Origin of the sequence: Caenispirillum salinarum AK4, assembly GCF_000315795.1 — a bacterium.
Lineage (GTDB): Bacteria > Pseudomonadota > Alphaproteobacteria > Rhodospirillales > Rhodospirillaceae > Caenispirillum > Caenispirillum salinarum.
The window spans coordinates 112,125-168,203 of record NZ_ANHY01000017.1; the positions used below are offsets into that span (position 1 = coordinate 112,125).

Annotated in this window: 52 protein-coding genes (2 of these 52 running past the window's edge); 20 read left to right on the top strand and 32 right to left on the bottom strand. The window is 69.3% G+C overall.

Annotation, left to right across the window (positions count from 1 at the left end):
* From C882_RS16510 to C882_RS16520, 3 genes are all read left to right on the top strand, one after another.
* Positions 1 to 580, top strand: partial view of a DMT family transporter gene (locus C882_RS16510; protein WP_009541789.1) — the 3' portion only. The gene continues 323 nt to the left of window position 1, outside the view; the window shows 580 of its 903 coding nt (coding positions 324-903); the start codon falls outside the window, past its left edge; it ends in the stop codon at positions 578 to 580.
* Between the two features lie 103 nt (positions 581 to 683).
* Positions 684 to 1,436: a hypothetical protein gene (locus C882_RS16515; RefSeq protein WP_009541790.1), complete on the top strand. Its 753-nt coding sequence runs from the start codon at positions 684 to 686 to the stop codon at positions 1,434 to 1,436.
* A gap of 70 nt (positions 1,437 to 1,506) precedes the next feature.
* On the top strand, positions 1,507 to 1,911 hold the full coding sequence (locus tag C882_RS16520) for an ACT domain-containing protein (RefSeq protein ID WP_009541791.1): 405 nt from the start codon (positions 1,507 to 1,509) through the stop codon (positions 1,909 to 1,911).
* 45 nt (positions 1,912 to 1,956) lie between these two features.
* Here C882_RS16520 and C882_RS16525 read toward each other — a convergent pair whose 3' ends face one another.
* The 6 genes from C882_RS16525 to C882_RS16550 form a co-directional block, all read right to left on the bottom strand.
* Positions 1,957 to 2,637: an NnrU family protein gene (locus C882_RS16525; RefSeq protein WP_009541792.1), complete on the bottom strand. Its 681-nt coding sequence runs from the start codon at positions 2,635 to 2,637 to the stop codon at positions 1,957 to 1,959.
* A gap of 86 nt (positions 2,638 to 2,723) precedes the next feature.
* Positions 2,724 to 3,332 carry a GNAT family N-acetyltransferase gene (locus C882_RS16530; RefSeq protein ID WP_009541793.1) on the bottom strand — a complete coding sequence of 203 codons (609 nt, stop codon included), beginning with the start codon at positions 3,330 to 3,332 and terminating at the stop codon, positions 2,724 to 2,726.
* Positions 3,329 to 4,246, bottom strand: a complete 918-nt coding sequence (locus C882_RS16535; protein ID WP_009541794.1) for an NAD(P)-dependent oxidoreductase — start codon at positions 4,244 to 4,246, stop codon at positions 3,329 to 3,331. Before C882_RS16535 ends, C882_RS16530 begins: the two co-directional genes overlap by 4 nt.
* 7 nt (positions 4,247 to 4,253) lie before the next feature.
* Positions 4,254 to 4,676: a tellurite resistance TerB family protein gene (locus C882_RS16540; protein WP_009541795.1), complete on the bottom strand. Its 423-nt coding sequence runs from the start codon at positions 4,674 to 4,676 to the stop codon at positions 4,254 to 4,256.
* A 148-nt stretch (positions 4,677 to 4,824) separates the two neighbouring features.
* Positions 4,825 to 7,614: an ATP-dependent DNA helicase gene (locus C882_RS16545; protein WP_009541796.1), complete on the bottom strand. Its 2,790-nt coding sequence runs from the start codon at positions 7,612 to 7,614 to the stop codon at positions 4,825 to 4,827.
* Positions 7,615 to 7,736: 122 nt separating this feature from the next.
* Complete coding sequence (locus C882_RS16550) at positions 7,737 to 8,555, bottom strand: OmpA family protein (RefSeq protein WP_009541797.1); 819 nt, start codon at positions 8,553 to 8,555, stop codon at positions 7,737 to 7,739.
* Positions 8,556 to 8,847: 292 nt separating this feature from the next.
* Here C882_RS16550 and C882_RS16555 point away from each other — a divergent pair, with 292 nt between their 5' ends.
* On the top strand, positions 8,848 to 10,452 hold the full coding sequence (locus C882_RS16555; RefSeq protein WP_009541799.1) for a lysine--tRNA ligase: 1,605 nt from the start codon (positions 8,848 to 8,850) through the stop codon (positions 10,450 to 10,452).
* 366 nt (positions 10,453 to 10,818) lie between these two features.
* Here the strand turns inward: C882_RS16555 and C882_RS16560 are convergent, their stop codons facing one another.
* The 5 genes from C882_RS16560 to C882_RS16580 form a co-directional block, all read right to left on the bottom strand.
* Positions 10,819 to 12,114: a TRAP transporter large permease gene (locus C882_RS16560; RefSeq protein ID WP_009541800.1), complete on the bottom strand. Its 1,296-nt coding sequence runs from the start codon at positions 12,112 to 12,114 to the stop codon at positions 10,819 to 10,821.
* Complete coding sequence (locus C882_RS16565; protein WP_009541801.1) at positions 12,111 to 12,695, bottom strand: TRAP transporter small permease; 585 nt, start codon at positions 12,693 to 12,695, stop codon at positions 12,111 to 12,113. The genes C882_RS16560 and C882_RS16565 overlap by 4 nt, the downstream gene beginning before the upstream one ends.
* A complete protein-coding gene (locus C882_RS16570; RefSeq protein WP_009541802.1) occupies positions 12,692 to 13,048 on the bottom strand; it encodes a 5-carboxymethyl-2-hydroxymuconate Delta-isomerase in 357 nt (118 codons plus the stop codon). Before C882_RS16570 ends, C882_RS16565 begins: the two co-directional genes overlap by 4 nt.
* A gap of 239 nt (positions 13,049 to 13,287) precedes the next feature.
* Positions 13,288 to 14,319: a DctP family TRAP transporter solute-binding subunit gene (locus tag C882_RS16575; RefSeq protein ID WP_009541803.1), complete on the bottom strand. Its 1,032-nt coding sequence runs from the start codon at positions 14,317 to 14,319 to the stop codon at positions 13,288 to 13,290.
* Positions 14,320 to 14,428: 109 nt separating this feature from the next.
* Positions 14,429 to 15,367: a LysR family transcriptional regulator gene (locus tag C882_RS16580; RefSeq protein WP_043646055.1), complete on the bottom strand. Its 939-nt coding sequence runs from the start codon at positions 15,365 to 15,367 to the stop codon at positions 14,429 to 14,431.
* A gap of 148 nt (positions 15,368 to 15,515) precedes the next feature.
* Between C882_RS16580 and C882_RS16585 the strand changes: the two genes are divergently transcribed.
* From C882_RS16585 to C882_RS16595, 3 genes are read left to right on the top strand one after another with little or no spacing between them, the layout of a single operon-like run.
* Complete coding sequence (locus C882_RS16585; RefSeq protein ID WP_009541805.1) at positions 15,516 to 16,193, top strand: glutathione S-transferase family protein; 678 nt, start codon at positions 15,516 to 15,518, stop codon at positions 16,191 to 16,193.
* Between the two features lie 21 nt (positions 16,194 to 16,214).
* The gene (locus C882_RS16590; protein ID WP_009541806.1) at positions 16,215 to 17,360 is read left to right on the top strand and encodes an MFS transporter; all 1,146 of its coding nucleotides are present in this window, start codon (positions 16,215 to 16,217) and stop codon (positions 17,358 to 17,360) included.
* A gap of 40 nt (positions 17,361 to 17,400) precedes the next feature.
* Positions 17,401 to 17,949 carry a hypothetical protein gene (locus tag C882_RS16595; protein ID WP_009541807.1) on the top strand — a complete coding sequence of 183 codons (549 nt, stop codon included), beginning with the start codon at positions 17,401 to 17,403 and terminating at the stop codon, positions 17,947 to 17,949.
* A 7-nt stretch (positions 17,950 to 17,956) separates the two neighbouring features.
* On the opposite strand, the gene C882_RS16600 is transcribed toward C882_RS16595, so the two are convergent.
* From C882_RS16600 to crtI, 18 genes are all read right to left on the bottom strand, one after another.
* Positions 17,957 to 19,330 (bottom strand): sensor histidine kinase, encoded by a 1,374-nt coding sequence (locus C882_RS16600; RefSeq protein ID WP_009541808.1) that lies wholly within the window; start codon positions 19,328 to 19,330, stop codon positions 17,957 to 17,959.
* Entirely contained in the window at positions 19,323 to 20,000 is a 678-nt protein-coding gene (locus C882_RS16605) for a response regulator transcription factor (RefSeq protein WP_009541809.1), read from the bottom strand. Before C882_RS16605 ends, C882_RS16600 begins: the two co-directional genes overlap by 8 nt.
* A gap of 225 nt (positions 20,001 to 20,225) precedes the next feature.
* A complete protein-coding gene (locus tag C882_RS16610) occupies positions 20,226 to 21,707 on the bottom strand; it encodes a DegQ family serine endoprotease (protein ID WP_009541810.1) in 1,482 nt (493 codons plus the stop codon).
* A 331-nt stretch (positions 21,708 to 22,038) separates the two neighbouring features.
* Positions 22,039 to 22,959 (bottom strand): ribokinase, encoded by a 921-nt coding sequence (rbsK, locus tag C882_RS16615; protein ID WP_009541811.1) that lies wholly within the window; start codon positions 22,957 to 22,959, stop codon positions 22,039 to 22,041.
* 27 nt (positions 22,960 to 22,986) lie between these two features.
* Entirely contained in the window at positions 22,987 to 23,994 is a 1,008-nt protein-coding gene (locus tag C882_RS16620; protein WP_009541812.1) for a LacI family DNA-binding transcriptional regulator, read from the bottom strand.
* 86 nt (positions 23,995 to 24,080) lie between these two features.
* Positions 24,081 to 24,962 (bottom strand): ribose ABC transporter substrate-binding protein RbsB, encoded by an 882-nt coding sequence (gene rbsB, locus C882_RS16625; protein ID WP_009541813.1) that lies wholly within the window; start codon positions 24,960 to 24,962, stop codon positions 24,081 to 24,083.
* Between the two features lie 86 nt (positions 24,963 to 25,048).
* Positions 25,049 to 26,038, bottom strand: coding sequence for a ribose ABC transporter permease (gene rbsC, locus C882_RS24420; RefSeq protein WP_009541814.1), 990 nt, complete (start codon positions 26,036 to 26,038; stop codon positions 25,049 to 25,051).
* A gap of 12 nt (positions 26,039 to 26,050) precedes the next feature.
* Positions 26,051 to 27,538 (bottom strand): sugar ABC transporter ATP-binding protein, encoded by a 1,488-nt coding sequence (locus C882_RS24425; RefSeq protein WP_009541815.1) that lies wholly within the window; start codon positions 27,536 to 27,538, stop codon positions 26,051 to 26,053.
* 34 nt (positions 27,539 to 27,572) lie between these two features.
* On the bottom strand, positions 27,573 to 27,992 hold the full coding sequence (gene rbsD / locus C882_RS16640) for a D-ribose pyranase (RefSeq protein WP_009541816.1): 420 nt from the start codon (positions 27,990 to 27,992) through the stop codon (positions 27,573 to 27,575).
* Positions 27,993 to 28,202: 210 nt separating this feature from the next.
* Complete coding sequence (locus C882_RS16645) at positions 28,203 to 31,358, bottom strand: efflux RND transporter permease subunit (RefSeq protein WP_009541817.1); 3,156 nt, start codon at positions 31,356 to 31,358, stop codon at positions 28,203 to 28,205.
* Positions 31,355 to 32,692, bottom strand: a complete 1,338-nt coding sequence (locus C882_RS16650; RefSeq protein WP_009541818.1) for an efflux RND transporter periplasmic adaptor subunit — start codon at positions 32,690 to 32,692, stop codon at positions 31,355 to 31,357. Before C882_RS16650 ends, C882_RS16645 begins: the two co-directional genes overlap by 4 nt.
* A gap of 3 nt (positions 32,693 to 32,695) precedes the next feature.
* Positions 32,696 to 33,427, bottom strand: coding sequence for a CerR family C-terminal domain-containing protein (locus tag C882_RS23460; protein ID WP_083875973.1), 732 nt, complete (start codon positions 33,425 to 33,427; stop codon positions 32,696 to 32,698).
* Between the two features lie 71 nt (positions 33,428 to 33,498).
* Complete coding sequence (locus tag C882_RS16660; RefSeq protein WP_009541820.1) at positions 33,499 to 35,361, bottom strand: cation:proton antiporter; 1,863 nt, start codon at positions 35,359 to 35,361, stop codon at positions 33,499 to 33,501.
* 141 nt (positions 35,362 to 35,502) lie between these two features.
* Positions 35,503 to 35,958, bottom strand: coding sequence for a hemerythrin domain-containing protein (locus C882_RS16665; protein WP_009541821.1), 456 nt, complete (start codon positions 35,956 to 35,958; stop codon positions 35,503 to 35,505).
* An 81-nt stretch (positions 35,959 to 36,039) separates the two neighbouring features.
* The gene (locus C882_RS16670; protein ID WP_009541822.1) at positions 36,040 to 37,188 is read right to left on the bottom strand and encodes a glycosyltransferase; all 1,149 of its coding nucleotides are present in this window, start codon (positions 37,186 to 37,188) and stop codon (positions 36,040 to 36,042) included.
* A complete protein-coding gene (locus C882_RS16675) occupies positions 37,185 to 38,003 on the bottom strand; it encodes a lysophospholipid acyltransferase family protein (protein ID WP_009541823.1) in 819 nt (272 codons plus the stop codon). Before C882_RS16675 ends, C882_RS16670 begins: the two co-directional genes overlap by 4 nt.
* A gap of 2 nt (positions 38,004 to 38,005) precedes the next feature.
* Positions 38,006 to 39,565 carry a phytoene desaturase family protein gene (locus tag C882_RS16680; RefSeq protein ID WP_009541824.1) on the bottom strand — a complete coding sequence of 520 codons (1,560 nt, stop codon included), beginning with the start codon at positions 39,563 to 39,565 and terminating at the stop codon, positions 38,006 to 38,008.
* A gap of 16 nt (positions 39,566 to 39,581) precedes the next feature.
* The gene (gene crtI / locus C882_RS16685) at positions 39,582 to 41,126 is read right to left on the bottom strand and encodes a phytoene desaturase family protein (protein ID WP_009541825.1); all 1,545 of its coding nucleotides are present in this window, start codon (positions 41,124 to 41,126) and stop codon (positions 39,582 to 39,584) included.
* Positions 41,127 to 41,271: 145 nt separating this feature from the next.
* On the opposite strand from crtI, the gene C882_RS16690 reads away from it, so the two are divergent.
* The 3 genes from C882_RS16690 to C882_RS16700 are packed head-to-tail and all read left to right on the top strand — an operon-like array spanning position 41,272 to position 43,766.
* Positions 41,272 to 42,729: an aldehyde dehydrogenase family protein gene (locus C882_RS16690; RefSeq protein ID WP_009541826.1), complete on the top strand. Its 1,458-nt coding sequence runs from the start codon at positions 41,272 to 41,274 to the stop codon at positions 42,727 to 42,729.
* A 54-nt stretch (positions 42,730 to 42,783) separates the two neighbouring features.
* Positions 42,784 to 43,299 (top strand): DUF1499 domain-containing protein, encoded by a 516-nt coding sequence (locus C882_RS16695; RefSeq protein WP_152415376.1) that lies wholly within the window; start codon positions 42,784 to 42,786, stop codon positions 43,297 to 43,299.
* A complete protein-coding gene (locus tag C882_RS16700; RefSeq protein WP_009541828.1) occupies positions 43,296 to 43,766 on the top strand; it encodes a DUF2141 domain-containing protein in 471 nt (156 codons plus the stop codon). Before C882_RS16695 ends, C882_RS16700 begins: the two co-directional genes overlap by 4 nt.
* A gap of 3 nt (positions 43,767 to 43,769) precedes the next feature.
* On the opposite strand, the gene C882_RS16705 is transcribed toward C882_RS16700, so the two are convergent.
* A complete protein-coding gene (locus tag C882_RS16705; protein ID WP_009541829.1) occupies positions 43,770 to 44,267 on the bottom strand; it encodes a CreA family protein in 498 nt (165 codons plus the stop codon).
* A 435-nt stretch (positions 44,268 to 44,702) separates the two neighbouring features.
* Between C882_RS16705 and C882_RS16710 the strand changes: the two genes are divergently transcribed.
* The 5 genes from C882_RS16710 (at position 44,703) to C882_RS16730 (ending at position 47,834) form a co-directional block, all read left to right on the top strand.
* Positions 44,703 to 45,341, top strand: a complete 639-nt coding sequence (locus C882_RS16710; protein ID WP_009541830.1) for an acyl-homoserine-lactone synthase — start codon at positions 44,703 to 44,705, stop codon at positions 45,339 to 45,341.
* Complete coding sequence (locus C882_RS16715; RefSeq protein ID WP_009541831.1) at positions 45,338 to 45,532, top strand: hypothetical protein; 195 nt, start codon at positions 45,338 to 45,340, stop codon at positions 45,530 to 45,532. The genes C882_RS16710 and C882_RS16715 overlap by 4 nt, the downstream gene beginning before the upstream one ends.
* Positions 45,529 to 45,714 (top strand): hypothetical protein, encoded by a 186-nt coding sequence (locus C882_RS16720; protein ID WP_009541832.1) that lies wholly within the window; start codon positions 45,529 to 45,531, stop codon positions 45,712 to 45,714. Before C882_RS16715 ends, C882_RS16720 begins: the two co-directional genes overlap by 4 nt.
* 57 nt (positions 45,715 to 45,771) lie before the next feature.
* Positions 45,772 to 46,722 (top strand): phytanoyl-CoA dioxygenase family protein, encoded by a 951-nt coding sequence (locus C882_RS16725; RefSeq protein WP_009541833.1) that lies wholly within the window; start codon positions 45,772 to 45,774, stop codon positions 46,720 to 46,722.
* Positions 46,723 to 46,892: 170 nt separating this feature from the next.
* Complete coding sequence (locus C882_RS16730) at positions 46,893 to 47,834, top strand: DMT family transporter (protein WP_009541834.1); 942 nt, start codon at positions 46,893 to 46,895, stop codon at positions 47,832 to 47,834.
* A gap of 286 nt (positions 47,835 to 48,120) precedes the next feature.
* Here the strand turns inward: C882_RS16730 and C882_RS16735 are convergent, their stop codons facing one another.
* Positions 48,121 to 48,552 carry a DUF2267 domain-containing protein gene (locus C882_RS16735; RefSeq protein WP_009541835.1) on the bottom strand — a complete coding sequence of 144 codons (432 nt, stop codon included), beginning with the start codon at positions 48,550 to 48,552 and terminating at the stop codon, positions 48,121 to 48,123.
* Between the two features lie 87 nt (positions 48,553 to 48,639).
* On the bottom strand, positions 48,640 to 49,710 hold the full coding sequence (locus tag C882_RS16740) for a DNA topoisomerase IB (protein WP_009541836.1): 1,071 nt from the start codon (positions 49,708 to 49,710) through the stop codon (positions 48,640 to 48,642).
* Between the two features lie 271 nt (positions 49,711 to 49,981).
* Here C882_RS16740 and C882_RS16745 point away from each other — a divergent pair, with 271 nt between their 5' ends.
* The 5 genes in view from C882_RS16745 to C882_RS16765 are tightly spaced (at most 19 nt apart) and all read left to right on the top strand, a layout consistent with a single transcriptional unit that may run on beyond the window.
* Positions 49,982 to 51,100, top strand: coding sequence for an NAD-dependent epimerase/dehydratase family protein (locus C882_RS16745; protein WP_009541837.1), 1,119 nt, complete (start codon positions 49,982 to 49,984; stop codon positions 51,098 to 51,100).
* Positions 51,097 to 53,160 carry an NAD-dependent epimerase/dehydratase family protein gene (locus C882_RS16750; protein WP_009541838.1) on the top strand — a complete coding sequence of 688 codons (2,064 nt, stop codon included), beginning with the start codon at positions 51,097 to 51,099 and terminating at the stop codon, positions 53,158 to 53,160. The genes C882_RS16745 and C882_RS16750 overlap by 4 nt, the downstream gene beginning before the upstream one ends.
* Entirely contained in the window at positions 53,157 to 54,455 is a 1,299-nt protein-coding gene (locus C882_RS16755; RefSeq protein ID WP_009541839.1) for a TIGR04295 family B12-binding domain-containing radical SAM protein, read from the top strand. Before C882_RS16750 ends, C882_RS16755 begins: the two co-directional genes overlap by 4 nt.
* Positions 54,452 to 55,588 carry a glycosyltransferase family 4 protein gene (locus C882_RS16760; protein WP_009541840.1) on the top strand — a complete coding sequence of 379 codons (1,137 nt, stop codon included), beginning with the start codon at positions 54,452 to 54,454 and terminating at the stop codon, positions 55,586 to 55,588. Before C882_RS16755 ends, C882_RS16760 begins: the two co-directional genes overlap by 4 nt.
* 19 nt (positions 55,589 to 55,607) lie before the next feature.
* Positions 55,608 to 56,079 carry the start of a CgeB family protein gene (locus C882_RS16765; RefSeq protein WP_009541841.1) on the top strand. The gene runs 665 nt beyond the window's last position, so the window shows 472 of its 1,137 coding nt (coding positions 1-472); the start codon lies at positions 55,608 to 55,610; the stop codon falls past the right edge of the window.

The following is a 56,079-nucleotide window of genomic DNA, read 5'->3' on the forward strand; positions in this document are numbered from 1 at the left end:
CTTCCAGGGGGTACGGCCGGACGGGCTCGCCTGGGCGGCCATGGCGCTGACGCTGTTCGGCGTCTGGGTCGTCTCCGCCGTCGATCCGCACGGCAACGCCGACGAAGGGCCGGAGGAGGTGCAGGACGATGCCGAGCCCGCCGCGCCCCGGCGGGGCTCGCTCATCCTCATCGGCCTGGCGAGCGGCCTGTGCTTCGCGCTCGCGCTCAAGTTCGCCCAGCCGGCGGTGGACGGCCTGGGGCAGATCACGGCGCTGTGGGTGGCGCGCATCGCGTCCACCGTCGTGCTGTTGGCGCTGCTGGTTCTCAGCGGCCGGGGCATCGCCAATCCGGGCCGCTGGACGCCGGTGCTGATCCTCCAGGGCGCGCTGGACGCGGCGGGCTACCTGGCGCTGCTGTCGGTGACCAGCGGCGTGGCGGCGGAGGTGGCGACGGTGGTCAGTTCGGCCGTCGGCGTGGTGACCATCCTGCTCGCCCACGTCATCCTGCGCGAGCCCATCGGCCGCACCCAGTGGGGCGGCATCGCGCTGACCTTCATCGGCGTCGCGGCCTTGAGCGCGCTGGGTGGTGCGTCCCACTGAACTTCCTCCAATAGGTGACGCAGATGGGGTGCGGTGCGCTTGTTGAGGGTGCTCCCGTGAGGTAGTCTCCGCATGTCCGCAAATAAAGTGGGGGAATTTACTCGTGCGTAGGATTTGGATTGTACTTGCGGCCGCTGCGACGGCACTCGGCCTGTCGGCCTGCCAGACGACGTCTGAAAAGCAGACCTTCCCGGTCGCCATGGTGGAGCGGGAAGGGGGACGCCTGCTCTCGGCCCAGGACCTTGAGGCGGCGTTCTCGCCCGGCAGCCGTTACTTGTTCGCGCCGCAGTTCGGCAGCGGTCACTTCGCCGAGCTTCGGAACGACGGGACGGCGACGGTGACGTACCGCACTGGCGGCAGCACGAAAGGCGAAACGCACGTCGGGACCGGCCGGGTCGAGATCGAGGGCAACCAGCTCTGCTACCATTTCGCCGACCTGGCCCGGACGTGCGGCGAGGTCTACGCCTACCAGCGGCCGGAGATTCCCGACTTCACGCACTACATGCTCGTAACGGGCGGTGCGGTGGACAAGAATATCTATCCCGTGGATGCTGAACCGCTGAACGTGGCGGCATTTGTCGGCGAGAAGTGGATGGGCGATTACATTTCGCCGGCCTATGGGCATACGGGCGTCCGGTTTGACGCAGTGGACGAGACATCGGCGGATGTTGCCCAGCATTACCGGAAACGGTGGTTCCGGGAGTTCGCGTCGATTCGCATGAACAATGTCATCCATAGCCGCTACGGCAACGATACGACGCACACGTATATCATCAAGCCGGATCACGCCTACTTCGTCCGGCGTTCCAAGCGGTCTGGCCCGCACGGGGCCTGGGCTGTCCTCGAACGACCGTGATTGGACGGACGATCCCGACGCAAGGGCATCGGGCAGGCGTGGACACCACTTGGCAAGAGGACCTTGACCCGTGGACACCTTCACCCTGACCCTGATGCCCGAGGCGCTGGCCGTCTGCCGCCTGCCGGCGAACGCGGCGGTGCCCGACTGGGCGTGGCGCGGGCCGTTCCAGAGCGTCACCCGCACGGGCGACGAACTGTCCATCGTCTGCGGCCATGACGCCGCGCCGGCCAACGGCTCGCGGCCGGGCCTGCGGGTGGACGGTCCGTGGCGGGTATTCAAGCTGCACGGGCCGTTCGCCTTCGACGTGACCGGCGTCGTCTCCACCCTGACCGCACCGCTGGCGGAGGCGGGGGTGGGCGTGTTCGTGCTGTCCACCTACGACACCGACTGGATCCTCGTGAAGGAGGAACAGGCCCCCAAGGCCGCCGGGGTGCTGCGGGAGGCGGGGCACGACGTGCGCGCCGGCGCCTGACGGCGCCCGCCGGCGCCTGGGCGCCGCCCGAACCCGCCCGGTCGGTCACATGGGCAGCGGCGAGACGCCGAACAGCCACCGGTGGCTCATCAGCAGCACGGCGAACAGCACCAGCCCGGCGGCGGCCTTGGCCGCGTCGGCCCAGCCCAGCGCCGGTTTCGCGCGGCCGCTCACCAGGGCGGCGAAGGGGATGATGGAGCTGTGCGCCTTCAGCCGGCCGAAGCCTTCCGGCGCCTCGCGGGACTTGCGCTTGTCCTGCAGCACCATGCCGACGGCGGCGGTGATGAAGATGGTGCCGAACAGCAGGATGGACGCCAGGTCCCCGTTGGCCAGCAGGTGCGCGACGGCCCAAAGGATGAAGGCCCACATCAGCGGATGGCGGGTGATGCCGAAGATGCCGCGCGCCTCGCCCTTTTCCAGGACCTTCCGGGCGCCGACCGATGTCGGGTTCGGCGTGGCGACGGCCAGCACCATCAGCACGAAGGCGATGGGCACCAGGATCAGGCTCAGGTGCGGCAGGCCCGGCGGCGGTGTCCATACGTGGACGTAGGGGGCATCGCCGTAGGCTATGCTCATCCAAACCAGCGCGCCCAGCGACAGCGCGGAATAGAGGACCAGGTAGATCCGCTCCCCCATCGCGTTCATGAGGGCGGGGCGGGCGGCGGTGGGCGTGATGACAAGGTGCGGCAGCAGGAACAGCAGGCAGGCGAGCACCAGCGACGTCATGCGAAAGGTCCCCCGTGTGTCGGTTGTATGTGTTGGTTGTTTCCAATCACGTGGGGGCTGAACCGCTGCGGGAAAACCCCCGCCCCTCAAACCGTCATCGGCACATGCGGTGCGGCATCCTTCGGAATCAGGCCGTCGGCACGCGGATCGGGCACGATGTTGACCTCCTCGTCGAAGGGCACGAAGCCGGCGGCCTTGTACATCTTCAGCGCCGAGGGATGATCGAAGCTGCAGGTGTGCACCCAGAACCGGCGCGTTCCGGGGGCGTCCCAGGCCAGCGCCGTGGCGCGGCGGAGCATCCAAGGCCCCAGCCCGCGCCCGATGGCCCAGGGCATGAGGCCGCAGAACACCAGTTCCACATCGCCCGGCTCGCGCATGTCCAGTTCCACGTAGCCGGCCGGCTGGCCGTCGGCGTAGAGGACATGGACCTGCACGCCCTCCGCCTGGATTTTCGCGGCCAGCGCGTCGTCCGACAGGCGCCGGCGGTCCTGCCACAGCCAGGGCTCGCCGATGGTGTTGTAGAGGAAGCGGTAGAAGGCCACCGCCGGCCGCGTCACGCGCTCCAGCCGGACGCCCGGCTCGGGCGGCGGCTCGGCGGCGTCCAGTCCGGTGGGGCGGGCGAGCATCTCAAGGTGCGTCACCACTTCGCGCAGCCTGCCGGGCGGGACGGGGGTGTCGGTGGCTGTGTCGGTCATGCGGTCTTGTCAGGGTTGGGGGCGGTGTCGGGGTCTAAGACGCGGATCAGCGCCGCGTGGTCCAGGTCGCCCTCGCCGCGGTCGTCGCAGAGGACGTCGTAGAGGGACTTGTTGAGTGCCGTCGCCGGCATCTCGACGCCCAGGCTGTCCGCCAGATCCAGCGCCTGGGCCATGTCCTTGCGCTGGGTCGCGGCCTTGCCGCCGGGCGTAAAGGCGTTCTCCACCATGCGCCGGCCGTGCAGGTCCAGAACGCGCGAGGCGGCGAACCCGCCCAGCAGGGCTTCCCGCAGCGTCGCCGGATCGACGCCGGCGTGCTTTGCCAGGGTGAAGGCTTCGGCCACGGCACCGATGGTCAGGCCGACGATCACCTGATTGGCGGCCTTGGTGACCTGGCCCGCGCCGGGGCCGCCCATGTGGGTGACATTGCGGCCGAGCGCCCGCAGGATCGGCTCGGCACGCGCGAAGGCGGCGTCGGAGCCGCCGGCCATGATGGTGAGGCTGGCCTCGCGCGCCCCCACTTCGCCGCCGGACACGGGCGCGTCGAGCCACAGGGCGCCAGCCGCGTCCACACGGGCGGCGAACTCCTTGGTGGCGGTCGGCGCGGTGGTGCCCATGTCGATGACGAGCACGCCGTCGGACAGTCCGGCCACCACGCCGTCGGGCCCGTCCAGAACGGCGGCGACGGCGGGGGTGTCGGCAACCATGATGATGACGGTGTCCACCGCCCGCACCAGGTCGCGCGGCGTCCCGGCAGCCGTGAACCCCTTTGCCGCGGCCGTCGCGCGCTTGGCGGCATCGCGGGTCCAGACGTGCATGTCCGCGCCGGCGGCCTTCAGGTTGTCGGTCATGGGACGCCCCATGAGGCCGAGCCCGATCAGGCCGACCCGGCGACCTTGCAGGCTGCCCTCGGCCATGGCGGCGTCAGAGCTTGCGGTGGCGGACGACCGATCCGCGCTCGATGGCGGCGGCGACCAGCCGGTCGACGTTCAGCTTGTGGCGGATCAGCTCAAGGATCCGCAGTTCCTCCTGCGCCAACTGCCCGTCGGAGATGGCGACGTCGACGGCCAGCGCATAGGCGGTGTCGTGCAGCTTGTCGGGCAGCACGTCGTCCACCAGCGAGATGGCCTCTTCCAGCCCGTTGGCCTTGGACAGCAGGCGCCCGGCGTCTTCGGCGACGGCGGTGATGTGCTGCGGGTCGAAGTCCTGGAAGATGGGCAGGGACTGGACGATGTTGCCCATGGTGCGCAGCTCGTCGTCGTTGAGGTCACCGTCGGCGGCGGCCGTCATCACCATGGTGTAGACGAGGGCGTCGTGGTGGCTGAGCATGCTGGTGTCGGGCGTCATTCTGAAAGAGTCTCCTGTGATCGTCCCGGTGTCGTCCCCGGATCATGCCCGAGTGTACGCGGCGGATCGGGGATACCGTCAAGCAAAGTCGGCGTGATGCTCAACAAGGCTCGGGCAGGAAGATGGGCTTTTTTGGGCAGGCAGGCCCTCACCGCAAAAAGCCGCGCACCTCCTTCACCGCCTCGGCCAGCCCGACGCGGCGGACCTCCACGCCGTCGGGGAAGGCGCCGAGCAGCCGGGACGGCATCATGGGGTCCAGCAGGACGAACACGCCCGCATCGTCGCCCCGCCGCACCAGGCGTCCAAAGGCCTGTTTCAGGCGCAGGCGGGCGATCATGTCGTCGTAGGACCGGCCGCCGAAGTGGGCCTTGCGGGCGCGGTGGAGGATGTCCGGCCGTGGCCAGGGGACGCGGTCGAACACCAGCAGCCGCAAAGATCGGCCCGGTACGTCCACGCCGTCGCGCATGGCGTCGGTGCCCAGAAGGCAGGCGTTTTCCTCGCCCCGGAAAATCTCCACCAGCGTTGCCGGGTCCATACCGTCGACGTGCTGGGCGTGCAGCGGGATGCTCGCCTCGTCCATGGCCTGGGCGATGCGCTCGTGAACCGCACGCAGGCGGGAAATGGCGGTGAACAGGCCCAGCGCGCCGCCGTTGGCCGCCAGAAACAGTTCCCGGTACGCGCTGGCGACGCGCATCATGTCGTCCTTGCGCACGTCCGTCACCACCAGCACCCGCGTCCGCGCCGCGTAGTCGAAGGGCGACGGCACCGCCGCCCGCGCCGCCGGCACCGCCAGGTGCGCCGCCCCGGTGCGCCGCTCCGCCGCCGCCCAGTCGGCCTCGGCGTCGCCCGATCCGTCGCGCAGGGTGGCCGAGGTGATGAGGGCGCCGTGGGCGGGCTCGATGACGGCCTTGGCGAAGGGCACCGTCGGGTCGATCCAGTGGCGGTGCATCCCGACATCGACGTCGCGGCCGTCGATGCGTTCCACCGCGAACCAGTCCACGAACTGCTCGGGCGTGTCCTCCGTCAACGACCCGAGCATGTTGCGCCAGGCCGTCAGCGGCATGATGGCGCGGCGCTCCAGGCTCTTGATAAGGCTTTCCATGCGCAGGCGCTGGGCGGCGTCCAGGTCCGCCGCCTCGTCATCCAGGCGGTTTTCCAGGGCCTTGGCGAGCGCCTTGAGCGGCTTCTCCACCCGCTCCAGCCGTTCGGCCAGCGCCACCGCCGCCTCCAGCAGGCCGGGAATGGGCGCGGTGGCCTCGGTCTCCAGGCTGTAGGGGGTGCGCGAGTCGGGCACGCGGGCGTAAACCTGGTCGCGCACCAGCGCCAGGAACTTTTCCGCCTGGCCGTGGGGCGAGCCTTCCGCGATCCGCATCCCCCACGACGGGCCCGGCAGAACGCGGGCGGCGTGCAGGGCTTCCGTCAGCGCCTCCGCCGCCTCCTCCACGTCGGCCACCAGATCCTCCGCCCGGCGCTTCAGGCCACGCGCGCGGGACCGGGTGGTGTCGCCCTCCGCCCCCAGCAGCCAGCGGCGCAGTTCGGCGGTTTCCATGCCCGTCAGGTGGGCGGAAAACGCGCTGTCGGCGGCGTCGAAGACGTGGTGGCCCTCGTCGAACACATAGCGGGTGGGCATCAGGCGCTCGTCCAGCCCACCGAGCGCCGCCTGCACCATGACCAGCGCGTGGTTGGCGACGACGATCCGCGCCCGCCGCGCCCGCCGCACCGCGCGCTCGATGAAGCACTTGTCGTAGTGGGCGCAGGCGGAGAACACGCACTCCCCGCGCCGGTCGGCCAGCCCGAGGGTCTGGTTGCGGCCCAGGATGTCCACCAGCCAGCCGGGGAAATCGCCGCCCACCATGTCGCCGTCGCGCGTCGCCAGCGCCCAGCGCGCCATGAGTCCCAGCGCAACGGCCCCGCGAGGGTTGCGCTGCATGGTGGCGCCGGTGATGGATTCCTCAAGGTTCAGGAGGCACAGGTAATTCTCCCGCCCCTTGCGCACGACGACCTTGACGGACTTCTCCGCCCGGTCGGGGTGCAGACGGTCCAGCTCGGCGTCCAGCTGGCGTTGCAGGTTGCGGGTGTAGGTGGCGATCCACACTGCCCCCTCGTTCTCCTCCGCCCAGACGCTGGCCGGGGCGATGTAGCCGAGCGTCTTGCCCACGCCCGTGCCGGCCTCGGCCAGCACCACGCGGGGAGCATTTTCGGCGTCGCGGGGCTGGAAGGCGTCGGTCGCGGCCTCGGTGTAATCGGCCTGCTGCGGGCGGTCCTCGGCGGCCGAACCCTTCAGCGCGGCCAGGCGGGCGCGGGCCTGTTCGGGCGTGATGGGCTTGTTGCCAGACGGTGGTTCCGGCGCGTGTTCGGAGGTTTCGGGCAGGCGCTCCCACACCCGCAGGCCGGCGGCGACGTTGGCGCGGTGAGGGGCATCGCCGTGGACGCCTAGGGCCGCCAGGACGCTCGCCGACCAGCCCCAACTTCCCGACTGCCCCATGCCCCACGACAGGTCGCGCAGCGCCCCCTGCTCGCGCGGGTGGGCGGTGGCGACCTCGCGCAGCAGCCGGCGGATGACCTCGATCAGCGCTGCGGCCTCGGCCTCCAGGCTTTCGGGCCGCTCCAGCCCGACCGCCTCGGCCAGTCCGCGCACGGTGGGCAGGCAGAAGGTGGCCGGGCGGATGAAGGCGAACAGCTCCAGCACGTCGAAGCAGGGGAACAGGTCGGTCTTCAGCCGCGTCGCGACCGCCGGCCCGTGCGCCAGGATCGGCCGCTCCCGCTTGGCCCGCTGGGCGGCCTGGGCAAGCGTCAGGTCCGCGATCTCGCCATCGGGGGTGAGCATCACGGCACGCCGCAGTCCCGCCACGAGCACCGGGCTCGGCGGGATATGCAGGCGCGGCTGGCCCTGGCCGGCGGGCGGCGGCGCGTCGGTGGCGGCGGGATCGGGCGTCATGGCCGGCGGAGTATAGGAGGACCGGAAGGGGAACGCCAGAGGGGCGGCCTCGCACAGAAAAACCCCGCCGCCGGAGGAGCATCCGGCGGCGGGGCTTGGTCGTCAACGCAGTGCGCAGGCGATCAGGTGCCGGGGGCGGGGCTGACCGTGATGGTCACGCGGCGGTTCTCCACTTCCTCCACGCCGTCGCCGGTTTCGACGGCCGGCTGGCGCTCGCCCATGGCGTCGCGGTTGATGGCGTCCGACGGCACGCCCATGGCGGTCAGCGCGCTGGTCACCATCGCGGCGCGGCGCTGGGCCAGGTCTTCGTTGTAGGCGGCGGAGCCGCTGGTGTCGGTGTGGCCGATGATGGTCACCACGGCCTGGTCCATGCGCTCGTAGGTGGCGGCGGCGCGCGCGACCTCGCCGCGAGCTGCGGTGGTCAGGCGGGCGCTGTCCAGAGGGAAGTAGATGGCGAAGTCCTCGGCTTCACGCACCACCGGCTCGCACTGTTCCAGCCACTCGGCAAAGGAACCCTTGGCCGTCTCGATGTGGTCGGGCTGGTGGCCTTCCTCTTCCTGCTCCATCCAGTGCTCGAACCATGCCTGGGATTCGGCGCAGGCCTTGGGCGTGTTGCCGGGGGCGTTGCTTGCCAGGCGCTCCATCAGCGCGGCACGGCCGGCGACCAGGTCGGCGCCCGAGACGCCGCGGGCCGAAAGCTCGGGCACGGCCGGCGCGGTACCCTGGGCGGCGGACTTGGCGCGCATGTTGAAGTAGGTCACGTCGTCCCAGTCGCCCTCGTTGCGCTCGAACTCGGCGCGGGCCAGATACGCATCCTTCAGCGCATCGGTGAAGGCGTCACCCTGGGCGGGCATGGCGCGAGTGGCTTCCAGGTCCCAGGTATCGGCACAGCCGGCCAGCAGGACGACCGTGGCGGCGGCGGTGAGGATAGGCTTGAGCATGTCCTGTATCTCCCCCTCTGTGGATGTGCCGCCCTCCGGACCGGAGGAGCAGCCTGTGGGTGTGATGCGATGGATTCATACAACCCGACAACGCTCGAATGGTGTATCAGCTGCGCCTTTCGTGCAATAAAGTTCCCGCCGTCAGCGCGGACAGGGCGCGGCGGCCCGCGCGGACCTGTTCGGCGTTGACGCGCCCCCGCGTGCGCCATAGCTTGCATCGGCGCGCCGTCTCTTTCGTGGGGCCGGCGCCCTTTGCCGTGAACTTTCCGAACTCCAACTGGATCAACACACGATGTCCGATCTTCGCGACCTTGCCCTCAGCTCGAATGCCTGGCCCTTTCAGGAGGCCCGCGCCCTGCTGGAAAAGCGGCTGAAGGGGAAGAAACCGGAGAAGGGCCACGTGCTGTTCGAGACCGGTTACGGCCCGTCGGGCCTGCCGCACATCGGCACCTTCGGCGAGGTGATGCGCACCACCATGGTTCGCCGCGCCTTCGAGGTGCTGGCGCCCGAGATCCCGACGCGCCTGTTCGCCTTTTCCGACGACATGGACGGCCTGCGCAAGGTGCCCGACAACATCCCCAACAAGGAGGTTGTCGCCGCGCACCTGGGCAAGCCGCTGACGCGCATTCCCGACCCGTTCGGCACGCACGACAGCTTCGGCGGCCACAACAACGCCCGCCTGCGCGGCTTCCTCGACAGCTTCGGCTTCGAGTACGAGTTCCAGTCGGCCACCGACTTCTACACCTCGGGCCGTTTCGACCAGGCGCTCAAGCGCGTGAACGAGTGCTACGACGCCATCATGGACGTGGTGCTGCCGACCCTGGGGGAGGAGCGCCGCCAGACCTATTCGCCCTTCCTGCCCGTCAGCCCCAAGAGCGGCAAGGTGCTGCAGGTCGCCATCCTGGACCGCGACGTGGACGAGGGCCTCATCACCTTCGAGGACGAGGACGGCGAGCGCGTCACCCAGTCCATCTACAAGGGCGGCTGCAAGCTGCAATGGAAGTGCGACTGGGGCATGCGCTGGTATGCGCTGGGGGTCGACTACGAGATGTCGGGCAAGGACCTGATCCCCTCGGTCGAGCTGTCGTCCAAGATCTGCCGCATCCTGGGCGGCACGCCGCCGCAGAACCTGACCTACGAACTGTTCCTGGACGATCGCGGCCAGAAGATCAGCAAGTCCAAGGGCAACGGCCTGTCCATGGAGGAATGGCTGCGCTACGCGCCCGAGGAATCGCTGGCGCTGTACATGTACCAGAAGCCCAAGACGGCCAAGCGCCTGTACTTCGATGTCATCCCCAAGGCGGTGGACGAGTACCTGACCCACTGCGAGAAGTACCCCGAGCAGGAGCTGAAGACCCAGCTGACCAACCCGGCGTACCACATTCACGGGGGGAAGCCGCCGGAACTGAAGGCGCACCTGTCCTACGGCATCCTGCTGAACCTGGCGGGTGTCGCGCACTCCGACGATCCGGCGGTGCTGTGGCACTACATCACCCGCTACGCGCCGGACGCCAGCCCCGAAACGGCGCCCATGCTGGACCGGCTGGTGACCTATGCCATCCGCTACTACACCGACTTCGTCCTGCCCCATAAGGTCTACCGCAAGGCGACCCCGGACGAGGTGACGGCGCTGACCGAGCTGCGCGACAAGCTGGCGGCCGTGCCGGCGGAGGCGCGCACCGACGCCCAGGCGCTGCAGAACGTGGTGTACGAGGTCGGCAAGGCCCACGCCGAGACCTTCCCCGAGCTGCGGGCGTGGTTCCAGTGCCTCTATCAGGTGCTGCTGGGCCAGGACCAGGGGCCGCGCATGGGCTCGTTCTTCGCGCTGTACGGCGTGGACGAATCCGTGGCGCTGCTCGACCGCGCCGTGAAGGGCGAGGATCTGGCGGCGGCGTGATGCCGGCTTGAACAAGGGAAAGGGCGCGAAGGCTTTTGTCTCCGCGCCCTTCCTTTTGAGCGCTTCGCGCTTGGGCTGCCGCCCAAACCCGCTCGGCGGCGGAAGCCCCCGAATCCCCCAATTTTCCTGAAACTTGGCCGCAGCCAAACGAAGCGGGAGCGCGAGGCGCCGCGCGCCTCGCATAACCCCAACCGCGCACTGCGCGGTACTTATTTGCGCCCTGACGCTGTCGCGCCAGAGCTGCGGTGTTTGCTACGCAAACGCCTTCGGCTCCAAGCGCCACGCAGGCTCACGCGCCTGACCGGCGCGGGATCGCAGTCGCGACCCTATTCGCACGTTACGACCAGGTCTTGATCGTAACGTGCTCTACACTCGGTACCCCAACGCCCGAGGAATGGCGAGCACCAGCTCCGGCCACACCAGCACGGCGATCAGCGCCAGCCCCATGCTGAACACCAGCCAGAGAATCCAGCGGAAGGTGCTTTCCATGGGCACGCCCGCGACCGTCGTCGTCACCATCAGGTTGACGGCGACCGGCGGAGTGAACTGGCCGATGGCGATGTTCATGGCCATGACGACGCCGAACCACGTCACGTTCCACTGGAACGCCGTCACGATGGGCATGAGCAGCGGCAGCATGATGAGATAGATGGAAATGCCGTCCAGCACCATGCCGGCGATCAGCAGGAACACCATGATCATCGCCAGGATGACCCACTGGTTGTCCGACACCGACAGCAGGGCCTCGGCGGCGGCGTCGAAGGTGCCCAGCGTCGCCCCGGCCCACGCGAAGATGCCCGCCAGGGAGATGATGAGCATGATGATGCCCGACGTCACCGCGCTGTCGACGAACACCTGATACAGGTCCCGCAGCCCGATGGAGCGGTAGATGACCATGCCGACGATGATCCCGTAGGCGACGGCCACCACGGCGGCCTCCGTCGGGGTGAACAGGCCCGACCGCAGGCCGCCCAGGATGATGACCGGCGCCATCAACCCCGGAATGGCGCCCAGGAACGCCTTCCAGATGTTGGGCCGGGTCGGGTCTTCCTGCGCGCCGAAATCGTGGCGGCGCGACAGCCACAGCACGGGCAGGATGATCGCGAGCCCCGCCAGCAGGCCCGGCACGATGCCGCCGGCGAACAGGGCGCGCAGGTCCGCGCCGGGCACCAGGATGGAATAGACGATCAGCGCCACCGACGGCGGGATCAGGATGGCCGTGGAAGCGCCGGCAGCGATGACGGAGGCGGCGAAGGGCTTGGGGTAGCCCGCCTTCATCATGCTGGGGATCATCACCATGGCGACGGCGGCGGCATCGGCGGGGCCGGAGCCCGACATGCCGCCCATCATCAGGCACACCAGCACGGCCACCGTCGCCAGCCCGCCGCGGCGCGGGCCCACGATGGCGCTGGCAAAGGTGACAAGCGCCTTGGCGACGCCCGATCGCTCGAAGATCATGCCCGTCAGGATGAACAGCGGGATGGCGATCAGCGGATACTTGGCGATGCCGTTGTACGTGTTCGTACCGACGGTTGCCAGGGCGTAGACGTCCAGGCCCAGGTAGATGCCGACGATGCCGGCGAACCCCAATGCCACGGCGATAGGCGTGCCGATGAACAGCAGGGCCGCGAAGCTGAGGAGAAGGGCCGCGCCGGCGGTCATGCCCCGCGTCCTCCATCACGGTTCCGGCGGGGGCGCAGGGCGAGCCAGGCGCGCTCCAGCACGCGGAACAGGATGACCGCCGACAGGATCGGCAGCCACATGGTGTAGAGCCAGTTGGGATAGCCAAGCCCCGCCGAGACGGTCTCGTAGGTGAACTCGTCCCAGGCGAACAGCGCGCCATAGTACAGCACCATGGAAAAGACCAGCGTGGTGATGGCCAGCGTCAACAGCTCGGCCGCCAGCCGCAGGGGCTTGGGCATGCGCTCCAGGAAGAAGGTGATCTTGATATGGTCGTGGCGGGCAAAGGCGACCGCCGCCCCCAGCAGCGTCATCACCACCAGCAGGAAGACGGAGAACTCTTCCGTGAAGGCGAAGGAGGCGTTGGTGGCGTAGCGCACCACCACGTTCGCCAGGCTGATGACGCAGATCAGCGCCATCGCCAGGGCGGCCAGCGCTTCCTCCACCTTCAGCGGCACCTTGGGCGGCGGCGGGGGATCGGCATCGGCGGGGCCCTGCGGGCCGTACAGCGCCTTGTCGTCGACGCCGCCGCCACCGGAAGACGAAGGGGGCGTGTCGCTCACGAGGAAACCTGTTTGCGGTAGGTGTCGGTGTCCATGTCGCGCACCTCCACCGACAGGTTCACGCCCGGCTTGCCCTCCACGGCGCCGGCGAGGCGGGCGAGGACGGCTTCGGCGAGCGCGCCCTTGGCCTCGGCCGTGCGGCCCTTCAGCAGGCCGATCTCGGCGTGCATCGTGAAGCCTTCAGCCGCGCCGTCCGCGACGATCACGTCGCCGACGTTGATGACGCGGCTCTTGCAGGCGTCCATGGTGGCCTTGGCGTGCTCCACGCACAGGCGGTGGATGGACAGCGCCAATTGCCCCGGCTCGAAGGCGCCGGCCAGGTTGGCGGAATGCTCGATGCGGATTTGCGGCATGGTGGATGGTTCCTTGGGGAGAGGGGCGGGGCGGCTGACGGAGCGTGCGGGCTGCTGCCTCAGCCGGTGTTCGCCGGAGGTGCTGCAAGAGCGGCCGACTGCGTGCGTGGGTCCCTGCTTTCGCAGGGACGACGGAGATTTTTTGCCATAGTTGAATGACCGTCATTCCTGCGAAAGCAGGAATCCACATCCGCTGCCGGACAACTTCCGGCACGCTGCCGGCCGCCCTGGACCGTCCCTTACCGGTTGGCGATGCTCTCTTCGGCCTTCTTGACCAGTTCCGGCCCGATCTTCTGGGCCCAGTCGTCATAGACGCCGCGGGTGGCATCCACGAAAGCCTGGCGCTGTTCCGGCGTCAGCTCGGTGACTTCAGTGCCCAGGCTGCGGATTTCCTCGATCAGCGACTGGTCGTCCTCGGTCAGGCCGGCGCGCGCGGCCTTGATGCCGATCTTGCCGGCGTCGACAGCGGCCTGGCGGACGATCTCCTGGTCTTCCGGCGAGAAGCTTTCCCACACGCGCTTGTTGATGGCGAAGATCAGGGGGTCGGCCATGTAGTGCCACAGCGTGATGTGGTCCTGCCCGATGGTGTCCATCTTGGCCAGCTTGTAGATGATGAGCGGGTTTTCCTGGCCGTCGACGGCGCCGGTGGTCAGCGCCGGCTTGGCGTCGGCCCAGCTCATCTGCGTCGGGTTGGCGCCCAGTGCGGTGAAGGTGTCGTTGAACAGCGGCGAGCCGACCACGCGCATCTTCAGGCCCGCCATGTCGTCCGGCGAGGTGATGGGCTTCTGGCTGTTGGTGACCTCGCGGAAGCCGTTCTCGGCCCAGGCGAGCGGCACCACGCCCTGCTTCTCGATGGCGGCGAAGATGTCCTCGCCCACCGGCCCCTGGGTCAGGGCGTCCAGCGCGGCGTAGTCGGGCATGAGGAAGGGCAGGGAGAACAGGTTCAGTTCCTTCACCTGCGGCGACCAGTTGATGGTCGAGCCCACCGCCATGTCGATGATGCCCTGGCGCATGGCGGTGAATTCCTTGGTCTGGTCGCCCTGCACCAGCTGCGTGCCGGGGTAGACCTTCATGGAGATGCGCCCGTCGGTGCGCTCGTCCACCAGCTTCACCCACTCCTCGGCGGCGATGCCCCAGGGGAAGGGACTGCCGAGCACGGTCGAGACCTTGTACTCGTCCTTGTAATCGGCGGCGGTGGCGGCGGTGGTCAGGCCCGGCAGGGCCACGGCGGCGGCGACCAGCGCCCCCAGAACTCCCTTGAACATGCTCATATGGCGTTTCCTCATTGCGCGACAGTAACCGATTCGGCTGCACGGAGATTAGCCGTTCGCACCGTTCAAGCGCAATGAAAGGAATGGCTGCCCGATCCGGTACGCAAGATCAGGAGGCGATGGCATCCGCCCGCGCGTCCCGCAGCTGATCGCGCAGGGTCCTTACCGCGTGCAGCACGTGCGGGCGGGCTTCGTCGCTCCGATGGGCCAGATGCACTGACAGGCGGAAACGTGCCTCCACCTCCGGCGGCAGCCGGCGGTATGCGACGCCCCGCCGACGCACGGCCTCCAGCGACAGCGGCACGAAGGCCACCCCCTCACCCGCGGCGACCTTGTTCAGCAGGGCGGCGCGGTGCGGTGGCTTGGGGCGCCGCGAGGGGGCGTAGCCGGCGGCGGCGAAGACGGCCTCCGCTGTATCATAAAGCACCGGATTGTCCATGCGCCGGAACCAGAACAGCGGCAGGTCCCCCAGGTCCGCGAACGTCAGCCGCCCGGCGGCGCTGGGCGGCAGGCGCGTTTCCGCGATGGCGACCATCATGGGTTCGTCGAACAGGGGTGCCATGACCAGGTCCGGCGGACACTCCGGCGGCTCGGCGACCAGGGCCAGGTCAAGGCGGCGGTCCTGAAGCTGCTCGATCAGCGCGCGGGAGGGGCCGTAGGTTTCGCAGACGGTTCCTGCGCCGTCCTCCGTTCCGGTCAGCAGGGTTTCCAGGTCGGGAAAGACGCTGGGGTCGACCACCCGCGTCAGCCCCACCACCAGCCGTCGCACCGCCGGTCCGCCGGCCGCTCTCGCCAAGTCCACCGCGTCTTCGAGCATCGCGAGTGCGGCGCGGGCCGGTGCCACCATGGCCGCGCCGGCCGGCGTCAGCGCGACAGAGCGGGGTGAGCGGTCGAACAGGCGCGCGCCCACCAGGTTTTCCAGGGCCTGGATCTGCCGCGACAGGGGCGGTTGCGACAGGTTCAGCCGCTCTGCAGCCCTCCGGAAGTTTAACTCTTCCGCCACGGTGAGAAAACATTCGAGCTGCCGGGGAGACGGGTGGCCGGGCATGGGAAGACCTCGCGGGTGCGGGGAATGAGCCGGCAACGATACCAGGGCGAAGCACCTCCGGCGATACCGTTTCGGTATTGCTCAAGCGGTCATTCCCCGGCTCTTGGCACTGTCGCAGCATGGCCGCCCATGCGAACAGGAGGATGCCGTGACGACTGACCCGCGCTACACCCTGATCTCGTTTTCCGTGTGCCCGTTCGTCATGCGGGCGCGACTGGTGCTGACGCTGAAGGGCGTGCCCCACACCACCACCATGATCGATGTGGCCGACAAGCCGGACTGGTTTCTGGCGCTGTCGCCGCTCGGCAAGGTTCCGGTTCTGCGTGTCGACGGCGCGCAGGTGCTGTTCGAAAGCCAGGTCATCTGCGAGTACCTGGACGAAACCACGCCCGGCAGCCTGCACTCCGACGACCCGCTGGAGCGCGCCCGCGATCGCGCGTGGATCGAATTCGCGACATCGCTGATCCTGACGGGGTTCGGCCACCTGACCGCGCAGGACGATCGTGCCCAGGCGCAAACCCGCCCCGCCTTCGACCGCATGCTGGCGAACCTGGAAGGCCGCCTGGGGAACGGACCGTTCTTCAACGGCGAACGGTTCATGATGATCGACGCCGCCTATGCGCCCTTCTTCGTGCAGATGGACGCCGTGAAGCGGATCGCCGACGTGGACCTGCTGGCTTCGGCGCCGGGGCTGAGGCACTGGTCGGATGCGCTGCTGGCCCACGACGCCGTGCAAGCGGTGGTGCCCGCGTCGTTCGCCGAAGCGTTGGCCGACGTGCTGCGGAGCAAGGGCTCGGCCTATGTCGCGCCGGCACCGGCGGCCTGACGACGGGAGGACGCCCCGGCCATGTCCCTTTTCATCCGAAGCCTTCTGACGCTGGTGCCCTTCGGCGTGCTGGTGCTGTCGAACATCTACATCGTCATGCCCAACTCGGTGGCGCTGGGCGCGCTCTATGGCCGCCCGCCCGCCGACGTGCAGGTGATGAACACGGCCTTTTCCTTCGCCTATGCCATCGGCTTCCTGTTCTGGGGGCCGCTGTCGGACGGACTGGGGAAGATCCGCACGATCGTCATCGGCGCAGGGCTGACGGCCGCGGTGACGCTTGCCATGCCGCTGGTGCTGGACAGCTTCACGGGGTTCGCCGCCGCGCGCGTGGCGCAAGGGTTCGCCGCCGCCAGCTTCGCGCCGGCCGCCCTTTCGTGGGTGGGGGCGATGATCCCGGCCGAGCGCCGCTTCGTCGCCACGGCGGCCGTCACCACGTCGTTCCTGCTGTCCGGCGTCATCGGCCAGTGGATCGGCGCCGCGCTGGGCATGGAGGGTGCGCTTTGGGCATTGGGTGCGGCCTATGTCGTCCTGGCCGGTATCGTATCCACCTTCCCCGAGGGCGATGGCGGCGGTGTTCGGACGCTGGCGGCCCTCGCCGGGAATCTGAGGCGGATGCCGAGGCTGATCCTGGCGGGCCGCGCCCTGCCGTACTTCCTGGCGACCTTCGCGGCGCTGGGCGTTTTCGTGGCCCTGTACACAAGCCTGAACATTCGCGCGGTCGTCGGCGGCGCGGCCATGGAGACCCTGCGCGCGGTGGCGATCATCGCCATGCTGTTCTCGGTGGTGGTCGGCGCGCGGCTTCGCCTGCCTCCCATGACGAGCCTGGGACCGGTGCTGCTGATCGAGGCGGCCCTTCTCGCGGCTCACCTGGCGCTTCCGGTCCTGCCGTCCTGGGCCGCCGCCGCGCTGCACTTCGGCTTCGTTCTCATGCTGGCGCTGTCCTTCCCGCTGATCGTCTCCTGCATCATGCAGGCGACCGAGCCGGCACTGCGGGGCACCGCCATGGCCGCCTACACCTTCGTGCTGTTCCTGGGCGTCAGTCTGGGCGCCTGGGCGGCGTCAACCTTGCAGTTCCAGGAGGTCACCCTTGCGTATGCCTGCACGCTTGCTGTTTGCGCCGGTCTTGGCGGTCTTGTGGTTGTCCGCCGCCAGCCCAGCGCCCGCTGAGACCCTATCCGCTTCCCGTCACGACGAAGGAGGACCCGACATGACCGTCGCGACCCAGCATCCCATCGAACGGGACCTGGACGCCCTGAAGGACTTCAAGGTAGTTGAAACCCGGTCCGTCACCCACGACGGCACGCCGGCCATCCTGGTCCGCCGTGAGCGCGCCGATGGCGTCAGCGCCGGATTGGGCGGCGAGCACGTTTCGACGCTCGTCGCCGACGACGGCCGCCTGCTCGGCGTCACCCACATGCGCGCCGACCTGGCCGGACTGCCGACCGTCAGCCGCGAGCGTGCGGCCGAGGTGGCGGAAGAATTCCTCCTCCGCCACGCGCCCGACCTGATGGACGCGCGCGAGGTCCTGTGGATCGACGCACACCCGGAGACTGTCCGCGTCGAGGGAGGCGAGACCCAGGTTACGGGAATGAAGGTCAAGCAGCGCGACACGCGCACCGGCCTGTACTTCTGGGTGATCGTCGGCGGCGATGGGAGTGTCGTCACCTTCGAGCGCGACATCTACTGGATCACCTTTCCGGGCAAGCGCCGGACCGAAAAGTGGCTGCACGATTCCTGGCGCGTGGCCGGCGGCTGATCGGGGGTCAGGCTTTTTCCGTCGCCGGGAATACCAGCCGTGCCGCCAGGCCCGGCGCCGCGTCGTCCAGTTCCAGCGCCGCGCCGTGGCTGCGGGCGATCGCCGAGACCAGTGCCAGGCCAAGCCCGTTTCCGGGGGTGGAGCGGCTGGCGTCCAGGCGGACGAAGCGGTCCGTCACGCGCTCCCGGTCCTCCGGCGCGATGCCGGGGCCGGTGTCGCGGACCTCCAGCACCGGGCCGTGATCCTCCGACGGCGGCAGGACGGAAACACGCACCGCACCGCCCGCCGGCGTGTACTTCACGGCGTTGTCCAGCAGGTTGGAGAGCGCCTGGAACAGAAGTTCGCGGCTGCCGTGGACACTCACGCCCGCCATGGGTCCGGCGGTGAGCGACAGGCCCTCCTCTTCCGCCAGGGGCTCGTAGAGGTCGGCGGCGTCCTCCACCAGGGCGCCCAGGTCGACCTCCACCGCGTCCTTCAGCCGCACGCCGGACTCGGCCTCGGCGATGGACAGAAGGGCGTTGAAGGTCGCCAGCAGGCCGTCGGCCTCGGCCAGAACGGCGGCGCAGGTGTCGCGCAGGTCGTCCTCGCTGCCGCCTTGGGTCACGGCCGTTTCAAGCTGCGCGCGCATGCGTGTCAGCGGACTGCGCAGGTCGTGGGCGACGTTGTTGGAGACCGTGCGGATGCCGGTCATCAGCCGCTCGATCTGGTCGAGCATGGCGTTGAGCGTCGCCGCCAGGCGGTCGAACTCGTCGCCCGAGCCGGTGGTGCTCATGCGGTGGGAGACATCGCCGCGCATGATGGTCTCGGCGCCGCGCGAAATGCCGTCGATGCGCGCCAGCACCCGCCGGCTGACCAGCGCCCCGCCGCCCAGGCCCAGGATCAGCGTCCCCGCCAGCGCCCAGCCCATGGCTTCCGCCATCAGGTCCTGGAAGCGGTCCAGCGCGCGGGTGTCGCGGCCGACCAGCAGGTGGAAGCCCGCCGGCAGGCGAAAGGCCTTCGCGCGGCCGTAGGCGGCCTCCGTCCCGTCGCCGGCCAGCGGGAACATGACCCAGCTGCCCTGTTCGGTCGCGTTGGCCGGCCAGGCGGACACGTTGCCGGAAATCGGCCGGAACTTTGGGTCGGTCAGCAGGTAGAGCGACCCCGAGACGTTTGCCGGCCCGGTACGCCGCTCGATGGCTTCCACCAGGCCCCCCAGGCCGCGGGTGTTGTAGTGCTGGGCCAGGGCGTCGATGTCGGACGTAATGGCTTCGTCGATGGTGCGGCTGATGTTCTGCGCCGTCGTCCAGTAGATGGCCGTCAGCAGCAGCAGCACGCTCAGGCCGAACACCGCGGTGTAGGCCAGCGTCAGACGGAAGGCCGACGTCTTCAGGAACCTAGGCATCGGCACGGATCACGTACCCCGCGCCCCGGATGGTGTGCAGAAGGGGCTTGTCGAAGCCCTTGTCGATTTTTTGCCGCAGGCGGCTGATGTGGACGTCGATGACGTTGGTCTGGGGGTCGAAGTGGTAGTCCCACACGCCTTCCAGCAGCATGGTCCGGGTGACCACCTTGCCGGCATGGCGCATAAGGTATTCCAGCAGCTTGAACTCGCGGGGCTGGAGGTCGATGGGCTTGCCGGCGCGGGTGACGCGGCGCTCGATCAGGTCCATTTCCAGGTCGCCCACCGTCAGCTTCGTCTCGACCGACGGTGCGGCACGGCGGCGGGCCAGGACCTCGACGCGGGCTTGCAGTTCCGAGAATGCGAAGGGCTTGGTCAGGTAATCGTCGGCGCCGGCCTTCAGGCCCTTCACCCGGTCATCCACCTGCGCCATGGCCGAGAGGAACAGGATGGGCGTGCCCACGTTGGCCGCCCGCAGCGCCTGGACCAGCGCGATGCCGTCCAGCCCCGGCAGCATGCGGTCCACCACCAGCACGTCGTACGATCCGTCGGTGGCGCGGAACAGGCCGTCGCGGCCGTCGGTCACATGGTCGACCACATGGCCGGCCTCCGTCAGGCCCTTCTCGATGTATCCGCCGGTCTTCTCGTCGTCCTCGACCACCAGGACGCGCATGGTGTGATGTCCCCCGTTTCATGCGCCCTGGCGCGTTGCGCCAGGGCTGCGTTCAGGCGCCACGCAGGCTTACGCGCCTGACCGGCGCGGGGACGCGGTCGCGACCCTATTCGCCTTTTCCGGTCGAACATGCCCGGCAAAGGCTCTGCCCCCTCAACGCGCGAACACCCGCGCCCGGTTGGAAGCCGGGCGCGGGGTCCGCGATGGACTGTATATGGAGAGACCTTAGGCGCTGCGCAGGGCCACCGGCACGAAGATCTCGCCACCGTCGCGGCGCACCAGCAGCAGCACGCTGTCCTTCTCGGCCTTCTTGGCGGCGGAGACGGCGTCGATCACGTCCTGCGGCTTGGCGACCGTCGAGCCGTTGGCCTTGACGATCACGTCGCCCTGGCGCAGGCCGCGCTCGGCGGCGGGGCCGGTGGGGTCCACCTGGGCGATGACGGCGCCCTCGGCGTCGGCATCCAGGCCCAGCTGCTCGGCCAGCTCCGGCGTCACCGGAGCCAGCGCGAGGCCCAACTCGCCCTTGCCCTCGATGGAGCCCTGGCCGTCACCCTCGGCGGAGGCCACCTGCTGGGTCGGCAGCTTGCCCAGTTCCACGGACAGGCTCTTTTCCTCGCCGTCGCGCAGGACCGTCAGGTCCACCGTCTCGCCGGGCTTGTAGGCGGCGATCATGCGCGGCAGGTCGCGCATTTCCTCGACCGGCTCGCCGTCGACGGCGGTGATGACGTCACCGGCCTCGACACCCGCGCCCATGGCCGGCGTGTCGGCGCTGACCTGGGAGACGAGCGCGCCTTCCGTGGTGCCCTCGGCCAGGTTCATCGCTTCGGCGATCTCCGGCGTCACCGGCTGAATGGAGACGCCCAGCCAGCCGCGGCGGACCTCGCCGTTCTCCTTGAGCTGCGCGATCACCGGCTTGGCGACGTTGGCCGGCACGGCAAAGCCGATGCCGACGCTGCCGCCGTTGGGGGAGTAGATGGCGGTATTGACGCCCATCACCGCACCGTCGGTGCTGAACATCGGGCCGCCCGAGTTGCCCTTGTTGATGGCGGCGTCGGTCTGGATGAAGTCGTCCAGCGGGTCGTTGCCGATGGCCCGGCCGCGGGCCGAGACGATGCCGGCGGTGACCGTGCCGCCCAGGCCGAAGGGATTGCCCACGGCCATGACCCAGTCGCCGACCTTCAGGCCGTCGCTGTCGCCGAAGGAGACGAAGGGCAGGTCCTCCTCGCTTTCCACCTTCAGCAGGGCGATGTCGGTCTTGGGGTCGGTGCCGATGATCTCGGCGTCCAGGCTGGTGCCGTCGGTCAGCTTGATGCTGACGCTGTCGGCGCCGTCGATGACGTGGTTGTTGGTCACCACGTAGCCGTCATCGCCGTCGATGATGAAGCCCGAGCCCAGGCCCACGGCCTTGCCGCCGGGCCCGCGCGGACCCTGGGGGGCTTCCGGGTGACCGAAGCGGCGGAAGAATTCCTCGAACGGCGAACCCTGGCCGAAGCGCTCCGACAGGTCGTCGGTGGCCTGGCGGACGGCCTTCTCGGCGGTGATGGTGACCACGGCCGGCGAAACCTTTTCCACCAGCGGCGAGAAGGTTTCCGGCATGGGCGCCGCGGCGGCGGTCTGCCCGACGGCGACCAGCGACGCACCGGCGGCAGCCAGCAGCAGGGCGGCGCGGCGGGTGCCGGCGCGGCGGAAGGTTAGGGGCGCTGTCATTCGGTTCACTCTCCTGCGGACCATCGAAATGCGGTGTCATGGCCGGAGGGCCCGCCGATCGACCGCGCCGGCGGTGCGGACCTTGCGAGGGGCTCCGTCCGCCGGTGGGGATCACGTCCGCCCCACTCGAGGGGAGGGAGGGTTAGGCGGACAAGGCGGGGCGGCAAAGCCCTCGCGGCCATGACTTGATGCAATATGGTCCGACGCCCCTGACAGGCGCCTTGCGGCACGATGAACATTTCGTAAGGTTGGAGAGGACCTGAATGCCGACGTATCGCGGATGATGTGTCGGCAAAATGTCGAGGTTTTCTTGACGAAACGACGCGGCCTGTCAGCCGCGCGCCACCAGTGCCTGAATCTCATCGGCCGTCGGTGCGGCGTCGGAGGCTCCGCGGCGGGTGGTCGCCAAAGCTCCGCAGGCGGCGGCGACGCGCACCGCTTCCTCCAGCGATGCCCCGGCGGCCAAGGCATGGCCGAGCCCGCCGTTGAAGCAGTCGCCGGCCGCCACGGTGTCGATGGCCTCCACGGCGAAGGCGGGCATGAAGCCCTCGGCCTCGTCCTCGCGCCAGACGACGCCGGCGGCCCCCATCTTGACCACGGCCCGCGACAGGCCGCGCTCCACCATGGCGCGGGCGGCGGCGAGCGCGCTGTCGCGGTCGGCGGGGCGGATGCCGACCAGCGCCTCGGTCTCCGTCTCGTTGGGGGTCATCAGGTCGACGCTCCGCCATACGGTCTCGGGCAGGCCGCGACGCGGCGCGGGGGCCGGGTCCAGGATCACCAGCCCGCCGGCCTGGCGCACCATGGCGGCGGCCTCCATGGCCGGAGCCAGCGGAGTTTCCAGTTGCAGCAGCAGGACGCGCGTCTTGCGCAGCAGCGGCGCGATGCGCTCGACGTCCGTGTGGTCGAGTGCCATGTTGGCGCCGCCGATGACGGTAATGCTGTTCTCCGCCCTGGCATCGACCCCGATCACCGCGATGCCCGTGGGGCTGTCGGGTGAGGCCTGAAGATGCGTGGTGGCGACGCCGAAGTGGGCGAGGCGCTCTCGCGCAAGCGTGCCGAAGGTGTCGACGCCCGTGCGCCCGGCCAGTTCCACCGCGCCGCCCAGCCGCGCGACGGCGACGGCCTGGTTGGCGCCCTTGCCGCCCAGCCCGATCGCATAGCCGGAGCCGTGGACAGTCTCGCCGGGGCGGGGCAGGCGGTCGGCGTAGGCGACCACATCGACGTTGACGGAGCCGAAAACGGTGATGGTCATGGCAAAACCTGTCGCGAAAGGGAAGGCTCAGCCTGCGCGGCGGACGGAGGCGCGCTCCACCAGCCGGGGCATGAGTTTGAGCACGCGGGGCAGCGCCGCCGCGCTTTCCAGATGGTTGATGATGGCGTCGGCGGCGCGGGTGCCCAGGTCGCGCGTGCCCTGGCGGATCGTGGTCAGCGGCGGGCTCATGTAGGCGGCCAGTTCGATGTCGTCATAGCCCATCACCGACACCTCGCCCGGCACGGAAAGCCCGGCCTCGCCGGCGGCGCACAACGCGCCCATGGCCGACATGTCGTTGAAGCAGAACACCGCCTGTGGGCGCCGCGCCGCCGGCCGGTCTAGCAGCGCCGTCATGGCCGCCTGGCCGCTGGCGACGGTCAGGTCGCCGGGGATGATCAGATCCGGGTCCAGGTCCAGGCCGGCGGTGTCCAGGGCGGCGCGGACCCCGGCCAGGCGCTCGGCCGAGCGGGGGTGGCGCTCCGGCCCCGTGATGCAGGCGATGCGGGAAAAACCATGGCCCGCCAGGTACTTGCCCGCCAGCACGCCGCCGGCATAGCTGTCGTCGGCGACCACCGAGACCCCGGGCGTTTCCTCGGCGTCCAGCGCCAGGGTCGGCACGTCGGCGGCCTCGGCGAACTCGGCCGGGGCGGCGGGATCCATGTTCCCGGTCATGACCACCAGCGCGTCGATGCGCTTCATGCGGAGTGCCGCCAGATAGGCGTGCTGCTTGTCGGGATCATCCTCGGAGTTGCACAGCATCAGGCTGTAGCCGCGCGCGAAACAGGCCGACTCCACGCCCTGGATCACTTCGGCGAAAAAGGGGTTGGTGGAATTGGTGACCATCATGCCGATGGTGTGCGTGCGGTTGGCCTTCAGCGCCCGGGCGACGCCGCTGGGGGCATAGCCGAGCCGGTCCACCGCCCCGCGCACGCGCTCCGCCGTTTCGGGCGCCACGAAGCGGGTGCCGTTGATGACGTGGCTGACCGTGGTGACGGACACCTCGGCGGCGCGGGCGACGTCCTTGATGGTGGCCATGGGCGGCAGTCCTCAGGCGGGCGGCGAAGGGACGGGTGGAGAACGCCTTTGCGTCCTCCACCCATACGCAGGCGTAGGAAACGCTTTTACTTCGTCACGGCCTGCAGGGGAACCGGCGTGTACTCCGGCACCTCTTCGCCCTGGGCGACCTTGGCGGCGGTTTCCACGCCCATCTCGCCGATCTTGCCGGCCTGCTGGGCGATGGTCGCCAGCATGGAGCCGTCCTCGACCGCCGCCACGCCGTCGGCGGTGCCGTCGAAGCCGACCACGATGATGTCCCGGCCCGACGCCTGGACGGCCTTGATGGCGCCCAGGGCCATTTCGTCGTTGTGGGCGAACACGGCGTCGATCTCGGGCTGGGCCTGGAGGATGTTCTCCATGACGTTCAGGCCCTTGGTGCGGTCGAAGTTGGCCGGCTGGCTGGCGACCACCTCGATGCCCTCCACCGGCTCCACGGCCTCGTGGAAGCCCTGGCCGCGGTCGCGCGCGGCCGAGGTGCCGGGCACGCCCTGCAGTTCCACCACCTTGCCCTGGCCGTCCAGCGCCTCGACGATCAGTTCGCCGGCCATCTTGCCGCCGGCCACGTTGTCGGAGGCGATGTGGCTGACGACATCCCCGCCATTGGCGGCGCGGTCCAGCGTCACCACCGGCACGTCCTTGCGGTTGGCGGCGCGCACCGACGAGCGCACGGCGTCGCTGTCCGTCGGGTTGATGAGCAGGACCTCGATGTCCTGGTTCAGCACGTCCTCGACGTTGGCCAGTTCCTTGGCCGGGTCGTTCTGGCTGTCGAGCACCAGCAGGTCGTATCCCAGTTCCTTGGCCTTGCTTTCGGCCCCTTCCTTCAGGGTGACGAAGAACGGGTTGTTCAGGGTGGAGACCACCAGCGCCATGGTGTCGGCCGCCTGGGCCGCGACGGAGGAGCCGAGAAGCGCCGCCGAAGCCGCGGCCGCCATAAGTACCTTGCGCATGATGTACCTGCCTTTCTGGGTTTCTTGGACTGGTTGGGGGAAGAACAGGGTTTCCGTTACGGCCCCTTCGTGTCGTTTTCGGGGCGCTATCGGTTGGTTTTGCCGCGACTGTCCACCAGCACGGCAAGCAGGATCACGGCGCCCTTGGCGATCATCTGGTAATAGGACGACACATCCATCAGGTTCAGCGCGTTGTTGAGCACGCCGATGATGAGCGCCCCGATCAGGGTGCCGAAAATGTACCCGCGCCCGCCCATGAGGCTGGTGCCGCCCAGCACGACGGCGGCGATGGCGTCCAGCTCATAGGCCGTGCCGGCGGTGGGCTGGGCGCTTTCCAGCCGGGCGGTCAGGATGATGCCCGCCAGCGCCGCCATCAGGCCCGAGACGGCGTAGACGGCGATCTTGACCCGCGTCACCGAGATGCCGGCCAGGCGGGTCACCTGCTCGTTGCCGCCGACGGCGTAGACGTAGCGGCCAAAGCGCATCTGGCTCAGCACGAACCAGCAGACGATGAAGGCGAACGCCGCGATCAGCACCGGGACGGGAATGCCGAAGACGTACTCGCCGCCAATCGCCCAGAACGGGTCGGACATGGTGGTGATGGGGCGGCCGTCGGTATAGACCAGCGTCGCCCCGCGCAGCACCGTCATGCCCACCAGCGTCGCGATGAAGGGCTGCACGCCGCCGATGGCGATCACCACGCCGTTGGCCGCGCCCAGGGCCGCGCCCAGCGCCAGCGTCGCGGGCAGGGCGACCCACAGGCTTGCGTCCGCCGCCACCAGCGAGGCGCAGACCGCGCCCGTGAAGGCCAGCACCGAGCCGACCGAAAGGTCGATGCCGGCTGTCAGGATGACGAAGGTCATCCCCATGGCGATGATGGCGTTGATGGACGTCTGCCGCAGGATGTTCAGCAGGTTGTCCACGGTCAGGAAGTTGGGGCTGAACAGCGACACCACGGCCATCAGCAGGATCAGGCCCACCAGAGACTTGTTGGCGGCCAGGAACCGCAGGACGGCCTTGCCGGCGCCCCCGTTGGCGGCGGTTTCGGCGGTGCGGGAGGTGGCGTTGCTGGGCATGATGTTCGTCCTTCAGGCCACGGCGCGTTCCATGATGCCCTCCTGCGTCGCCTGCCCGCGGTCGAACGACCCGGTCAGGCGGCCGTGGGACAGCACCAGGATGCGGTCCGACAGGCCCAGCAGCTCCGGCATGTCCGACGACATGAGAAGCACGCACAGGCCCTGTTCCTTCAACTTGTTGATGAGCACATAGATTTCCCGCCGCGCCCCGACGTCCACGCCGCGCGTCGGTTCGTCCAGGATCACGATCTTGGGCTGGGTCAGCAGCGATTTTGCCAGCGACACCTTCTGCTGGTTGCCGCCCGACAGCGTGTTGACGGGGCAGTCCATGTCCGGCGCCTTGACGGCGAAGGCCTTCATGTATTCGGCGACGGCGGAGGTTTCGCGTCGACGGTCCACCACCGGCCCGCGCGACAGCCGCCCCAGCGCGCCGAGCGCCATGTTGAAGCGGATGGAATGGGGCTGGATCAGGCCGTCGGCCTTGCGGTCCTCGGTCACATAGGCGATGCCGGCGCGTACGCCGTCGCGCGGGCTTTTCAGCGGCACCGGAACACCGTCCACCTCAACCGTCCCGGTTTGCAGCCGGTTGGCACCGTAGATGGCGCGGGCAAGCTCGGTGCGTCCGGCGCCCATGAGGCCGGCGAAGCCGACCACCTCGCCGGCGCGGGCGGTGAAGGAGACGTCCTCCACGCCGTCGGCGACGGCGTTCTTCACCTCCAGCCGCACCTTGCCCGGCGGGCACTTGGCGTGGGGATACTGGTCGGTGATCTCGCGCCCGACCATGTGGCGGATCAGGTCCGCCTCCGTCAGGTCGGCGACGGTGCCGGTGTGGACCATCTGGCCGTCGCGCAGCACGGTCACGTCGTCGCACAGCGCAAAGATTTCAGAAAGCCGGTGGCTGATGTAGACGATGGCCTTGCCCTCGGCCTTCAGGGACCGGATGACCTCGAACAGGATGCGCGTCTCGACGTCGGTCAGGGCGTCGGTGGGCTCGTCCATGATGATGACTTCGGCGTCCAGCGACAGGGCGCGGGCGATCTCCACCATCTGCTGGGTTCCGACGCCCATGCGCCCCAGCGGCGCGCCCGGCGACACATGGTCCTGCTTCAATCGCGCCAGAAGCCCGGCCGCGCGGGCCTTCATGGTGGACCAGTCGATGCTCCCGAAGCGCGTGCGCGGCTCGCGGCCCAGGAAGATGTTTTCGGCCACCGACAGACCGGGCAGAAGGTTCAGTTCCTGGTGGATGATGGCGATGCCGGCATCCATGGCCTGGCGCGGCGTATGGAATCGCACCGGCTGGCCCTTGAAGCGGATTTCGCCGCCTTTGTCGGGATCGTGGATGCCGGTGACGATCTTCATCAGCGTGGACTTGCCGGCGCCGTTCTCGCCTACCAGCGCCATGACGCGCCCGGCTTGAACGGCGAAGTCGACGTCGCGCAGCACGGTGACCGACCCGAAGGTCTTGCCGATGCCGTGAAGGGAAAGGAGCGGCGCCGTCATCGCATCGCCTCCATGCCGGAAAACCGTCGCGACCTTAAAAGATCACGCCGGAGTAGAGGATCACATTGGCGAACGGAGTGCACTCGCCGGTGCGCACGATGGCCTTGGTCGACGCGGTCAAGCGCTTGAACTCTTCATGGGGAACGCGCTCCACGGCGATGGCGGCGCCCTGCGCCCGGCCGATCTTTTCCAGAAGGGTCGTCAGGCCGTCGAAAACGGCGGGATTGCGCTCGGGCAGTTCGGCGGCGATGACCGCGCGCTCCACCTGAAGCTCGCGGCCCACGGCGTCGACCACCTGCAGAAAGGAAGGAACGCCGGGGACCACCGCCACATCGATGCGGGCAGGGTCGGGAGGGAAGGGGAGACCCGAATCGCAGACGACCAGCCCGTCGGTATGGCCCATGCGGGAGACGGCATGGGACAACGGGGCGTTGAGAAGGCCGGTCTTCTTCATGGCGGTGGTCCTCCGGCGGTAGGAGCCGACGGTGCGGGGGGAGAACCGTCGGGTGGTGCATGAGAACTGTAGCGCTATCGTCACGGCGACGCAAACGTTTGCGCAAACGTTTGCGCAGGAATTGGCAGCGTGGCCCACCCGCTCATCCCAAGGGATGAAGCGGCCTGCCACTTCGTCCTTCTTTAGGATAGGCGTGCGGGCGGTGGCGGTCTATTCCGCCGCCCGCGCAGGCTGCCCGGCCGGTGGCGACTCGGCGCCTTCCTCCGGCGGCGCCTCCACGGCATCGGGGTCCAGGCGGAAGTCGTCCAGGATGGTGTAGAAGGCCGGCACCAGGAACAGCGCCAGGATGGTCGCCGTCGCAAGCCCGAAGGCGAGCGAGGTCGCCAGCGGGATCAGCACCTGGGCCTGCAGGCTCTTTTCCAGAAGCAGCGGCGTCAGTCCGGCCACCGTGGTCAGCGACGTCAGGACGATGGCGCGGAAGCGGGCGCGGGCGGCGGCCTTGGCGGCCTCGGCGGTGGGCATGCCGCGCGCCCGGCCCTCCTTGATGAACATCACCAGCAGGATGGTGTCGTTGACCACCACGCCCGCCAGCGCCGCCAGCCCGACCATGGAGGGCATGGACATCTCCAGCCCTTGCGCGATGTGCCCCGCCACCGCGCCCACCAGCGCCATGGGAATGGCCGAGATCACCACGACCGGCTCCAGATAGCTGCGGAACTGGAGCGCCAGCAGCATGTAGATGCCGATCAGCCCGATGATGAAGTTGCGCTGAACGCTCGCGCCCGTCTTCGCGCCCTCCTTGGCCTGCCCCTCCAACTGGACCGATACGCCGGGGTGGGCGGCCAGAAGCTCCGGCAGGAAGGTGTCGCTGGTGTGGGTGATGATCTCGTTGGCGTTGGCGACCGTGCTGTCGATGTCGCCCTGGAGGGTGACGGCGCGCTGGCCGTTGATGCGGTGGATACGCGAATAGCCCCGCTCCATGGCAATGTCCGCCACCGCCGTCAGCGGCACCTGCGATCCGTCGGGCAGGGCGACGGCGAAATAATCCAGGTCGGCCAGGCTGTCGCGGTCCTCGGGCGCCAGGCGCACGCGCACTTCCCACGTCTCGCCGGCGTCCTGCACCTCGGCCACTTCGGTCCCCTGGAACGCCCCGCGGAGCTGGGCGGCGATGGCCTGCCCGGTGAGGCCGAGCGCGGTGGCGCCGTCCTTGAGCGTCATGCGCATTTCCGGCTTGCCGGGGCGCAGGTCGTCGGACAGGTCGACGACGCCCCGGTAGCCGTACAGCCAGTCCTGCAAGTCCAGGCTGGCGGATTTCAGGGTGTCCAGGTCGTCACCCAGCAGGCGGATGTCCAGTGCCCGCCCGGCTGGGCCGATCTGGCGCTCGGCGAACTTCAGCGAGATCACGTCCGGCACCTGGCCGACGCGGTTGCGCCACTGGTCGATGACGTCGTCCATTGGGGCGTCGCGCACCTGGCTCGACAGCATGTCCAGCGTGACGGTGGCGACGTGGGGGCCGGTCTCGAAGGCATCGGTGTTGCGGGCGTATTCCACGGTGATCTGTTCGATCAGCGGGCGGCCATCGGGCTGGCGGGGGGCGAAGTCCTCGCCGACCGCGCGTGCCGCCGAGACAACCCGGTCCACCACCTCTTCGGTGCGTTCCAGCGGCGTGCCCTGGGGCAGCAGGATGCGCGACACCACCACGTCGCCCTCCAGCTCCGGGAAGGCGCGGAACTTCACCAGCCCGCCGCCGATGGCTGCGACGGTGGTGATCAGCAGCGCTACCATGATGCCCATGGTCAGGTACCGATAGTCCACCGCCCGGTCCACCAGGGCGCCGAAGCGCTGGTCGCGGAAGCGGTCGAAAGCGGCCTCGAACCAGCGGCGGAAGCGCGAGGGCTCCTTGGTCTTCATGTGGCTGAGGGAGTGCGACAGGTGGTGCGGCAGGATCAGGAACGCCTCGATCAGCGACACCGCCAGCGTCATGATCAGCACAATCGGCATGATGCGCATGACCTGCCCGATGTTGCCCTCCATGAAGGCGAGCGCGCCGAAGATGCAGACGGTGGTCAGGAACGACGACACCACGCCCGGCAGAACCTGCTTCGTGCCCTCGACGGCGGCGGTGAAGGGCTTGGCGCCGCGCTGGAGGTGGGCGGCGACGTTCTCGGCGATGACGATGGCGTCGTCCATCAGCAGGCCGATGGCGATCAACAGGCCGACCATGGAGATCATGTCGATGGACAGGCCGAACAGCGTCATCAGGGCGAACGTGCCGAAGAAGCTGACCGGCAGGCCCATGGAGACCCAGAAGCTGTAGCGGAAGCTGAAGAACAGCCAAAGCGTCAGGAACACCAGCACCAGCCCGATGATGCCGTTGTCCAGCAGCATGGTCAGGCGGTCTTCCACGATGGAGCTGACGTCCTGCGCCACCGTCAGTTCCACGCCGCGGGGGGCGCGCGCCTGTTCGGCCTGCAGGAACGTGTTCAGCGCCGCCATGACGTCCAGGCTGTCCTGGTCCTTGGTCTTGGAGACCGACAACAAGGCAGCCCGCCCGCCGTTGAAGGTGACCTTGTCCGCCTCGTCGGCGAAGCTGTCGGAGATGCGTGCGATCTCGCCCAGCCGCACCTCGCCGCCGGCCTCACCGGCGACCACCACCAGGTCGCGGAACTGGGCGGGGGTCAGGCGCTCGTCGTCGAAGCGCACCAGCACGTCGGCGTCGGCGGTTTCCATGACGCCGCCGGGCAGGTTGAGGCTCTGGCGGCCGATGGTGTCGGCGATGTCGGTGATGGACAGGCCGTGGCGACGCAGCGCCTCGGCGGGAATCTCCACCAGGATTTCCCGCTCGGAGAAGCCGGTGACGGAAACCTGGCTGACTTCCGGCAGGCGGATCATGCGGTCCTTGACCTGCTCGGCATAGGCCTTGAGGTCGGACGCGCTCATGGGGCCGGTGACGGCGACGGCGGCGACGAAGTCCACCCGGCCCAGCTGCTTGACCACCGGCCGTTCCACGTCGGCGGGGAAGCTGTTGATGGCTTCCACCTCGGTCTTCACGTCGTCCAGGAAGCGGTCCAGGTCCTGGCCCTCGATCATCTTGGCGACGGCCGAGGCGGTGTTCTCGCGCGCCTCGCAGCGCACTTCCTCCAGCCCCTCGACGCCCTCCACGGCTTCCTCGATGCGCTGGCAGACGGCGTCCTCCACGTCCTCGGCCGAGGCGCCGGGATAGACGGCGTTGATGCTGACGTCCTGCGGCGCGATGTCGGGGAAGGTTTCGCGCTTGAGCTGGGGCAGGGCGAACAGCCCGACCACGAAGAACGCCGCCATCAGCAGGTTGGCGGCCACCGGATGGGCAGCAAACCAGCGGATCATCGCGCCGCCCCCTCTGACCCGGCGGCGGCGGCCAGGCGCGTCGCGACGCCATCGTCGGGCGAGGGCGCAAGCAGCATCCCCTGGACGGCGGGCACAATGTCGGTGACCACCACGCGGTCGCCGGCCTCAAGGCCGCTCTCGATGACGGCGATGTCGCCCTGTTCCCAGGCGATGGCGACCTTGCGGATGTCCAGGCGGTCGTCGGCGTCGGCCACATGGACCGTGCGCCCGGCGTGCAGGGCGTTGCGCGGGATGACCAGCCGGTCCTCGCGCGCCGGCCCTTTCAGCGCCACCTCGACGAACATGCCGCGCGTCAGCGGCGGACGCGCGCCGGGGCGGGCGCCGGCGTAAGGATCGTCGACGGTGACGATGACGCCGATGGTGCGGGTCTTGGGGTCGACCGTCTCGGCAATACGGGTGACGCGGCCGTCCCAGGTGACCGTGCGCTCGCCCGCGGTCAGGCGCACCTCGGGCGTGAGTTGCAGCAGGCCCGGCAGGCGCGCGCCCGAAAGATTTCGCGCGTCGCCGATGGGCGCCTCGGCCTCGGGGATCAGCGGGAACAGGCGCTCCAGCGGCACCTGGGCGGTGACGTCGGCGCTGTCGATGCCGTCGGCGGTGGCCAGCGTCTGGCCGCGCTGGGCGTACTGCCCGCGCTCCACCTCGACGGCACGGACACGGATGTCAAACGGCGCGCGGACGGTGGTGCGGGCCTGATCCAGGCGCGCCGTCTCGGCCTGTGCCTCCAGGGCATTGCGCTGCGAGGGGATGAGGGCAAGCGTGTTCTTGAGGCCCTGCACCTGCTGACGGCCGGCCAGCAGGGCCCGTTCGGCGGTATCGACGGTGGTCTGGCTGGCCGCCCCGGTGCGCCGCAGGTCCTGCTTGCGGGCAAGGTCGCGGGCGAGAACCTCCAGGTTGCGGTCCTCGATGGCGAGGCTCTCGCGGGTGGTCTCGGCGCGGGCGTCCAGTTCGGCCAGTTGCGCCTCGATCTGGGCCAGCGCCAGGTCGTAGTCGGCGGCCTCGAAGCGGATAAGGTCGGAGCCTTCCGCCAGCACCGCGCCGGTTTCCAGCTCCGGGTGGACCCACTCCACCCGGCCCGAGACCTCGGCCACGGCCTGCCAGACGCGACCGGGCTCGACCTCGCCGTAGCCCAGCGCGCGGGGGATGACGTCCAGGCGCGGCACCGCGATGACGCGGACGGGCGTGGCGGTCTCACCGGTCTCGGCCCGCACGGGCGGCTCGCGGCCCTGGACGGCCATGACGAAGATGCCGGCGGCGACAAGGATGGGCGGCAGGATCAGGGCCTTGCGCCAGTGCCGTTGCAGGAACGCCTTCATGGCTCAGTCCTCCGCCAGCGAGCACACGTCGGGCGCCGGCAGCCCGAGCGAGGCGCAGCCCGAGGCGACGGCGGCGGTGGCCGTCTCCTCCCAGGCCCCGCCCGTCAATATGGCCCGATCCAGGCGCCGTTCCACCACCTCGCGCGCGGCGATCAGCGGCATGACCGAGCCGATCAGCAGATGCCCGCGCATGATGGCGGTCGGATGATCCGGCGGCAGCTCCAGCGCCGCGCCGGCGATGGCCGCCAGCGCCCGGTTGAGCGGCAGGAAGAAGGCTTCGTGCAGAAGGTCGAAGGCCTCCGACGGCATCATCAGTTCGCGCAGGATGAACAGCGCCCGGCCGTCCTCCCGCGCGCTGCCAAGGCCTGCCATCAGGCCCAGCACCACGCGGCCCAGCACGCGGCCGAGCGCCGCCCGGTCGCCTGCGGCTTCGGCCAATGTCTCGGCGACGCGGGCTTCCATGGGCCGCACGAAGGCCGCATTGCGTTCCGCCACCGACCGCGCCACGGCCAGATACAGGCCGCGCTTTCCGCCGAAGTGGTAGGCGATGGCCGCCACGTTGGCCTCTGCCGCCGCCGCGATGCGCCGGGTGGAGACGCCGTCGTAGCCGTCCCGCCCGAACACCCGCAAAGCGACGGAGAGCAGGCGCTGGCGCGTCTCCTCTCCGCGTGCCGAGGGCGCGTGGCCCTCGGGAACAAGGTCTGAGCGGCTATCGCGAGGCGCGGGCTGGTCCATGGCGGGCGATCTCAATCAAATGATTAAATTAGATTGTTGAGATATGCCCGCCATGACGGCGCGTCAAGTGGTCACGGCACTTTCGCCTTCACCGATGCATCGGCGTTGGCCAGGCTGGCGGCGGCGGCATCGCCTGTTTTCCTGCGGCTTTCAGGCGGGACGAAGGACAACACCACGTCGCCCTCGGCGGCCTTCGGACGCTCCTTGTGGGTGGCGAAGACGATGCGGCCGTCGTGCTTGAGCACCAGCAGGATCTCGGCGTCGGCGTTTCGATTCGCCAGGAAATCGTCGAAGGTGAAGGCGCCCGTCAGCCGGGTCTTCTGGAAGGTCCAGCCGGCCAGCATGCGGCGCTCCAGGTCGTCGGTATCGGCGCCCGAGCGCAACAGCGTCTTGCCGCCCAGGGTGAAGGACCGCCGGCGCGGGTGGTCCGACGCCTCGTGACAGCCGGTCTGGTAGACGTTGGTGCGGCCCAGCTCCGGCGCCAGGTCGGTGCAGACCAGGGCGTTGTAGGCGTCGTTGGGCGTCGCCGCGATCAGGTGGCCGAAGGCGTTGAACTCCAGGTGGTGCTCGGTCACCTCCGACAGCACCTCGCCGAAGTAGGTGGGCACATTCTGCTGACGCGCCAGGCGCAGGCGGTGCCAGTCGCCGTCGGCGATGATGGCCGGCACGTCCAGGTCCTTCAGCGCGCGCGACAGGGCCACCGTCCAGCGTGAGGCGCCGACGATCAGGATGCCGGGCCGGCGGGTGGACACCAGCCCCAGCACCTTCGCCAGCCAGCCGATGGAAAAGCCGTGGGCGACGACGGTGGCGAAGACGATGGCGAACGCCAGGGGCACCAGCAGGGCGGCGTCCTCGAAGCCCACCACCTGCAGCTTGGTGGCGAACAGGCCGGCGACGGCCACCGCGACGATGCCGCGCGGGGCGATCCAGGCGACCAGGGCGCGCTCCTTCCACGGCAGGGGCGTGCCCAGCGTGCTCAGCAGCACGGCGGCCGGGCGCACCAGCAGCAGGATGGCCGCGATGAAGGCCAGGTGCCGCCAGTTCAGGGCGCTGAAGGAATCCCATGTCAGCGTCGCCGTCAGCACCACGAAGACGCTGGAGACCAGCGCGGTGGTCACGTACTCCTTGAAGCGGCGCAGCTCGTCCAGGCTGGAAACGCGCGAGTTGCCGATGGTCATGCCCAGTGCCGTCACCGCCAGCAGCCCGGCCTCGTCATAAACCAGGTTCGAGACGGCGAAGCACAGCAGGATGGCGCCCAGGACCAGCGGCGCCTTGAGGAATTCCGGCACCCAGCCGCGCTGGAAGGCCTGGATGCAGCCCAGGCCGATGGCGACGCCCAGCGCCAGCGCCACCGCGACGCCCATGGCAAGCCCGCCGGCGACGACGATCAGCGGCTGGTCCAGCACCCAGTGCACGGCGATCTCGTAGGTCAGCACGGCGAACAGGGCGCCGACGGGATCGTTGACGATGCCCTCCCACCGCAGCACGGCGGCCGGCCGGTGGCTCAGGCGGGCCTGGCGCAGCATGGGGGCGATGACGGTGGGGCCGGTGACCACCAGCAATCCGCCGAACAGGATGGCGACCGCCGGCGACAGGCCGCCGATGAAGTGCGCCGCCACGGCACCGAAGAACCAGCCCACGGGCGCGCCGATGACGATCAGCCGGCGCACCGCCTTGGCCGCCCCTTTCAGCGAGCCCAGATGGAGGCTCATGCCGCCCTCGAACAGGATGACGGCGACGGCGACTCCGATGGCCGGCTGCAACAGCGGGCCGAAATCCTGGGCCGGTTGCAGCACGCCGGTGGCGGGGCCGGCAATCAGGCCCACGACGGCCAGCAGCACGATGGCGGGTATCTGGTAGCGCCAGGCGGCCCACTGGGCACCGACCCCGAGCACCAGGATCAGCGCGATTTTCAGCACGAGGCCTTCGGCCATGGGCGGCTCTCCGGTAAGGCGTGTCAATCAAGAGTGAGGCCGGCGGCGCCCGCTGTCCAGCCATCGCAAGTGCGAAAACACCCCGGCCCTTGCGGGGACCGGGGTGCCTTCGGCTTTGCGAGAGAAGAGGGGGCAATTCTCTCACACCTGTCTACGCAGGTGGTCTTCCTTCAGTTCACGAAATTGCGCCCCCATTGCGACAAGGCGGTCCTCGCCGAAGATGTCGCGGGCGGCCTGGAAGATCTCGGTCTCCTCCTCGTCCATGTGGTGGTCCAACACCTCCTTGATGACCTGGGTGCGGGCCGTCCAGGCGTCGCCGCCCTTGTCGTCGTCGTCCTTGAGGCGGGTGGCGAGGAACTCGGCCACGTCGTGCTCCTCCTCGCCCTCCAGGGCCTTCAGCCGGGCCGAGGTGGTGCGCTTGAGCGGCTTGTAGAGCACCTCGTCCTCCGCCCGGGCGTGGGCGATCAGCAGGCTCTTGAAGTCGGAGAACAGCACGCGGCGCTTTTCCGGGTCGGGCGTTTCCTGGAGTCGCTCGGCGAGAAGGCGTATCTCCTCGTGGTCCGACTTCAGGTCGTCGAGGATGGTGGGCTCGGACATCGGGTTTCTCCAAATTCTTGAAAACACAGGGTTTCCAGTCTGGAGAGCGAACGCGGCCCCGCGCGGGGCCGCTCCCCGAATTCAGGCCGCGTCCTCGCCGCGCGCGACCGTGCGGCCGCGCCAGGTCGGCCGATGGCCGCGCCAGGACCGCACCAGCGCCACCCACTGCAACGCCAGCAGCACCGCGATTCCCACCGGATGCCACGGCACCGCCCGCCAGTCCTGGCGCGCGCGGATCGCCAGCACCGCCCGCTGGGCCAGCGTCGCCAGCCCGCCGGCAAGGCCCATCCAGGCCACCGCCGCCGAGCCTGCGATCAGCCCGGCGGGGATCAGCAGCCACGGCAGGATGTGCCCGCCGGCCAGCAGCACGGTCCACACGGGCAAACCGACCGGCGTCGCCATGCCCTCGGTCGCGTTCTTGGAAAAGCCGTCCCAGGTGGCGGCGAAGCCCTCATACATGCGGCAGCGCGCCAGGTCCGATGCCTCCACCACGCCCGTGGCGAAGCCGGCGCGGCGGAAGGCGCGGGGCAGGGTGACGCCGTCGTGCATGGAGGCCTTCACCGACGGCGCGCCATGCCCGCCCGTGGCGTCGTAGGCCTCGCGCCGGACCGCCATCAACTGGCCGCAGCCGGCGGCGAAGGCCGCGGTGCGGCGGAACATGCGCGCGAAAAACATGGGCAGGTAGCCCAGCAGCAGCACGTGGATTAGCGGGATGATCAGCCGCTCGCCCAGGGTCTCCGTCTCCTCGCGCGGGAAGCCGCTGACCAGGTGCAGCCGCGGGTCGGTGAAGCAGGCGGCGAAGCGGCCCGGCGCACCGGGTTCCAGCCGCACGTCGGCGTCCATAAACAGCAGGATGTCGCCCCGTGCGCGACGTGACAGCGCATGGCAGGCGTGTTGCTTGCCCGACCACCCGCCGGGCAGGGGCGGCGCCGTCTCCAGCCGAACGCGGGGGTCCTCGGCGCTCAGGCGGCGGACGATGTCCGGGGTGCCGTCGGTGGAGTGGTCGTCCAGCACCACCACCTCCAGCGGCGTCTTCCGGTCGGCCAGCACCGAGCGTACGGCGGCTTCGATGTTCGCGGCCTCGTCGCGGGCGGGAATGAGAACCGAGATCAAGGCGCCCGTGCGGGCGCGGGCGGGTGCGCGGCGGAAGAAGGGCAGGTTGAGCACGGTCAGCGCCAGGGGCAGCAGCGCCAGGCACAGCGCGATCAGCGCCAGGGTTTCCAGGGTCATTGCGAATCCTCCGGGGCGCCGTGGCCCGCATGAAAGCGGCGGCCGCCGAGCCACGCCCGGCCGCGCCGCCACAGGTCGTAAACACCGCCGACGCCAACCGTTCCGCCGATCAGCGTGTCAAACCGCGCCGGGTCGCGGGACCGCGCGGCATCGGCCAGCAGGTCCATCTGCGACGCCAGCGCGTCCTCCAGCACCGCCCTCCAGCTTTCGACGGAGCGGCCGGAGGCGGCGCGCGGGTCGATGGGCGGCCCGAAGCGGCACAGGGCCTCGGGCGTCCGCTCGTCCCAGAAGGGGTACTCCACCGCCAGCGGCACCAGCAGGGCGTTGGGCACGCGGGCAGCCAGATGCGCGATGCCGGGACGCAAGGACACGGGCCGGGTGCGGGCGTCGGTGAAATGCCCCTCCGCCGTCACCCACAGCATGGCGTCGCGCCGGGCCAGCACGCCGCGGCTCTCGCGCAGAAAGGTGGCAGCCCCGCGCCGGCTGTCGCGCTCGATGCCGAACAGGCCGATGCGCGCCATGAAGCGATAGCGCTCCAGGGCCTCGGCGTCGATCGGACCGAAGCCGGGGCGGTCGGGAAACAGGTGGGTCGCCAGCACCATGATGAAGGCCGGGTCCCACCAGGACGGATGGTTGAGGTACACGATGACGGAACGCCCCGGCGGCAGCCGGGGGCGCCCGTCGCGGGCGATGCGCACGGCGTGGAAGGCCTTGCGCATCTGTCGCGTCATCACCCCGCCGAAGAAGCGGACCAGGGCCGGCTTGCGGCGCCGGACGACCTCCGGCGGCGGGATGGGGCTCCCGCCGTCGCTCATGGTCAGGCCACACCGGCCTTGGCGGTCGCCGCGGCGCCCTGGCCGGTCATGTCCTGGTCGAGCGTGTCGCCGGCGATCCAGCCGCTCATCATCACCATGGGCATGCCGGGGCCCGGGTGCGCCGCGCCCCCGGCCAGGTATAGGCCCTTCAGGTCGCGCGATCGGTTGCCGGGTTTGAAGGCGCCCATGAACCGCCCGTGGCTCGCCAGGCCGTAGATGGCGCCGTTGAGCACATGATAGCGGTCGTGGATGTCCTGCGGGGTCAGTGCGCGCTCGTGGACGATGCGCTCCTCGATGTCCTCCATGCCGGCGGTTCGCTTGAGCTTGCCGAGGATGGTCCGCCGGTATTCCGGCAGCATCTTCGACCAGTCGTGGTGCGGCCGCAGGTAGGGCGTGTGAACCAGCACGTACAGGGCCTCGCCGCCCGGCGGCGCCACCTCGGGCTCGGTGCGGGCGGGGGCGGCCAGATAGCACGTCGGGTCCGGCGCGGGCTCGCCCTTGTTGTAGATGGTGTCGAACTCTTCCTCGGGATCGCGGGAGAAGACGAAGTCGTGGTGTGCCAGGTGGTCGTAGGCCTTGTTCAGGCCCAGGTACAGCACCACGCCCGAACACGCGGGCTCGTAGGACCGGCGGGAATGGAAGGTGGCCGCCGGGTTGCCGCCGACCAGTTCGTCGTAGGTGCGGATGCTGTCCATGTTGGACACGACGGCCGCGACCGGCACGGTTTCGCCGGCGGTGGTCTCCACCGCCGTCACCTGTCCGTCTTCGGACAGGATGCGCGACACACCCACACCCATGCGCAGGTCGGCCCCCTTGCGCGCCGCCAGTTCGGCCAGTGCCACGGGCACCGCGCGCGTGCCGCCGCGCGGATACCAGATGCCCTCGGACGTCTGCATGTGGCCGATGGCGCACAGCACCGCCGGCGAGGCGTAAGGCGACGAGCCCACGTACTGCACGAAGTGGTCCAGCATCTGCGCCGCGCGCTTCTCGGGCACATGGCCGCGGATGGTGCCGGCGACGGTGGAGCCCATGCGCAGCGCCAGCACGTCGGAGAGGGTGGAAATGTTCATGCTGCCCTTGATGGACAGCGTGTCCTTTATGTCCTCCACGGCCTTCCAGAAGAAGAACCTCTCGGAAATGTCGTGCAGGCGCTCGGATTGCTTGATGAAGGCCTTGTAGCCGTCGCCCGTCCCGGCGCCCGAAAAGGCGTCCAGCGACGCCGCCATGCGGTCGACGTTTTCCTGCAGGTCCAGGACCGTGCCGTCCTCGAAAAAGCAGCGCCACTGCGGGTCCAGGCGGATGAGGTCGAGGTGGTCGTTCACGTCCTCGCCGGCCTCGGCGAAGATGCGCTTGAGCACGCGCGGCACCGTCAGGATGGTGGGGCCCATGTCGAAGCGGAAGCCCTCGGCTTCGTGCACGGCAGCCTTGCCGCCGAGCCACGGGTTGCGCTCGAACAGGATGACCTTGCGCCCGCGGGCGGCCAGGGTCGCCGCCGCCGCCAGGCCGCCCAGGCCGCCGCCGACGACGGCGATGGGCAGGGATTCGCTCATGGTCCGGGTCATGGGTGGGTCCCTCCGCTTACTCGGCCGCCGCCAGGGCGGGTTCGTGGTCCAGGGCGCTCTGGCGCAGCGCCGGGGTCAGGGTCAGGTTGAGGTCTTCGGCGATCAGCTTGGACGTGATGCGCGCGCCCTCGAAGATGACGGGCAGGCCGCTGCCGGGGTGAGTGCCGCCGCCGACCAGATAGACGCCGTCCAGGTCCTCGAACCGGTTGTGCGGGCGGAAGCCCAGCATCTGGGTCAGGTTGTGGGCCAGGTTGAACGTCGCCCCCTTGTGAACGTGCAGGCCGTCGCGCCAGTCGTCGGGCGTGAACACCTTCTCGAAGGTCGCCCGGCGCTCCAGGTCGGGCACGCCCATCTCCGCCAGCCGGTCGAGCACGAGGCGGCGGTAGCCGGCCTTCTCTTTCGACCAGTCGATATGCTCGGACTGGTGGGGGACGGGCACCAGCACATACAGCGCCCGCTTGCCCGGCGGCGCCATGGTCGGGTCGGTGGCGCCGGCGTTCTGGACGTAGACCGAGGGACGGTCGGGCAGCTCGCGGCCGTCCTCGATCTGGCGAATGTTGCGCTTGTAGTCCTCGGCCAGGAAGATGGTGTGGTGGTCCAGGTCGGCCGCCGTGTCGTCGACGCCCAGCCACATCATGAAGGTGGAACAGCTGAACTTCTTGCGGTCGATCTTGGCGTCCGTCCACTTCCGCCGCAGGTGGTCGGGCACCAGATGCGTCATGGCGTGGGCAAAATCGGCGTTCATCACCAGCGCGTCGCACTCGTGGCGGCCCTGGTCGGTGACGACGGCCTTGGCGCGACGCCTGTCGAACTCGATGCCGGTCACGCCTTCGTTCAAGCGGATGTCCACGCCCATGGACCGCGCCAGGTCCGCCATGGCCTCGACCACCGCCGCGCATCCGCCGATGGGATGATAGACGCCGTGGCCATATTCCAGGTACGACAGGATGGTAAACAGGCTGGGGCAGCGGAACGGCGACATGCCCAGATACTTGCTCTGGAACGAGAAGCTCAGGCGCACGCGCTCGTCGTCGAAGTAGCGCGACAGGTCCTTGTCCACGCTGGCGGTGGGGCGCAGGAAGCGCAGGGACTTGAGCACGTCGGGCCGCAGGTAGTCCTTCACCCCCTCGAAGGGGTTTTCCAGCACCGGGCGGAAGGCCGTCAGCTTCCGGCGGTTGTCTTCCAGGAAGGCGGGCAGGTTGGCGGCGTCGTGCGGGTTGAGGCGCGAAACCTGGCGCTGCAGCTCCTCGATGCGGTCGCTGGCGCGGATCTCACCGCCGCCCTCGAAGACCAGCCGGTACATGGGATCGAGCTTGCGCATTTCCACATGGTCGGCCAGCCTTGTGCCGCACGCCTCGAAGATCTCTTCCAGGATGCGCGGGTAAAGGAAGAACGTGGGGCCCATGTCGAAGCGGAAGCCCTCGGCCTCGATGGCGGAACACCGGCCGCCCACACGGTCGCGCCGTTCCAGAACGGTAACGTCGGCGCCGTGACGGGCGAGCAGAAGCGCCGCGGCCAAGCCTCCCGGGCCGGCTCCGACAATGGTGACGCGCTGCGACATGAGCACTCTCCTCCGTTGACTGGCGGCGCCGGCGCTCCGGGGGAACCGGCGTTGCATAACCTGTGCGGCGTTGCTTGCCGTGGTTGTCTGTTGAACCACTACGACGGTCCCAGGCGTAAGGATCACCGATCACTGGAGGACAGGGATGCGCGACGACGACAACAGGGACGCCCGGGCCGACGCTTCCGACGCCGACGCCGCAACCGCCACCGCCCGCCGCGTGGCCGCTGCCCGTGCGGCGCAGGGCCTATGGGGGCGCACGCCGCTGCGCCGCCGCCTCAAGGTCATCCGCCGCCTGCGCCGCATGATCGGCCGCCGCGCGACCGACCTGGCAGGCGCGGTGCGCACCTACGGCGGCCGCCAGCCCGGCGAGACGCTGATGGCAGAGGTCCTGCCACTGGCCGAGGCCTGCCGCTTCCTGGAACGCGAGGCCGGCGACCTTCTCGCCCCGCGCAAGCTGGGCGGGGAGGGGCGGCCGGCCTGGCTGTCGGGCACCTCGGCCGTGGTCACGCCCGAGCCCCTGGGCGTGGTGCTGATTTTGGCGCCGAGCAACTATCCGCTCATGCTGCCGGGCATCCAGATCGTCCAGGCGCTGGTGGCGGGCAACGCGGTGGTGGTCAAGCCCGCGCCACAGTGCGCGGCGCCGCTCTACAAGCTGGCGGCCATGCTCGACCACGCCGGGCTGCCCGAAGGGCTGCTGCACGTGCTGGGAGAGACCGTGGCCGAGGCCGAGGCCGCCATGGACGCGGGCGTCGACAAGGTTCTGCTCACGGGCTCGGCGGAAACGGGCAAGGCCGTCCAGCGCCGCCTGGCCGAGACGCTGACGCCGGCCACCATGGAACTGTCGGGGTCGGACGCGGTGGTGGTGCTGCCGCGTGCCGACCTGGACCTGGTGGCGCGCTCCGTCGCCTATGGCCTGCGGCTCAACGGCGGGGCGACGTGCATCGCGCCGCGCCGGGTGTTCGTCCCGCGCGAGGCGGCGGCGGCGCTGGAGCGCAAGCTGCTGTACGAGATCGCTTCCATTCCCGCCGTGCCGGTGCCGCTGCCGGTGCGCCGCCAACTGCATGACCTGGTCCGGCAGGCGGAATCGGACGGCGCGCGCCTCGCCCACGGGACCTTCGACCCCGCCGAAGGGGCGCTCAAGCCGGTCGTGGTGGCGGACGCCGCGCCCTGGATGGGCCTGTTGCAGGCGGACGTCTTCGCGCCGGTGGTCTCGCTGGTGCCGGTGGCCGACACCCAGGCCGCCGTGGAGCAGGCCAACGAATGCCCCTACGGCCTGGGCGCCACCGTCTTCGGACCCGAGAAGGCGGCGCGCGAGGTGGCCGAGGCCCTGCGGGTGGGGGGCGTGACCATCAACGACATCATCGTGCCCACGGCCGACCCGCGGCTTCCCTTCGGCGGGCGCGGGCGCAGCGGCTTCGGCGTCACGCGCGGCACGGAAGGGCTTCTCGAACTGACGCATCCCAAGGTAATATCCACACGCAAGGGGCGATTCCGTCCCCACCTGCGGCCGCCCTCGGAGGCTGACGCGAAGTTGGCGGCGGGGTGGTTGCGCCTGGTGCATGGCGGCCTAGGTGGTCTGTTCCGGGGCCGGCGTCCGTAACAAGCGGAATGGCGCCCCCAGGCGCCCGGTCTGGTACGGATACGGAGGGATGACGTGAAAGCGCGCACAGTGATGGGGCTGGCGGCCGTTCTGCCGCTGGTCGGGTATGTCGCCGTGGCGGCGGTGAAGGGGCGGGACGCCGTCTGGCCCACGCTGTTCGGCCCGCCCGAGCGCCACGCCGTGGTGTTCGAGGACTGGGACCGCGAGCCGGCGAGCAATGAATACATCCTTTGCCCGGCGGGCCTGTGCCGGGGTGAAACCCATGGGGAGGCGCCGGAGTTCGCCGTGCCCGCCGCCGACCTCAAGGCGGCGTGGGAGCGCATCGTGGCGTCCAAGCCCCATACCGAGCGCCTGGCCTGGGACGAGGCCGCCATGCAGGGCGACTGGGAGGTGCGCACCCCCGTCCTGCGCTTCCCCGATACGGTGACGGCGCGGTTCGTGCCGCTGGCGGAGGACCGCTCCACCCTGGCGGTCTTCAGTCGTTCCCACTACGGCAAGAGCGACCTTGGCACCAACGGCCGCCGGGTGACGCAGTGGCTGGACGACCTGCGCGCGGAGGTGGCGGCATGACCATGATCCGACGCCTTGTCCGTCCGTTCGCCATCGTTTCCGCCCTGGCCGCCGCAGCCGCGCCCCTTGCGGCGCAAACCGTCAATGCCGTGGCGGCCCGTGTCGCCCCGGGCATCACGGTGTCCGTCGCGGGTGTCGCCAGCGACCGCGGCAACGTGCGCATCGCCGTGTGCACGCAGGACGAGTTCCTCAAGCCGGGATGCCGCTTCGTCGCCTCCGCCCCCGCCGCCGTGGGCACGGTGACGCTGATGGTGCCCGACGTTCCGCCGGGGACCTACGCGGTGCAGGCCTACCACGACGAGAACGCCAACGCGAAAATCGACCGTTCGTTCTTCGGCACGCCCAAGGAAGGCGTCGGCTTCAGCAACGGCGCCAAGATCAACTTCGGCCCGCCCGACTTCGGCGAGGCGGCCGTCGAGGTCGGCGAGGATGAAGCCTTCACCGTGGTGCCGCTCAAGTACTTCTGAGGCCTACTCCAGTCCGGGACCCTGCGCCGGGGTTCCGCCCCAGGGCATGACGGGCACGGTGGAGAGGCTGTTCTTGGGACTGCCCTCCACCAGCTTGTCGCTGTAGACCAGATAGACCAGCGTGTTGTGCGGCCGGTCGTGGAAGCGCACCACCTGCAGGCGCTTGAACATGATCGATCGGCGCTCGCTGAAGACCTGCTCGCCGTCCTCCAGTTCTTCCTTGATGGTGATCGGCCCCACCTGCCGGCAGGCGATGGCGGCGTCGGAGGTGTCCTCCGCCAGTCCCAGCGCCCCGCTGATGCCCCCGGTGCGCGCCCGGCTGACGTGGCAGACGACGCCGTCCACCTTGGGGTCCTCGAAGGCGTCGACGCAGATCTTGTGGTCCGGGCCGACCATCTTCCAGACCGTGGAAACGCAGCCCACTTCCGCGGCCTGCGCGGGCGGGCCGGCGGCAAGCATCAGGGCGGTGAGGCCGGGCAGGAAAAGGCCGAGGCGGCGCATGGGCGGATCTCCGGCTGGGGTGGCACGCTGCCACGGGCATAGCATCCCGGTCCCGTCCGGTCCATGGCGACCGGTCGGCCGGGGCCCCCTGTCGCGCGTACGTTGAAACGCGATTCGCGCGTTTTGACGGATGACCGGCGTCACGCAAGTGTCAGTTGTTGATGGCATTTTCATGACGGGCTGGACATTCCGCGCGGGAAGGCGGAGGGTTGGGATTTCCGGCGGGCTTCCCGTCCCGCCGCGACCGGCGCGCCGTCTTCTGGTGCGGCCGCTGACCCGCGTACATCGCTACGCCCAAACGGGGAATCAATCTCAAGTCTTCTCGCCATGACTGTTTAACCTTCAGGTTTAAGCACCCTGAGGGGTTGCTCAGGGTGTTTTCCTCCCCGTTTTCGCGTCCAATCGGACCACTAAAGCGATAACGGAGAGGGACCAATGCTCGACTGCCTGACCTGGGGCACAGCCCATCATTTCGGCAACGCCCTTGCCGGCCAGCACCGGCTGCGCTATCGCGTCTTCGTGCAGCGGGCCGGCTGGAACGTGCCCCACATCAACGAGATGGAGTGGGACCAGTACGATACGCCGGCCGCCCACTACCTGGTGTGGCGCGACGACGACGGCGAAGCGCGCGGCGTGGTCCGCTTCAGCCCCACCAACGTCCCCTACATGATTGCCGACATCTGGCCCGAGATGGTGACCGACGTCCCGCTGCCGCGCGACACGCTGACGTGGGAGGCGACCCGCCTGGCCGTCGATCCGTCCGCCTCGCCGGCCCTGCGCCGCCAGATCCGCCGGGAGATGGTGGTCGGCATCATGGAGTTCGGCCTGATGTACGGCGTGCAGCGCTACATCCACCTGATGCCGCCGACCTTCGTGCGCTCGTTCCTGCTGGGCAACGGCATGAACACCTGGGCCGTCGGCCCCACCCGGCGCATCGACGGCGTGCCTTGCACGGTGTGGCTGACCGAGGTTTCCGCCGAGCGGCTGGAGACGGTGCGCAAGGTCACGGGCGTGCGCCAGCCGGTCCTGCGCCTGGCAGACGACGACGCCATGGCCCCTGCGGTGGCCGCATGACGGCCGCCCCGGTCCACCATCGGCGGCCGTCCCAGGCTTCGGACGACGCCGCCGCCGAACGCCACATCGTCGAAGGGCTCTGCTACCTGGAGCGCGAGGCCGACCGCGCCGCGCTCAAGGACCTGGCGACCACCATCCGCGCTGCTCTCGACATCTACACCCACACCCGAGGCCAGGAGTGCGACGCATGAGCACCGTCATTCCGTTTCCGACGCAGGTTCTCGACCAGGCGCTTGCCGACGACGACCAGCGCCAGGCCCTGCGCGCCATGCTGCGCTACCTGCACCGCGAGATGAGCGACACCAACCTGCCCACAACCGCCGCCGCCATCGCGCTCGCGATGCAGGCCCTGGACCACGAGTGGCCGGAATAGGCCGCGCCTTGCGCGCCGCCGGCCACCGAGCAAACGACTGAAGAGGATACCATCGCCATGAACGCCATCAGCCCCGCCACCGCCAAGACCGTTCCCGCCGCCGCCGCGACCGGTGTGCGCACCCTGTCCGCCGCCTCCACGCCGGTGGAGGACGTGCATGCCGCGCTCAAGCGCGACGGCGCCGTCGTGCTGACCGATCTGGTGCCGGGCGAGGTGATCGACCGGGTGGACGCCGACCTGTCGGCCTATCTGGACCGCACGCCGTTCTGCGAGGGCAACTTCTTCGGCTGGAAGACCCGCCGCCACGCCAGCGTTCTCGCCAAGTCCCGCGCCAGCCATGACCTGTGCGCCAACCCGTTCATCCTGGACGTGGTGAAGGGCATGCTGCTGCCCTGGTGCGACAGCATCCAGCTGTCGGGCACCCAGACCATTCAGATCCATCCCGGCGAGCCGGAACAGCTGCTGCACGCCGACGAGGAGCTGTGGCCCGTCGAGCGTGGCCGCATGGAATACCAGATGAACGTGGTCTGGGCGCTGTCGGACTTCACCGCCGAGAACGGGGCGACGCGCATCCTGCCCGGCAGCCACAAGGACCCCGAGATCGAGCGCCTGCCCGACGACTCCCGCATCGTCCAGGCCGAGATGCCGCGCGGGTCGGCGGCGGTGTGGCTGGGATCGACCGTCCACGGCGGCGGCGCCAACCGCTCGGCCGCGCCGCGCACGGGCCTGTCCATGGCCTACTGCCTGGGCTGGCTGCGGCAGGCGGAAAACCAGTACCTGGCCAACCCGCCGGAAATCGCCAAGACCTACAGCCGCGAGCTGCAGGAACTGATCGGCTACAACGTCCACAACCCGAACCTCGGCTGCTTCGAGGGCCAGGACCCGCGCATCCTGCTGGAGATGGACGGCCGCCCCGACATCCTGACCTTCAAGGATTACATGCCCGAGTGGGCCGCCGAGCTTCTGGAAGAGTTCTGCGCCATCCGTGATGGCAAGAAAGCCGCCTGACGGAACGCCAGGGGGAGAGGCCGGTCAGGCGGGCCCCCGGGGCGGTGCCTGACCGGCGTACGGAGCGGAAGGGCCGAAGCGGTGCCGGAGGAGGGCGCCGCTTTGGCTCTTCCGTCTTTGCAGGGCGCGGGATAAGCGTGCGGCATCCCCCGCATCACCGAGGCTCCGCCATGCCCCGCCGCCTGATCGCCGACCTGACGCTTCTGCTGACCGCCATCCTGTGGGGCTCCACCTTCGTGGTGCAGAAGCTGGCCTTCGTGGACGACAGCGGCGCGGTGGCGACGGGCGACGATGCCCTGGGGCCGCTGGCGTTTACCGGCAGCCGCTTCATCCTGGGCGCGCTGGTCATCCTGCCGCTGGCGCTGCGGGAGCGGGCGCGGGCGCGGGTGACGACCAGGCGCGGCGACCGGCTGGGCTTCGTGCTGTGCGGTGTCCTGCTGTTCCTGGGCTCCTACACCCAGCAGGTGGGGATCATCCACACCAGTGTCACCAACGCCGGCTTCCTGACGGCGCTGTACGTGCCCATGGTGCCGGTGCTGGCGTTGTTCCTGTTCCGCAAGCTGCCGCACTGGGCGGTGTGGCCGGGCGTCGTCGGCTGCACGGCGGGAACGTGGTTCCTCAACGGCGGACGGCTGGACGGCTTTTCCGACGGCGACCTGTGGGTGATCGGCAGCGCGCTGTTCTGGGCGCTGCACGTCATCGCCGTCGGCGCGTTCGTCGGCCGCTCGGACCGACCGCTGGGGCTGGCGTGCACCCAATTCTTCACTGTCGGCATCCTTGGGATGGCCGGCGCCTGGGCGCTGGAGACGCCGAGCGTGGCCGCCCTGACAGGCGCCGCCTTCGAGATCGCCTATGCCGGAATCCTTTCCGTCGGCGTCGCCTACACCCTTCAGGTGGTCGGGCAGCGGGGCGCGCACCCCGCCGATGCGGCGCTGATCCTGAGTTCGGAAATGGTGTTCGCCGCCATCGCCGCCGCCATCGTCCTGGGCGAACGCCTGACGGCTGAGCAGATGGCCGGCGCCGGCCTGATCCTGGCGAGCATCCTCGTGGTCGAAGCGCTGCCCTTCCTGCACACGAAAAGGAGGCGGCGCGCGTCGGCGTCCGCCTCCTGAGTCGGTGTTCGACGCTCTGCGATAGGCTAGCGGCAGGGTGGCGGGCGCCGGAGGTGGACCCCTGCGTTCGCAGGGGCGACGGACTTTTTTTATTTTGTTGATTTACAGCCTAAAAATCATCGTCTTTCCTGCGAAAGCAGGAATCCACACGGGGTGCTAACCGTCCTGCCGCGCTTCCTCCGGCGCACGTCCACCTATTTCCTCGCGGCCTTGAAAGCAGGACTCCGCCTACGGTGCTAACCATCCTGCCGCTCTGTCGTCAGAAAACGTCCACCGCACCCGTCAATCAATGCGGCCAGAGCGTCTGAACCTCCGCCGGCAGCATGTGCTTCACGTCCTCGATCTCGCCGGCGGTGACGCGCTTTTGCAGCAGGCCGAAGACGGCCTTGCAGGCGCGTTCCGGGTCGTCGTCCGTGGCGGACTTCCTCAGGCGTTCGTCCACCGCCGCCAGGAACTTCTCCTTGGTGCGCTCGTCCTTGGCCGGGTTGGTGGCCGGGTGCCACTGGTCGTAGTAGATGCCCTTGACCATGATGGGGAACTGGGCGCCCAGGTTGGTCGCCTCGTCCACCGTCAGGCGGTCGCGCAGGGCGTGGAGCGTGGCGCGCAGGGCATGATAGGCGTGCTTCTTCTCGCCGCCCAACTCGGCGTTGATCTCGTTCAGCCACTCGTTGGAGACCTGGACGGTGCGGTCGAAGATGTCGAGGCCGGTGTCACTCATTGATGTCACCTCCGTCGTCTGATGTCTTTCCGTTCGGTGATCTGTCCGAGTTACGACTATCGCCGGTGAAGCGTTCGAGACCGCCGCTCACTTTTTTCCTTGTGCCTCTTCTTCCGCGATCTTCAGGAAGGCCCAGACCTGGCGCTCGTCCTTGCGCAGGGCATTGGGCGCGATGTCTTCGCGGTCCGCCGCCCGTGCACAGGCCTGCGGCAGGGTGCCCTCTTCCCAATGGGCGATGACGGCAGGATGGACGTAGCACTTGCGGCAGATGGCCTGGGTGTTCTTCAGCCGCTCCGCCACCTGCTTGACGGCGGCCTTCAGCTCGCTCTGGCGGGCCTTCTTCGTGGCGGGCTCGGGCGCGGCGCACAGCGCGTGGTAGGCCAGAACCGTGCCGGCCCAGGTGCGGAAGTCCTTGGCGGTAAACCCGTCGCCGGTGTGGTCGTGAAGGTAGGCGTTCACATCGTCCGAGCCGACAGTGTGATGGTGGCCGTGTTCGTCCACGTACTGGAACAGGCGCTGGCCGGGCAGATCCTGGCATTCCTCCACCACGGCGGCGACGCGCGGGTCCTTGACGTCGATCTCCCACTCCTTGCCGCCCTTGCCGGTGAAGTCGAAGTGCAGGTCCGGCCCGTCGACGTCCACATGATCGTCCTTCAGGGTGGTCAGGCCATAGGATTCGTTGTCCTTGGAATACTCGGGATTGCCGATGCGGATCAGGCTGTTCTCCAGCAGCCGCACCACGGCGGCCACCACCTTTTCCGGCGGCAGGCCCTCGCGTCCCAGGTCTCGCGAGACACGGCGCCGCAAGCCGGGCAGGGTGGCGGCGAAATCCAGCAGGCGGTGATACTTGGCGGCGTCGCGCACCTCGCGCCAGCGGGCGTGATAGCGGTACTGCTTGCGGCCGCGCGCATCCCGTCCCGTGGCCTGAAGGTGGCCGTCGGGGTCCATGCAGATCCACACGTCCTTGTAGGCCGGCGGCACGGCCAGGCGCCGGGCACGGTCGAGCGTGCGGGTGTCGCGGATGCGCTCGCCGCCCGGGTCGTGATAGCTGAACCCCTTGCCGCGCCGCCGCCGGCGGATGCCGGGTTCGGCATCGGAGGACCACCGCAGGCCGTGGCGCTCCAGGTCCTCGGCGGCAAGGTCGTCGTCAATCGTCATGGGCGCGCAACGATCCCCGTCAGGTGGATGAAAAAGGCTTCTTCTGGCCTTTGGAAGCCTGTTTTGGGCTTCCGGAAGGCTGATCTGCGATTTTTGCGTCAACGGGCCTCGACTTCGGCGCGTTGCGGTCGGAAGAGGAGCCACGATGACTATGGCGACAGCGGCTTCTCCTTGCCCTTCATGCCCGCCTGATACGGCTGCTGCTGAAGATGAGGAACCTGTCGCTCAACGGTCGCGTTGCCTCCCCCGAGTGCAATCCCAAGGAGGACCCATGAGCGCCAAGATACTGATCACCGGCGGGGCCGGGTTCATCGGGTCTCACCTGGCCGACGCCCTGCTGGCGCGCGGCCACCACGTGAGGGTATTCGACAACCTGTCCCCCCAGGTGCACGGCAAGGACGCCGGCGTGCCCGACTACCTCTCGCCGGACGTGGAATTCATGCGCGGCGACGTGCGGGACGCCAACGCGCTGCGCCAGGCGCTCGAGGGCGTGGATGCGGTCTATCATCTGGCGGCCATGGTCGGGGTCGGGCAGAGCATGTACCAGATCGACGACTATACCGCCGTCAACGACCTGGGCACGGCGACGCTGCTGCAATTGCTCATCGAGCGGCCGGTGAAGCGCCTGGTGGTCGCCTCGTCCATGAGCATCTACGGCGAAGGCCTGTACGAGGATGAGCATGGCGCCCTCATCTCCAATGCCACCCGATCGGCCGAGCAACTCAAGAAAGGCCAGTGGGAGCCGGTCAGCACCGACGGCCTGCCGCTGACCCCCATCGCAACGCCGGAAAGCAAGCAGCCGGAACTGGCGAGCATTTATGCACTGGGCAAGTACGCGCAGGAGCGCATGTGCCTGATCACCGGGCAGGCCTACGGCATTCCCACCACGGCCATGCGGTTCTTCAACGTCTACGGCACGCGGCAGGCGCTGTCGAACCCCTACACCGGCGTGCTGGCGATCTTCGCCTCGCGCCTCTTGAACGGCAAGGCGCCCCGCATTTTCGAGGACGGCCGCCAGCGCCGCGACTTCGTACATGTGAAGGACGTCGCGCGGGCCTGTGCCGACGCGCTGGACCGGCCGGAGAGCGCGGGGCACGCCATCAACATAGGGTCGGGCAACATCTATACGGTGGAGCAGATCGCCGCGACGCTCGCCCGTACCATGGGCCGGCAGGACATCGCGCCCGAGGTCACCGGCGAATACCGCGTCGGCGACATCCGCCACTGCTTCGCCGACCTGACCAACGCGGAAAAGCTGCTGGGCTTCCGACCCGAGGTCGGCTTCGACGAGGGTCTGGGCGAACTGGTTGAGTGGGTTGCCTCCCAGACCGCCGAGGACCGAGTCGGCGAGGCCGACAAGGAACTGCGCCAGCGGGGGCTGGTGGCATGAACGCCGAGCCCCGCAAGCCCCAGACCCCCGCAAGCGCGCCGGCCGTCGGCGTCGTCGAGTGGCTGCGCCCCGGCGACTACGAGTTGGTGGAGACCCTGCTCGCCGACCTCAAGCGCATGGGCATCACGCACCTGCGCACGGGCGTCAGCTGGGCGGAGTATCACACGCCCGGCGGCCGCGACTGGTACGCCTGGCTGCTGCCCCGGCTGGCGAAGGACGTGGAGGTTCTGCCCTGCGTCACCTACACGCCGCCGTCCATCGGCGAGGTGGAAAAGACCTCCAGCCCGCCAGCGGACCTCAAGGCCTATGCCGACTTCCTGGACGTCCTGGTCACCGACCACGGCGACTGCTTCGAGTGGGTGGAGCTGTGGAACGAGCCCAACAACCTGAACGACTGGGATTGGCGCATCGACCCCAGCTGGCGCAAGTTCGCCAACATGATCATCATGGCGTCCTACTGGATGCACCAGCGCGGCAAGAAGACGGTCCTGGGCGGCATGTGCCCGACCGACCCCAATTGGGTCCAGTTGATGCGCGAGTACGGTGCGCTGGACAACATCGACGCCATCTCGCTCCACGGCTTCCCCGGCACCTGGACCCACGACGGCCAGACCTGGGCGCGTCAGGTGGACGAGGTGCGCGCGGTGCTCGCCGACCTGGACCGGCCCATGGAGTTCTGGATCACCGAAGCCGGCTACTCCACCTGGCGCCATGACGAGCCGACCCAGACGGAAGTGTTCCTCGACCTGCTGAAGGCGCCGGTCGAGCGCGCCTACTGGTACGCCTGGAGCGACCTGCACAAGGACATTCCCAGCCAGGAAGGCTTCCACGTCGACGAACGCCACTACCACTTCGGCCTGCGCACGCCGGAGGGGCGCCCCAAGCTGCTGTTCCGCCTGCTGGAGCGCGGCGGCATCGACGCGGTGGCGCGGGTCGACGAGCACCTGTGCCACAGCCCCGACGCCGCGGCACCCGCCGTCACCGGCAAGGCGGAAAAGCCCGTGCTGATCACCGGCGGCGCCGGCTTCCTGGGCTCGAACATCGCCCACCGGCTGGCCGCCAAAGGCCGGCAGGTGCGCATCTTCGACAACCTGAGCCGTGGCGGCGTCGAGGACAATCTGGCCTGGCTCATCGACAGCCACCCCGGCCGCATTGAGCCCGTGCCCGGCGACATCCGCGATCGCTGGACGGTCCGCGACGTGGTGAAGGAGGCCGACAGCGTCTTCCATCTGGCCGCACAGGTGGCGGTGACCACCAGCGTGAACGACCCGCGCGAGGATTTCGACATCAACCTGGGCGGCGTGATGAACGTGCTGGAGGCCGCCCGCGAAATGGCCGCGCCGCCAAAGCTGGTGTTTGCCTCGACCAACAAGGTCTACGGCTCGCTGTCCGACATTCCGCTGGCGCTTCAGGGCGATCGGCACGCGCCGGTGGACGATGACGCGCGGGCGCACGGCGTGTCGGAGCGTCAGCCGCTGGAACTGTATTCGCCCTACGGCTGCTCCAAGGGGGGCGCGGACCAGTACGTCATCGATCACGCCCGCATCTACGGACTGCCGGCCGCGGTCTTCCGCATGAGCTGCCTCTACGGCCCGCGCCAGTTCGGGACCGAGGATCAGGGCTGGGTGGCGCACTTCATGATCCAGGCGCTGAAGGGCGAGCCGATCACCCTGTTCGGCGACGGCAAGCAGGTGCGCGACGTGCTGTTCGTCGACGACATCGTGGATGCCTACCTGCTGGCGGAGCGCCAGATGGAGAAGGTCAAGGGCCGCGCCTTCAACATGGGCGGCGGGCCGCGCAACGCCGTTTCGCTGATCGAGGCCATCCGCGCCATCGAGCGCCTGACGGGCCGATCCGTCGACGTCTCCTTCGGCGACTGGCGGCCGGGGGACCAGCCCTGGTACGTCAGCGACACCCGCGCCTTCGAGAGCCTGACGGGCTGGCGCCCGCGCGTGTCCGTCGACGATGGCTTCGCCCGCCTGCGCGACTGGCTGGTGACGCACGGCTTCGGCGCCGTGGCCGAGGAACCGACAGAGACGGAGGAAAGGGTCGCCGTATGAAGGTCTGCCTCATCAATCCGCCCTGGTCGTTCGACGGCAGCATCTACTTCGGCTGCCGCGAGCCTCACCTGCCGCTGGAACTGGGCTATTCCAAGGCCCTGCTGGAGCGCGAGGGCCACGAGGCGGAAATCATCGACGCCCACATGGATGACCTGACGCACGAGGATGTCCGCCTGCGGGTGGAAGCGTTCGCGCCCGACATGACGGTGGTGACCACGGCACCCACCTACCTGTTCTGGCGCTGCGCCCCGCCCGAGTTGCGGGTCCCGCGCGAGGTGATCGACACGGTGCGCCCCCACGCCGGGCGCCTGGTGGCCGTCGGCCCGCACGGCTCCACCACCCCGCGCGCCGCCCTGCGCAAGTTGGAGGTGGACGAGATCGTGATGGGCGAGTGCGAGGAGATCGTCGTCAAGCTGGCGAATGGAGAGGACCGCGCCCACATGCCGGGGCTCGCCTTCTGGCACGCGAAGATGGAAAGCGGCATCAAGGTCAACGGCGGCCCGCAGGCGGCCACCTTCACCGACCTGCCGGCGCTGGAGTGGCCAGATGCCTGGGTGGCGCGTCACCGCCACCACCACCACCGCTTCGACCGCGCGCCCAGCGCGCCGGGCGCGGAGGTGGAGGCGAGCCGGGGGTGCCCGTTCTCGTGCTCCTTCTGCGCCAAGGAGAACTTCCGCGACAAGTACCGCAAGCGCGACCTGCCCACCCTGATGGCCGAGATCGACCGGCTGATCGGGCAGGGCGTGGAATACCTGTACTTCGTCGACGAAATCTTCCTGCCCGACAAGCCGCTGCTTGAGGCGCTGGTGGAGCGCGATGTGGAGTTCGGCATCCAGACCCGCCTGGACCTCTGGAAGTTTCCCATGATCGAGCTTCTGGGTCGCGCGGGGTGTGTCTCCATCGAGGCGGGCGTGGAAAGCATCACGCCCGAGGGCCGCGCCATGCTCGACAAGAACTGCAAGCTCGGCACCGACGACCTGACGGAGCGGCTTATCCACGCCAAGACGTTCGTGCCCTTCGTGCAGGCCAACCTGATCGAACTGCCCACCGACGACCCGGCGCAGATCGACGCCTGGCGCGAGGTGGTGCGCGAGCGCGGTGTCTGGGCCAACGATCCGGTGCCGCTGTTCCCCTATCCGGGCAGTCCCGACTACCGCAAGCTGTTCGGCCGGCTGGACGACCACGCCTGGGAACGCGCCATGGACTACTACCTGCGCGAATACGTGGACTTCAGCGACATCCAGGAAGACACACCGCTGCCGCTGGCCGACCTGGAGCGGAGGGCCGCCGAATGAGGATGGCGCTCCGCCACCCCGCGCCCCGCTGCGTCCTCATGACCGCCGACACCATCGGCGGCGTGTGGACCTACGTCCTGGAACTGGCGCGCGGGCTGACGGAGCGGGGGTCGCGGGTGGTGATCGCCACCATGGGCCGGACCCCGACCGAGGCGCAGATGCGCGCCGCCCGCGCCATCGACGGGGTGATCCTGGAATGCTCCGCCTACGCGCTGGAGTGGATGCCGGATGATCCGTGGGACGACGTGGCGGCCGCCGGCGACTGGCTGCTGCGGCTGGAACGCCGCTACCGGCCGGACCTCATCCACCTCAACGGCTATGCCCACGGCCGCCTGCCGTGGTCGGCGCCCGTGGTGGTGGCGGCGCATTCCGATGTGCTGTCGTGGTTCGACGCCGTGAAGGGCGAAGCCCCGCCGCCGCTGTTCGACCGGTATGAGGCGGAGGTTCGCGCGGGCCTGCGGGCGGCCGACCTGGTGGTCGCCCCGACGCAGGCCTACCTGGCCGACGTCACCCGCTGCTTCGGCGCCGTCGGGCCGTCGCGCGCGGTGCTGAACGGCCTGGGCGCCACACCCTCGAAGGCGCTTTCCGCCAAGGCGCCGGTGGTGCTGTCGGCAGGCCGGGTGTGGGACGAGGCGAAGAACATCGCCGTCCTGGAACACGCCGCCGCCGCCGGCCAGTGGCCCCTGCGCATCGCTGGCGACGCCACCGGGCCGGACGACGGGGAGGCCGCGCCGCTCAAGGCCGCGCACATGCTCGGGCGCCTGGAGCCGGATGCCATGACGCGGGAGTTTTCCCGCGCCGCCATCTTCTGCGCGCCGTCCGTCTACGAGCCCTTCGGCCTGGGCGTGCTGGAGGCGGCGCGGGCCGGCTGTGCTCTTGTCGTATCCGACATTCCCACCTTCCGCGAGCTATGGGACGGCGCGGCGCTGTTCGTGCCGCCGCGCGAGCCCGCCGCCTGGGCCGAGGCCTGCGAAACGCTGGCCCATGACACGGCCCTGCGCCTTCGCCTGGCCGCCGCCGCCCGCGGCCGCGCCCGCCGCTACACCGCCGCCGCCATGACCGACGCGACGCTCGCCGCCTATGCCGCCGCCGCCGGGCTGGAGCCCGCGCGTGCGTCCATGGCGGCGGAATGATCTCTGCCGGGAGACGCCCTTGAAGTTTGTCCTGTTCTACCACTCGCTGTTCTCGGACTGGAACCACGGCAACGCCCACTTCCTGCGCGGCGTGGTGCGGGAGCTAAAGGCGCGCGGCCACGACGTCACGGTGTGGGAGCCCGCCGAGGGCTGGTCGCGGGAGAACCTTGTGGCCGATCACGGAGAGACGGCGCTGGACGATATCGCGGCGGCGCTGCCGGGCCTGTCCTCGCGCCTGTATGACGGCGCCATGCCGGATCTGGACGAGGCCCTGGACGGCGCCGATGCCGTCCTCGTGCACGAGTGGTCCGATCCCGAGCTTGTGGCGGAGGTCGGCCGCCGCCGTGCCGCAGGGGCGGGCTTCCGTCTGCTGTTCCACGACACCCACCACCGCAGCGTCTCGGCGCCCGAAGAGATGGCGGCCTATGACCTGTCGGGCTACGACGGCGTGCTGGCCTTCGGCAATGTCATCCGCGACATCTACCTGCAAA

What these genes read in the sequence shown, in the direction of transcription:
- C882_RS16525 (WP_009541792.1), bottom strand. Translation starts at nt 2,637, where the DNA reads ATGACGTCGCTGGTGCTCGCCTGCCTGCTGTTCCTGCTGCCGCACCTT.
- C882_RS16530 (WP_009541793.1), bottom strand. Translation starts at nt 3,332, where the DNA reads ATGACCGACACAGCCACCGACACCCCCGTCCCGCCCGGCAGGCTGCGC.
- C882_RS16535 (WP_009541794.1), bottom strand. Translation starts at nt 4,246, where the DNA reads ATGGCCGAGGGCAGCCTGCAAGGTCGCCGGGTCGGCCTGATCGGGCTC.
- C882_RS16540 (WP_009541795.1), bottom strand. Translation starts at nt 4,676, where the DNA reads ATGACGCCCGACACCAGCATGCTCAGCCACCACGACGCCCTCGTCTAC.
- C882_RS16545 (WP_009541796.1), bottom strand. Translation starts at nt 7,614, where the DNA reads ATGACGCCCGATCCCGCCGCCACCGACGCGCCGCCGCCCGCCGGCCAG.
- C882_RS16550 (WP_009541797.1), bottom strand. Translation starts at nt 8,555, where the DNA reads ATGCTCAAGCCTATCCTCACCGCCGCCGCCACGGTCGTCCTGCTGGCC.
- C882_RS16555 (WP_009541799.1), top strand. Translation starts at nt 8,848, where the DNA reads ATGTCCGATCTTCGCGACCTTGCCCTCAGCTCGAATGCCTGGCCCTTT.
- C882_RS16560 (WP_009541800.1), bottom strand. Translation starts at nt 12,114, where the DNA reads ATGACCGCCGGCGCGGCCCTTCTCCTCAGCTTCGCGGCCCTGCTGTTC.
- C882_RS16570 (WP_009541802.1), bottom strand. Translation starts at nt 13,048, where the DNA reads ATGCCGCAAATCCGCATCGAGCATTCCGCCAACCTGGCCGGCGCCTTC.
- C882_RS16575 (WP_009541803.1), bottom strand. Translation starts at nt 14,319, where the DNA reads ATGAGCATGTTCAAGGGAGTTCTGGGGGCGCTGGTCGCCGCCGCCGTG.
- C882_RS16580 (WP_043646055.1), bottom strand. Translation starts at nt 15,367, where the DNA reads ATGCCCGGCCACCCGTCTCCCCGGCAGCTCGAATGTTTTCTCACCGTG.
- C882_RS16590 (WP_009541806.1), top strand. Translation starts at nt 16,215, where the DNA reads ATGTCCCTTTTCATCCGAAGCCTTCTGACGCTGGTGCCCTTCGGCGTG.
- C882_RS16595 (WP_009541807.1), top strand. Translation starts at nt 17,401, where the DNA reads ATGACCGTCGCGACCCAGCATCCCATCGAACGGGACCTGGACGCCCTG.
- C882_RS16600 (WP_009541808.1), bottom strand. Translation starts at nt 19,330, where the DNA reads ATGCCTAGGTTCCTGAAGACGTCGGCCTTCCGTCTGACGCTGGCCTAC.
- C882_RS16605 (WP_009541809.1), bottom strand. Translation starts at nt 20,000, where the DNA reads ATGCGCGTCCTGGTGGTCGAGGACGACGAGAAGACCGGCGGATACATC.
- C882_RS16610 (WP_009541810.1), bottom strand. Translation starts at nt 21,707, where the DNA reads ATGACAGCGCCCCTAACCTTCCGCCGCGCCGGCACCCGCCGCGCCGCC.
- rbsK (WP_009541811.1), bottom strand. Translation starts at nt 22,959, where the DNA reads ATGACCATCACCGTTTTCGGCTCCGTCAACGTCGATGTGGTCGCCTAC.
- C882_RS16620 (WP_009541812.1), bottom strand. Translation starts at nt 23,994, where the DNA reads ATGGCCACCATCAAGGACGTCGCCCGCGCCGCCGAGGTGTCCGTCACC.
- rbsB (WP_009541813.1), bottom strand. Translation starts at nt 24,962, where the DNA reads ATGCGCAAGGTACTTATGGCGGCCGCGGCTTCGGCGGCGCTTCTCGGC.
- rbsC (WP_009541814.1), bottom strand. Translation starts at nt 26,038, where the DNA reads ATGCCCAGCAACGCCACCTCCCGCACCGCCGAAACCGCCGCCAACGGG.
- C882_RS24425 (WP_009541815.1), bottom strand. Translation starts at nt 27,538, where the DNA reads ATGACGGCGCCGCTCCTTTCCCTTCACGGCATCGGCAAGACCTTCGGG.
- rbsD (WP_009541816.1), bottom strand. Translation starts at nt 27,992, where the DNA reads ATGAAGAAGACCGGCCTTCTCAACGCCCCGTTGTCCCATGCCGTCTCC.
- C882_RS16645 (WP_009541817.1), bottom strand. Translation starts at nt 31,358, where the DNA reads ATGATCCGCTGGTTTGCTGCCCATCCGGTGGCCGCCAACCTGCTGATG.
- C882_RS16650 (WP_009541818.1), bottom strand. Translation starts at nt 32,692, where the DNA reads ATGAAGGCGTTCCTGCAACGGCACTGGCGCAAGGCCCTGATCCTGCCG.
- C882_RS23460 (WP_083875973.1), bottom strand. Translation starts at nt 33,427, where the DNA reads ATGGACCAGCCCGCGCCTCGCGATAGCCGCTCAGACCTTGTTCCCGAG.
- C882_RS16660 (WP_009541820.1), bottom strand. Translation starts at nt 35,361, where the DNA reads ATGGCCGAAGGCCTCGTGCTGAAAATCGCGCTGATCCTGGTGCTCGGG.
- C882_RS16665 (WP_009541821.1), bottom strand. Translation starts at nt 35,958, where the DNA reads ATGTCCGAGCCCACCATCCTCGACGACCTGAAGTCGGACCACGAGGAG.
- C882_RS16670 (WP_009541822.1), bottom strand. Translation starts at nt 37,188, where the DNA reads ATGACCCTGGAAACCCTGGCGCTGATCGCGCTGTGCCTGGCGCTGCTG.
- C882_RS16675 (WP_009541823.1), bottom strand. Translation starts at nt 38,003, where the DNA reads ATGAGCGACGGCGGGAGCCCCATCCCGCCGCCGGAGGTCGTCCGGCGC.
- C882_RS16680 (WP_009541824.1), bottom strand. Translation starts at nt 39,565, where the DNA reads ATGACCCGGACCATGAGCGAATCCCTGCCCATCGCCGTCGTCGGCGGC.
- crtI (WP_009541825.1), bottom strand. Translation starts at nt 41,126, where the DNA reads ATGTCGCAGCGCGTCACCATTGTCGGAGCCGGCCCGGGAGGCTTGGCC.
- C882_RS16690 (WP_009541826.1), top strand. Translation starts at nt 41,272, where the DNA reads ATGCGCGACGACGACAACAGGGACGCCCGGGCCGACGCTTCCGACGCC.
- C882_RS16700 (WP_009541828.1), top strand. Translation starts at nt 43,296, where the DNA reads ATGACCATGATCCGACGCCTTGTCCGTCCGTTCGCCATCGTTTCCGCC.
- C882_RS16705 (WP_009541829.1), bottom strand. Translation starts at nt 44,267, where the DNA reads ATGCGCCGCCTCGGCCTTTTCCTGCCCGGCCTCACCGCCCTGATGCTT.
- C882_RS16710 (WP_009541830.1), top strand. Translation starts at nt 44,703, where the DNA reads ATGCTCGACTGCCTGACCTGGGGCACAGCCCATCATTTCGGCAACGCC.
- C882_RS16715 (WP_009541831.1), top strand. Translation starts at nt 45,338, where the DNA reads ATGACGGCCGCCCCGGTCCACCATCGGCGGCCGTCCCAGGCTTCGGAC.
- C882_RS16720 (WP_009541832.1), top strand. Translation starts at nt 45,529, where the DNA reads ATGAGCACCGTCATTCCGTTTCCGACGCAGGTTCTCGACCAGGCGCTT.
- C882_RS16725 (WP_009541833.1), top strand. Translation starts at nt 45,772, where the DNA reads ATGAACGCCATCAGCCCCGCCACCGCCAAGACCGTTCCCGCCGCCGCC.
- C882_RS16730 (WP_009541834.1), top strand. Translation starts at nt 46,893, where the DNA reads ATGCCCCGCCGCCTGATCGCCGACCTGACGCTTCTGCTGACCGCCATC.
- C882_RS16735 (WP_009541835.1), bottom strand. Translation starts at nt 48,552, where the DNA reads ATGAGTGACACCGGCCTCGACATCTTCGACCGCACCGTCCAGGTCTCC.
- C882_RS16740 (WP_009541836.1), bottom strand. Translation starts at nt 49,710, where the DNA reads ATGACGATTGACGACGACCTTGCCGCCGAGGACCTGGAGCGCCACGGC.
- C882_RS16745 (WP_009541837.1), top strand. Translation starts at nt 49,982, where the DNA reads ATGAGCGCCAAGATACTGATCACCGGCGGGGCCGGGTTCATCGGGTCT.
- C882_RS16750 (WP_009541838.1), top strand. Translation starts at nt 51,097, where the DNA reads ATGAACGCCGAGCCCCGCAAGCCCCAGACCCCCGCAAGCGCGCCGGCC.
- C882_RS16755 (WP_009541839.1), top strand. Translation starts at nt 53,157, where the DNA reads ATGAAGGTCTGCCTCATCAATCCGCCCTGGTCGTTCGACGGCAGCATC.
- C882_RS16760 (WP_009541840.1), top strand. Translation starts at nt 54,452, where the DNA reads ATGAGGATGGCGCTCCGCCACCCCGCGCCCCGCTGCGTCCTCATGACC.